The 57,671-nt window shown below is 67.7% G+C and carries 41 protein-coding genes (2 of these 41 only partly in view); 25 read left to right on the top strand and 16 right to left on the bottom strand.

Annotated features, from left to right (window positions below):
* The 5 genes from FZ938_RS20135 to FZ938_RS20115 all read right to left on the bottom strand — a co-directional run.
* Nucleotides 1-974: the 5' portion of a formate dehydrogenase beta subunit gene (locus tag FZ938_RS20135; RefSeq protein WP_149200215.1), read on the bottom strand. 607 nt of this gene lie to the left of the window's left edge; 974 of the gene's 1,581 nt are visible here — the first part of the coding sequence; its start codon is at nucleotides 972-974; its stop codon lies beyond the left edge, outside the window.
* Nucleotides 971-1,513 (bottom strand): formate dehydrogenase subunit gamma, encoded by a 543-nt coding sequence (locus FZ938_RS20130; protein ID WP_149200214.1) that lies wholly within the window; start codon nucleotides 1,511-1,513, stop codon nucleotides 971-973. The genes FZ938_RS20135 and FZ938_RS20130 overlap by 4 nt, the downstream gene beginning before the upstream one ends.
* A 182-nt stretch (nucleotides 1,514-1,695) precedes the next feature.
* Entirely contained in the window at nucleotides 1,696-2,646 is a 951-nt protein-coding gene (locus FZ938_RS20125; RefSeq protein WP_149200213.1) for a LysR family transcriptional regulator, read from the bottom strand.
* A gap of 19 nt (nucleotides 2,647-2,665) precedes the next feature.
* Nucleotides 2,666-3,550, bottom strand: a complete 885-nt coding sequence (locus FZ938_RS20120) for an SMP-30/gluconolactonase/LRE family protein (protein ID WP_149200212.1) — start codon at nucleotides 3,548-3,550, stop codon at nucleotides 2,666-2,668.
* Nucleotides 3,551-3,692: 142 nt separating this feature from the next.
* Nucleotides 3,693-4,445, bottom strand: coding sequence for a hypothetical protein (locus tag FZ938_RS20115; protein WP_149200211.1), 753 nt, complete (start codon nucleotides 4,443-4,445; stop codon nucleotides 3,693-3,695).
* Between the two features lie 274 nt (nucleotides 4,446-4,719).
* Between FZ938_RS20115 and FZ938_RS20110 the strand changes: the two genes are divergently transcribed.
* A complete protein-coding gene (locus tag FZ938_RS20110; protein WP_149200210.1) occupies nucleotides 4,720-6,303 on the top strand; it encodes an AAA family ATPase in 1,584 nt (527 codons plus the stop codon).
* A 3-nt stretch (nucleotides 6,304-6,306) separates the two neighbouring features.
* Nucleotides 6,307-7,152: a hypothetical protein gene (locus FZ938_RS20105; RefSeq protein ID WP_149200209.1), complete on the top strand. Its 846-nt coding sequence runs from the start codon at nucleotides 6,307-6,309 to the stop codon at nucleotides 7,150-7,152.
* A 342-nt stretch (nucleotides 7,153-7,494) separates the two neighbouring features.
* Here FZ938_RS20105 and FZ938_RS20100 read toward each other — a convergent pair whose 3' ends face one another.
* Entirely contained in the window at nucleotides 7,495-10,626 is a 3,132-nt protein-coding gene (locus tag FZ938_RS20100; protein ID WP_149200208.1) for a response regulator, read from the bottom strand.
* A gap of 257 nt (nucleotides 10,627-10,883) precedes the next feature.
* On the opposite strand from FZ938_RS20100, the gene FZ938_RS20095 reads away from it, so the two are divergent.
* The gene (locus tag FZ938_RS20095) at nucleotides 10,884-12,866 is read left to right on the top strand and encodes an ATP-binding response regulator (RefSeq protein ID WP_149200207.1); all 1,983 of its coding nucleotides are present in this window, start codon (nucleotides 10,884-10,886) and stop codon (nucleotides 12,864-12,866) included.
* A gap of 140 nt (nucleotides 12,867-13,006) precedes the next feature.
* Entirely contained in the window at nucleotides 13,007-13,621 is a 615-nt protein-coding gene (locus tag FZ938_RS20090) for a glycine-rich domain-containing protein (RefSeq protein ID WP_149200206.1), read from the top strand.
* 87 nt (nucleotides 13,622-13,708) lie between these two features.
* Here FZ938_RS20090 and FZ938_RS20085 read toward each other — a convergent pair whose 3' ends face one another.
* Nucleotides 13,709-15,250: an ABC transporter substrate-binding protein gene (locus FZ938_RS20085; RefSeq protein WP_149200205.1), complete on the bottom strand. Its 1,542-nt coding sequence runs from the start codon at nucleotides 15,248-15,250 to the stop codon at nucleotides 13,709-13,711.
* A gap of 576 nt (nucleotides 15,251-15,826) precedes the next feature.
* On the opposite strand from FZ938_RS20085, the gene FZ938_RS20080 reads away from it, so the two are divergent.
* Nucleotides 15,827-16,243, top strand: coding sequence for a DUF1801 domain-containing protein (locus FZ938_RS20080; protein ID WP_149200204.1), 417 nt, complete (start codon nucleotides 15,827-15,829; stop codon nucleotides 16,241-16,243).
* 279 nt (nucleotides 16,244-16,522) lie between these two features.
* On the opposite strand, the gene FZ938_RS30665 is transcribed toward FZ938_RS20080, so the two are convergent.
* The 4 genes from FZ938_RS30665 to FZ938_RS20055 form a co-directional block, all read right to left on the bottom strand.
* Nucleotides 16,523-16,783 carry a hypothetical protein gene (locus tag FZ938_RS30665; protein ID WP_174757508.1) on the bottom strand — a complete coding sequence of 87 codons (261 nt, stop codon included), beginning with the start codon at nucleotides 16,781-16,783 and terminating at the stop codon, nucleotides 16,523-16,525.
* Nucleotides 16,784-17,062: 279 nt separating this feature from the next.
* Nucleotides 17,063-17,917 (bottom strand): ParB/RepB/Spo0J family partition protein, encoded by an 855-nt coding sequence (locus tag FZ938_RS20065; RefSeq protein ID WP_149200203.1) that lies wholly within the window; start codon nucleotides 17,915-17,917, stop codon nucleotides 17,063-17,065.
* Nucleotides 17,907-18,929, bottom strand: a complete 1,023-nt coding sequence (locus FZ938_RS20060; protein ID WP_109075141.1) for an AAA family ATPase — start codon at nucleotides 18,927-18,929, stop codon at nucleotides 17,907-17,909. The genes FZ938_RS20065 and FZ938_RS20060 overlap by 11 nt, the downstream gene beginning before the upstream one ends.
* A 105-nt stretch (nucleotides 18,930-19,034) precedes the next feature.
* On the bottom strand, nucleotides 19,035-19,982 hold the full coding sequence (locus FZ938_RS20055; RefSeq protein ID WP_109153386.1) for a replication initiator protein A: 948 nt from the start codon (nucleotides 19,980-19,982) through the stop codon (nucleotides 19,035-19,037).
* Nucleotides 19,983-21,046: 1,064 nt separating this feature from the next.
* Between FZ938_RS20055 and FZ938_RS20050 the strand changes: the two genes are divergently transcribed.
* The 3 genes from FZ938_RS20050 to FZ938_RS20040 all read left to right on the top strand — a co-directional run bounded on the left by FZ938_RS20050 (nucleotide 21,047) and on the right by FZ938_RS20040 (nucleotide 26,207).
* Nucleotides 21,047-21,865, top strand: a complete 819-nt coding sequence (locus FZ938_RS20050) for a MarR family transcriptional regulator (protein ID WP_149200202.1) — start codon at nucleotides 21,047-21,049, stop codon at nucleotides 21,863-21,865.
* Nucleotides 21,866-22,431: 566 nt separating this feature from the next.
* Nucleotides 22,432-25,083: a tetratricopeptide repeat protein gene (locus FZ938_RS20045; protein ID WP_174757509.1), complete on the top strand. Its 2,652-nt coding sequence runs from the start codon at nucleotides 22,432-22,434 to the stop codon at nucleotides 25,081-25,083.
* The gene (locus FZ938_RS20040) at nucleotides 25,080-26,207 is read left to right on the top strand and encodes a glycosyltransferase family 9 protein (protein ID WP_149200200.1); all 1,128 of its coding nucleotides are present in this window, start codon (nucleotides 25,080-25,082) and stop codon (nucleotides 26,205-26,207) included. Before FZ938_RS20045 ends, FZ938_RS20040 begins: the two co-directional genes overlap by 4 nt.
* A gap of 207 nt (nucleotides 26,208-26,414) precedes the next feature.
* Here FZ938_RS20040 and FZ938_RS20035 read toward each other — a convergent pair whose 3' ends face one another.
* The gene (locus FZ938_RS20035; protein ID WP_149200199.1) at nucleotides 26,415-31,229 is read right to left on the bottom strand and encodes an NAD-glutamate dehydrogenase; all 4,815 of its coding nucleotides are present in this window, start codon (nucleotides 31,227-31,229) and stop codon (nucleotides 26,415-26,417) included.
* Between the two features lie 536 nt (nucleotides 31,230-31,765).
* Between FZ938_RS20035 and FZ938_RS20030 the strand changes: the two genes are divergently transcribed.
* The gene (locus FZ938_RS20030) at nucleotides 31,766-32,020 is read left to right on the top strand and encodes a hypothetical protein (RefSeq protein WP_174757511.1); all 255 of its coding nucleotides are present in this window, start codon (nucleotides 31,766-31,768) and stop codon (nucleotides 32,018-32,020) included.
* A gap of 5 nt (nucleotides 32,021-32,025) precedes the next feature.
* Here FZ938_RS20030 and FZ938_RS20025 read toward each other — a convergent pair whose 3' ends face one another.
* Together FZ938_RS20025 and FZ938_RS20020 are read right to left on the bottom strand one after the other, a co-directional pair.
* Nucleotides 32,026-32,571 (bottom strand): GNAT family N-acetyltransferase, encoded by a 546-nt coding sequence (locus FZ938_RS20025; protein ID WP_149200198.1) that lies wholly within the window; start codon nucleotides 32,569-32,571, stop codon nucleotides 32,026-32,028.
* 5 nt (nucleotides 32,572-32,576) lie between these two features.
* A complete protein-coding gene (locus FZ938_RS20020) occupies nucleotides 32,577-33,818 on the bottom strand; it encodes an MFS transporter (RefSeq protein ID WP_149200197.1) in 1,242 nt (413 codons plus the stop codon).
* 75 nt (nucleotides 33,819-33,893) lie between these two features.
* Here FZ938_RS20020 and FZ938_RS20015 point away from each other — a divergent pair, with 75 nt between their 5' ends.
* On the top strand, nucleotides 33,894-34,793 hold the full coding sequence (locus FZ938_RS20015; protein WP_149200196.1) for a LysR family transcriptional regulator: 900 nt from the start codon (nucleotides 33,894-33,896) through the stop codon (nucleotides 34,791-34,793).
* A 207-nt stretch (nucleotides 34,794-35,000) separates the two neighbouring features.
* Nucleotides 35,001-37,421, top strand: a complete 2,421-nt coding sequence (locus tag FZ938_RS20010; RefSeq protein WP_246458015.1) for a PAS domain-containing hybrid sensor histidine kinase/response regulator — start codon at nucleotides 35,001-35,003, stop codon at nucleotides 37,419-37,421.
* A gap of 42 nt (nucleotides 37,422-37,463) precedes the next feature.
* Here the strand turns inward: FZ938_RS20010 and FZ938_RS20005 are convergent, their stop codons facing one another.
* On the bottom strand, nucleotides 37,464-37,868 hold the full coding sequence (locus tag FZ938_RS20005) for a 6,7-dimethyl-8-ribityllumazine synthase (protein ID WP_085084143.1): 405 nt from the start codon (nucleotides 37,866-37,868) through the stop codon (nucleotides 37,464-37,466).
* Nucleotides 37,869-38,270: 402 nt separating this feature from the next.
* Here FZ938_RS20005 and FZ938_RS20000 point away from each other — a divergent pair, with 402 nt between their 5' ends.
* Both FZ938_RS20000 and FZ938_RS19995 read left to right on the top strand, forming a co-directional pair.
* The gene (locus FZ938_RS20000; protein WP_149200195.1) at nucleotides 38,271-39,377 is read left to right on the top strand and encodes a hypothetical protein; all 1,107 of its coding nucleotides are present in this window, start codon (nucleotides 38,271-38,273) and stop codon (nucleotides 39,375-39,377) included.
* A 26-nt stretch (nucleotides 39,378-39,403) separates the two neighbouring features.
* Complete coding sequence (locus FZ938_RS19995) at nucleotides 39,404-40,792, top strand: hypothetical protein (protein WP_246458017.1); 1,389 nt, start codon at nucleotides 39,404-39,406, stop codon at nucleotides 40,790-40,792.
* Between the two features lie 13 nt (nucleotides 40,793-40,805).
* Here the strand turns inward: FZ938_RS19995 and FZ938_RS19990 are convergent, their stop codons facing one another.
* On the bottom strand, nucleotides 40,806-41,813 hold the full coding sequence (locus FZ938_RS19990) for a bile acid:sodium symporter family protein (RefSeq protein ID WP_149200193.1): 1,008 nt from the start codon (nucleotides 41,811-41,813) through the stop codon (nucleotides 40,806-40,808).
* A gap of 300 nt (nucleotides 41,814-42,113) precedes the next feature.
* On the opposite strand from FZ938_RS19990, the gene FZ938_RS19985 reads away from it, so the two are divergent.
* From FZ938_RS19985 to FZ938_RS19930, 12 genes are all read left to right on the top strand, one after another.
* Nucleotides 42,114-43,286, top strand: coding sequence for an isovaleryl-CoA dehydrogenase (locus FZ938_RS19985; protein ID WP_149200192.1), 1,173 nt, complete (start codon nucleotides 42,114-42,116; stop codon nucleotides 43,284-43,286).
* Between the two features lie 43 nt (nucleotides 43,287-43,329).
* A complete protein-coding gene (locus tag FZ938_RS19980; RefSeq protein ID WP_149200191.1) occupies nucleotides 43,330-44,511 on the top strand; it encodes an acetyl-CoA C-acyltransferase in 1,182 nt (393 codons plus the stop codon).
* Between the two features lie 176 nt (nucleotides 44,512-44,687).
* Complete coding sequence (locus FZ938_RS19975; protein WP_149200190.1) at nucleotides 44,688-45,821, top strand: acyl-CoA dehydrogenase; 1,134 nt, start codon at nucleotides 44,688-44,690, stop codon at nucleotides 45,819-45,821.
* A 42-nt stretch (nucleotides 45,822-45,863) separates the two neighbouring features.
* A complete protein-coding gene (locus tag FZ938_RS19970) occupies nucleotides 45,864-47,471 on the top strand; it encodes a carboxyl transferase domain-containing protein (RefSeq protein ID WP_149200189.1) in 1,608 nt (535 codons plus the stop codon).
* Nucleotides 47,472-47,482: 11 nt separating this feature from the next.
* Nucleotides 47,483-48,265: an enoyl-CoA hydratase/isomerase family protein gene (locus FZ938_RS19965; protein ID WP_149200188.1), complete on the top strand. Its 783-nt coding sequence runs from the start codon at nucleotides 47,483-47,485 to the stop codon at nucleotides 48,263-48,265.
* A gap of 5 nt (nucleotides 48,266-48,270) precedes the next feature.
* On the top strand, nucleotides 48,271-50,289 hold the full coding sequence (locus FZ938_RS19960; protein WP_149200187.1) for an acetyl/propionyl/methylcrotonyl-CoA carboxylase subunit alpha: 2,019 nt from the start codon (nucleotides 48,271-48,273) through the stop codon (nucleotides 50,287-50,289).
* 2 nt (nucleotides 50,290-50,291) lie between these two features.
* Entirely contained in the window at nucleotides 50,292-51,191 is a 900-nt protein-coding gene (locus FZ938_RS19955) for a hydroxymethylglutaryl-CoA lyase (RefSeq protein WP_149200186.1), read from the top strand.
* An 867-nt stretch (nucleotides 51,192-52,058) separates the two neighbouring features.
* Complete coding sequence (locus tag FZ938_RS19950; protein ID WP_149200185.1) at nucleotides 52,059-52,811, top strand: hypothetical protein; 753 nt, start codon at nucleotides 52,059-52,061, stop codon at nucleotides 52,809-52,811.
* A 28-nt stretch (nucleotides 52,812-52,839) separates the two neighbouring features.
* Nucleotides 52,840-53,664, top strand: coding sequence for a response regulator transcription factor (locus tag FZ938_RS19945; RefSeq protein WP_149200184.1), 825 nt, complete (start codon nucleotides 52,840-52,842; stop codon nucleotides 53,662-53,664).
* Entirely contained in the window at nucleotides 53,645-55,264 is a 1,620-nt protein-coding gene (locus tag FZ938_RS19940) for a sensor histidine kinase (RefSeq protein WP_149200183.1), read from the top strand. Before FZ938_RS19945 ends, FZ938_RS19940 begins: the two co-directional genes overlap by 20 nt.
* A gap of 165 nt (nucleotides 55,265-55,429) precedes the next feature.
* Nucleotides 55,430-55,924, top strand: coding sequence for a winged helix-turn-helix transcriptional regulator (locus FZ938_RS19935; RefSeq protein ID WP_109075116.1), 495 nt, complete (start codon nucleotides 55,430-55,432; stop codon nucleotides 55,922-55,924).
* 274 nt (nucleotides 55,925-56,198) lie between these two features.
* Nucleotides 56,199-57,671 carry the start of a methyl-accepting chemotaxis protein gene (locus FZ938_RS19930; protein ID WP_149200182.1) on the top strand. The gene runs 1,506 nt beyond the window's last position, so the window shows 1,473 of its 2,979 coding nt (coding positions 1-1,473); it begins with the start codon at nucleotides 56,199-56,201; the stop codon falls past the right edge of the window.

The following is a 57,671-nucleotide window of genomic DNA, read 5'->3' as shown; positions in this document are numbered from 1 at the left end:
CCCTTGTCGAGGATGATCGGCACCGAGCAGAGCGACAGCACGTTGTTGACCACGGTCGGCTTGCCGAACAGGCCCTCCAGCGCCGGCAGCGGCGGCTTGGCGCGCACCATGCCGCGCTTGCCTTCCAGGCTTTCCAGCATCGCGGTCTCTTCGCCGCAGATGTAGGCGCCGGCGCCGACGCGGACGTCGAGATGGAAGGTGCGGTCGGTACCGTGGATGTTGTCGCCGAGCCAGCCCTCGTCATAGGCGAGCTTGATGGCATGGCGAAGGATCGCCGTGGCGTGCGGGTATTCCGAGCGCATGTAGACATAGCCGGAGGTCGCCCCCACCGCGATGGCGGCGATGGTCATGCCCTCGATCAGGCAGAAGGGGTCGCCTTCGATGATCATGCGGTCGGCGAAGGTACCGCTGTCGCCTTCGTCGGCGTTGCAGCAGACGAACTTCTCGTCCGCCTTGGCCTGCATCACCGTGTTCCATTTGATGCCGGTGGGGAAGCCTGCGCCGCCGCGGCCGCGCAGGCCGCTGTCGGTGACGACCTTGACGATCTCCGCCTGGGACATCGCCAGCGCGTTCTCAAGGCCGCGGAAGCCGCCATGGGCACGGTAATCCTCGACCGACAGCGGGTCGATGATGCCGCAGCGGGCGAAGGTCAGCCGCTCCTGCTTCTTGAAATAGGGGATTTCCTCGGTCAGGCCGTGGCCGAGCGCATGGTCGCCGCCGGTCAGGAAGCCGGCGTCGAACAGGCCGGGGACGTCGGCGGGGGTGACCGGGCCGTAAGCGACGCGGCCTTCCGGGGTTTCCACCTCGACCAGCGGTTCCAGATAGAGCATGCCGCGCGAGCCGTTGCGGACGATGCGCAGCGGCAGGTCGCGCTTGGCGGCCTCGGCCCGGATGGCGGCGGCCACGGCGTCGGCGCCGACGGACAGGGCGGCGGAGTCGCGCGGGACGAAGACGGTGATCAGATGGCCGCTCATTGCGCGTGACCCTTATGGCTGTCCTTGTGGCTGAGGGCGCGGGGAATCTGGTTGTGGGCGGTCGGGTTGGCCCGCGTCTCGGCCGCCAGCTCGTCGAAGCGGTCCGGCGAGACCCGGCCGTGCAGGTTCTCGTCGATCATGACGGCGGGGGAGAGGGCGCAATTGCCGAGGCAGAAGACCGGTTCCAGCGTGAAGGCGCCGTCGGCGGTGGTGCCGTGGAAATCGACCTGCAGGCGCTTCTTGATGTGGTCGACCAGCGCGTTGGCGCCCATCGACTGGCAGGCCTCGGCCCGGCAGACCTTGATGATGTGGCGGCCGGGCTTTTCGCGGCGGAATTCGTGATAGAAGGAGACGACGCCATGCACGTCGGCGCGCGAGAGGTTCAGCTCCGTCGCCAGAAGGGGGATGGCCTGTTCGTCGATATAGCCGAACTCTTCCTGCAGGGCGTGAAGGATCGGCAGCAGGGCGCCGCGCAGATGCCGATTGTCTTCGACAATCGTCATGGCGCGCTCAGCGCTCCACGGATGGCAAGCGTTCACGGGTGTCCCTCCTTGCGATCGTCCGCGCCGCTCTTGAGGTCGGCGTCGTTCTGGCTTGGCTCTGTTGGCTTTTTCCAGGCGTCTCTCAGCGCCCGGCACCGTCAGAGTGGCGGAGGATACGGTATGCCAGCAAATTGTATTTTCCGATGGGCTGATAGCTTTTTGCTATCAAGAACGGCCCGTCAGCGGATCGCCACCCGCCAGGGAATCATCGCCTCGGCGATGCTGATCGCCACCCGCTGGGCGATGTCGGCATCGGATGCCGCCACCGCCAGTGCCCTGGCCAGCGGCGGCGGCGGGTCGCGGTCGGCGTAGGCGAGGCCGACGACGTGGCTCAGCTCCGGGTCGACCAGCGGCAGGGCGACGATGTCCGGATGCGGCGGAACGAAGGTCAGCAGCTGGCCGGGGACGATGCTGGCGCAGGTGCCGGCGCGGACGATGGTGTAGAGGGTAACGATGGAGTTGGTCTCCATCGCCGCCTGCACCGTCCGCCCGGTCATGCGGAAGGCGGTGTCGGCGATTCGGCGGTTCTGCATGTCGGGGGTCAGCAGGCAGAGCCGCAGGTCGGCGGCCTTCTCCCAGGCGACCGCGCCCTGGGCGACCAGCTCCTCCGGCAATTCATCGCGCCGGGCCAGCAGGTGATAGCGCTCGGTGTAGAGCGGCAGGGTGCGGACGTTGTTCAGCGGTTCGTTGTCGAGATAGGTGATGGCGGCGTCGAGTTCGAATTCGTCCAGCCCGCGCTGGATCTCGCGCGAACTGAGCGACACGACGCTGGAGCGGATGTGCGGGAAGCGCGTGGTGAAGGGCGTCAGCACATGCGGCACCACCGGCAGAGCCGTCGGGATGGCGCCCACCCGCAGATGGCCGGTGACGCCCTGGGCCAGGGCCAGCAGCTCGTGCCGCAGGTTGTCGCGCTCGCCGACGATCCGGCGGGCATATTCCAGCACCTTCATCCCCTCCGGCGTGAAGCCTTCGAACTTCTGGCCGCGCTCGACGATGGGGACCTGAAGCTCCTCCTCCAGCTGGCGGATGGCGTTGGAGAGGGTGGGCTGCGAGACGTGGCAGCTCTCCGCCGCGCGGCCGAAATGCTTTTCGCGGGACAGCGCCAGCAGATAGACAAACTTGCGGAACATCGCCGGCCGCCCTCCCCTCTCAAGCCGCCGGGTCGAAGGGCGGCACCGGCAGGCCCGGCACCTCCACCGCCATGGCGAACAGGCCGCCGGATTGCGGGAAGCGCTCCAACTCCTCGGCCGGGCGGCCGGCGCTGGCGGTGGTGACGTAGAGCGTGCGCAGCTCGGGACCGCCGAAAGCGACCATGGTCGGGCAGCGCGCCGGCAGCGGGTGTTCCGACAGCAGGCGGCCATCGGGGGAGAAGCGCGCGACCCGCCCGCCCTCATAGAGCGCCGTCCAATAGCAGCCCTCCGCATCCACCGCCGCGCCGTCCGGCCGACCGCGGTCGCCGTCCTTCGGCTCCAGCCGGAAGAAGACCTCGCCGTCGGAGATATCGCCGGTGGCCGGGTCGTAGCGGTAGCGCCACACGGTGAAGGTCGGCGTGTCGGCGTGGTACAGGGTCCGCCCGTCCGGGCTGAAGGCGAGGCCGTTGGAGGTCAGCAGCCCGCCGGCCAGAACCGCCAGCCCGCGCCGGTCATAGCGGTAGAGATGCGCCTTGCCGCCGGCCTTCGGCTCGTCCAGCGTGCCGGCGAGATAACGGCCGGCGGGATCGGTCTTGCCGTCGTTGAAGCGGCTGGCGCCCTGGTCCTCTGGATTGGCGGCGAGACAGGCGACCAACCCGCCCTCCCCGTCCAGCTGCCACAGGCCGGAGCGCAGGCCGACGATGAAGCCGCCGCCCTTGCGCGGGGCGACGCAGCCGATCTCCTCCGGCAGGGCCATCGCACGATTGGTGCCGGTGGCGGAATCGAAGCGGTTCAGCGCCCGGCCCTTGATGTCGACCCAATAGAGCGCCTGTTCGTCCACCGACCAGACCGGCCCCTCCCCCAGTTTGGCACGGGCGTCGAGCACGCAGGTGAAGGCGGTCATCGCGTGATCCTCAGTGTTCCAACGGACCCGCAGGGTCGGACAGAACGGCGGCGCGATCAACCCCGCGATTGGGGCCTTGCCGGCGGCGGGATGGAACAGCGTGGAACAGGATCGGGCGGATGTTCCATCGGCCGGCGAACCCCTACCGGCGATGGGAGACGGGACCGGCGGCGCGGCGGCCGACCGGGCCGGGGGTGAGGCCGGGAGAAGGAGCGTCGGGGGTGAGATCGCCGGGGTTGACGGCCCAGGGATAGAGCCCCGTCGGCCCCGCCGCCTCCGGCCGGGCCAGGATCGCGGCGACCCTCTCGGGGTTGGGCGGGATGCGCTCGCGCAGGGTGCCGGGGTGGTCGGCGGGGAGATCATCGTCGGGGTCGGGGACGGCGACGGCGGGGGGAGCCTCCGGCTTGGGGGCGGGCGGCTTGGGATCGGCCGGTTTGGGGGCGGGCGGCTGGTCGGGCCGGTCGTCGGAGCGCGCGGCCTGCCGCCGGGGCGCCGGGAGGTCGAGACCGGCGAACAGCCCCAGCCGCTCGGCCAGCCAGCGCACGGTTGACGGATCGCCGGCGGAGACCAGCCGCTCGATCTGCTCGGCGACCAGCATGCGGATCGAGGACAGGCGCAGCTCGGCCTCGCGGTTCAACGCCTGCCGTTCCCACCACACCCTGTGACGGAAATCCTGCGATCCGTAATAGGCGCGCCAGAGCGTGGTGCGGCTGCAGCCCATGGCGCGGGAGACATGGAGGAAGCTGCTGCCGCGCGCCAGCATGCCGGCGGCCATGATCCATTGCTCGTCGTGGAACTGCGACCCAGGAACCAGCGAGCCTTCGGCGGGCACCGGCGGCTCTTCGGCCCAGCGGGGGAAACGGTCGTCGGTGAAGCTGCGGCTGTCGAGGGGCATGGGGCGGCTCCGCGAATGGGTGGGCATTGCGGAGAGGGTATGGGAATTTGGTCCTGTTGTGGGGAGATTTTGGGAAAAGTGGAAGTTGGGCCCGAAGGAGGCGGCTGGTTCTTACACGAAGCGAACATGGCCACATCCAAGGTACAAGACATAAGAAGTGTCTATTTCAAGGGAAAAAAATGGAGCGGGGTCGACGAAAATATTATATTGTAGCTCAGGCACACCATCGTGAATTGTTTATTATACAGCATTTTTCAACTAAAGAGGGTTCCTAATGTTTAGAGTGGTTGATAGCTCCTCGATTGCCAGTTCAGGTGATGAGGTATTGCTGATCAAGGATAATTGGAACGATTGGTTTACTTGGGTTACCCAATTCTATGCAGTAGTAGTTGCAAAAGATGGCTCCCGCTTTGACATTGGCCATGTCAAAATCGCTTGCGTCGGCATGACGAAAGAAAATGCTATCACACAACTACCTGAGAAATTTCCCGAGTTGACCGACGGCTGGTTCTCCCTCGGACAGTCAGAAAATTATTATGAAACACTTAATAACTTGGGACACGAGTATCGAGACTGGTTCCTAAAATCTTTGAATGATTGCGCAAAATATCCGGTCTTGTTAGATCGGTACCAAGGGGAAGAAGTTCTGTATCGATCTTTGCTCCGTAGTATTGACCCACAGCGTGTTCGCAACCGCTTCCATCAGTTGGCTGAAGGCGATTCGGCGTTGACAGCTTTTGACTTCTCCTTTGAATTACCTAGTGACCCACGCGCGATTGATTCTCCTCCGACATTTGAATTCCAAGTTTCGCCCAAATCACAGCCGCCAACCAATGTACATGTTGTAATCGGGCGTAATGGCGTCGGTAAATCTCGCTGTTTTGATCTGCTCGCGCGATCTTTTCTTGATCTCAAAGCACCAAATGGCACATCTGCAGGTATTTTGGGATCCCATAAGACAGCGTCCAGCAATATTAACCAAAAAGGGCACGGCTTTGCCGGCTTGGTCACGGTTTCCTTTAGTCCATTCGACAAGTACGGCCCCCTGGTAAAACCACAGACTCAGCTTGAGGTTCGATATGCTTATGTGGGACTAATCCAGGAATCGGCCGAAGAGATTTCTTCGACTTCCAGTTCTATCGCAAATTTAGAGCCACTGACCATCAAGACTCAACGAAAACTTGCCGAAGATTTCGTAACTGGGATCATAGCGTGTAGAACTGGTGCTCGCCGTGAGCGATGGACTAAGGCATTACGCACTCTAGAAGTCGACCCATTGTTCAAAGAAGCCAATATTACTGCAATAGCTGATGATGATTCAGAAGAATGGGAGGATCGCGCTCGCCGCTTGTTCCGAAATCTAAGCTCTGGGCATAGTATAGTCTTGCTAATTATTACTAAACTTGTTGAGCTAGTTGAAGAACAATCATTGGTACTCATTGATGAACCCGAAGGGCATCTTCATCCTCCACTGTTATCAGCTTTCATCAGAGCGCTCACAGATCTATTGATTAATCGCAATGGCGTTGCAATCATTGCTACACACTCACCTGTTGTTCTGCAAGAGGTTCCAAAATCATGCGTCTGGCTTCTTAGCCGCTCTGGTCTGTCCAGTCGAGTGGACAGGCCATTGCATGAGACGTTTGGAGAAAATGTTGGTGTTCTCACCCATCAAGTGTTTGGACTTGAAGTTGTTCAGACTGGATTCTACCGTACTATCAGAGATTCAATAAAAGGTCGTTCATATGAGGACGTATTAAATCACTTTGACCAACAGCTCGGCGGAGAAGCTCGAGCACTAGCTCGCGCACTGACACTTACGCCTCGTGATGAAACTGCTGATGATTTGGATGATTAAAACATGTATACCTTAGAAAAGCCTGTGTTTGCGGTTTCTGATGTCTTGGCTATTTGCACTGGGGCAGTAGAAGACGCTGAGCTAAAAGCAAGGTTAATGGCAATAGAAGGAAATATCTCGGCAGTTGAACCGAATTACGATCTTATGGCCAAAAATCATGAGTTGCATTTATTGCCTCGGGTTGAATCAGTAGGTTCAGTATCTAAAGATGAACTTGTTTCTCTTTACTCAGATCACCTCAGCGCAACAAAAGGCGCAGCTCGTGCTATTTACGATGCGATCAAGAATGCTGCCCCTGGCAAACTTTGCCCACTCTGCAGCATCGGTGCAGTTGCACATCTTGATCATCATTTGCCTAAACGTAAATATCCAGACCTCTCTGTTCTTCCAATCAACTTGGTTCCTTCTTGTCATTTCTGTAACGACACCAAGAAGGCGCGCTTTCCTAAGAAAGTTAGCGAGCAAACCTTCCACCCCTATTATGACGCCCACCTTCTAGTTGATCAGTGGGTCACTGCCACTCTGGATCAGGGGCCGCCCCCAGTATTGGTGTTTGTCGCAAATGCGCCAACAACATGGTTAGAATCCGACCGTAAGCGCGTAGCGCGCCATTTCACGGTTTGCGGCTTAGCAACAACGTTCACTGTAAATGCAAACAATAGGCTATCATCACTGAAAGAAAGGCTAATATCACTCGAAAATATCGGTGGATCTGAACAAGTTCGGAAATATCTTGCCGAGGAGCGCGACGCATATGCAAAAAAGCGCAACAGTTGGGAACATGTTTTATATCAGACACTTGAATCTGATAACTGGTTTGTCAACGGAGGCTTCCATGATATTCCATGACTTCCCAATGTTTTCATTGCGGACAAATACAAAAATCCTTAAGTAATCAACTTCAAAATCCGCCTCTTTGATCTAAACTGCCAGAGACGTAAATGAGGTTGCTACTTCTACAGATCGACGAATACGAGTTGGAGGCGACGCATGAAATCTTCGCTCCTAACCATGCAGATAATGCCTAAAAATGTTATTTTTGCATCTTCTTAAAAGCCAAAATAGTTGGCCAGCTATCTTTCAATTGGTATTATTTTTATACAACTGCTTCTGGCGCAAGGGGAAAATCACTAACTGTTAGCCAGTTGACCAATTTTCCGTCAACTGGAATCTCCGGGACTCTTATCTCCCCTACCCCTCCCCCATCGCCTCCACCGCACGCCGTGACGCGACGCAGCGGGCGACTTCGGTCAGCAGTTGCACGCGGTCGATGGGCTTCGGCACATGGCAGTCCATGCCGACCTCGTAGCATTGGGCGATGTCGTCCGGGAAGGTGTTGGCGGTCAGCGCCACGATGACGGTGCGGGACACCGGACCGGGCATGGCGCGGAGGACGCGCGTCGCCTCCAGGCCGTCCATCACCGGCATGTTCACGTCCATCAGGATGGCGTCGAACGGCTCGGCACCCGCCGCCGCCACGGCCGCCTCCACCGCCTGGGCGCCATCCGCCACCGCCGCGACGCTGTGGCCGGCCTGCTTCAGCAGGGTGACCGCCAGCAGGCGGTTCATCTCCACATCCTCCACCACCAGGATGCGCAGGGACTCCGTCGCCGCAGCGGCGGGGGACGGCGCCGGCGGGGCGGTCACGGCCGGGGGTGAGGGCGGCAGGGGCGGCGGAGGGGGTGGCGGAGGCGGGGCGGGCGCCTCGGCGACGGGGGCGGCGGTGGGCGCGGGGATGGAGGCGGAGGGCGGCTCGGCGGCGGGGGGAGCCAGGGGGCGCAGGCGGTCCAGACGCTCGCGCAGCTCCGCCGGGTCATAGGGCTTGGCGATCAGGTCGTAGCCGCCCATCGCCACGTCGTCCGCCACCACCGCATGGGCGGCGAAGCCCGACGCCAGCAGAACCGGCAGGTCGGGGCGCAGGCGCCGCGCCTCGCGCGCCAGCTCGGCGCCGTTCATGCCCGGCGGCATCACGATGTCGCTGAACAGCAGGTCCAGGGGCTCCGGCCCGCGCAGCACCAGCAGGGCCTCGCCGGCCCCCGACGCGGCGGTCACCCGGTGGCCCCAGCTGCGCAGCAGGGCGCAGCCGTTCTCGCGGATGTTGTGGTCGTCCTCCACCATCAGGATGGACAGGCTCGGGCGGCCGGTGGCGGCGAGGGCGCCGGTGGGGTGGGCGGCGGTCTCCCCAGTCATGCGGTCGGGCGGGAAATGGATGGTGACGGTGGTGCCCTGCCCCACCCGGCTGGCCAGGGTCAGCGTGCCGCCATGCAGCTCCACCAGACGGCGGGTCAGCGGCAGGCCGAGACCGGCGCCCTCGGTCTGGCGGTTCTCCGGGCTGGCGACGCGGGCGTAGGCCAGCAGGACGCGGCCCAGATCCTGTTCGGGAATGCCGACGCCGTTGTCGCGCACCTCCAGCAACAGGCCGCCGTCCGGAGCCGGGGCGGCGGTCAGGGACACCGTGCCGCCGGAGGGGGTGTATTTCACCGCGTTCGACAGCAGGTTCAGCAGGATCTGGCGGATGCGGCGCTCGTCGCCGCGCATGTGGCGGGCGGCGGGCTCCACGCTTGCCGAGAGGGCGATGCCGGCACGGGCGGCGCGCGGGGTCAGCAGGCGGATGGCGAAGGTGGCGGCGGCGTCGAGGTCGACCGGGTCGTCGTCGAGGGTCAGCTGGCCGGATTCGGCGCGGACATGGTCGAGGATCTCGTTGATCAGCTCCAGCAGATGCTGGCCGCTGTCGCGGATGTTGACGGCGAAGTCGCGGTAATGGGCAGTGCCGACCGGCCCCTCCGACTCCCGCGCGATCAGATCGGCGAAGCCGATGACGGCGTTCATCGGCGTGCGCAGCTCGTGGCTCAGGCTCGCCAGGAACTCGGTCTTGCTGCGGCTGGCCGATTCCGCGGCGTGGCGGGCGTCCTGAAGCTCCGCCTCCATGATCTTGCGGGCGGTGACGTCGCGCTCGACGCTGACGTAATCCTGCGGGGCGCCCCAGTCGTCGGTGACCAGCCGCACCGCCGCCTCGATCCACACCCAGCGGCCGTCGGCATGGCGCAGGCGATAGGTGGTCTTCAGGGTCGGGCGGTCGGGGGTCAGGCGGGCGAGGCCGGCGGCGAGGGCGTCGCGGTCGTCGGGGTGGACGCGCTCCACCAGCGGGCGGCCGATCAGCTCGGCCGGCGGGCTGCCCAGGCTGTCGCGCGTCGCCTCCGAACAGAAGCGGCGCACCCCGTCCAGGCCGATGCGGCCGATGATGTCGGTGACGCCGCGGGCCAGCAGGCGATAGCGCGCCTCGCTGGCGCGGATGGCGCGTTCCGCCTCGTGCCGGCGGGTGATGTCGCGGGCGCCGACCGACAGCATGACGATGGCGCCGCTGTCGTCGCGGATCGGCACCTGCGACACCTCCCACCAGCGGGTGACGCCGTTGTGGGTGTGCTGCTCCTCGAAGCGGGTGGGGGCGCCGGCGTCGATGCAGGATTGCAGGTCGGCCATCGCCTTGGCGGCGAGGTCCGGCGGCAGCAGGCGGTCGAGCGGCTGGCCCTCCGCCTGCGCGGCGCGGTCGCCCATCAGGCGCTGGGCGGCGGCATTGGCGGAGTGAAGGGTGAAGGTGCCGTCGGGGTTGACGCGCAGGACGGCGAGGCAGTCGGCGGAGCTGTCGAAGACGGCGCGGAACAGGGCGGCGCTCTCGTCCAGCGCGCCTTCGTCGGCGACGCGGCGGTGCTCGCGCGCCAGCATGGTGCCGAGCACGCCGATGCCCAGCGTGGTGAAGGCGGCCAGCGGCAGCGCCGCCTCCTCCATCACCCGCATGGCGAGGTCGAGGTCCGGCAGCAGCAGGAAGGCCAGCAGGGTCAGCGGCGTGATCGCCAGCCCGAACAGCGCCAGCAGGCCGAAGCCGAAGGCGCCCTTCCCCCTTCCCTGGCCGCTCCCCTGGCCGCTTCCGCCCCGCCCGGCGGCGCGGCGCTCCATCGGCTTGGCCAGCAGCGGCGCGGCCAGGGCGGTCAGCAGGATGCCGGCGAGCCCGGTCAGCGAGCCGACGCCGCCCAGCCACAGCCGCACCGCGCCGGCAATGGCCGCCGACAGCAGAGCCGCCGGCAGGCCGCCGAACAGACCGGCCAGCCCGATCATCGCATTGCGCAGGTCGATCAGCACCCCGCCCGCCACCGGGTAGGCGTCCAGCATGGAAATGGCGGCCGCCACACCGAACAGCAGGCCGGACAGCAGGGCGAAGGCCCGGCGCCGGGCGCCGAACCGCCGCAGCACATGGCGGTAGGCCAGCAGAACCAGCGCCAGCAGGCCGACGCCGTGCGTCAGGGCGATGACGATGCCCGTTCCCATGCTTCCGCCCTCCCCCCCAAGCGGTGATCCCGGTCCCGCTTCCGGCCCTACACCCCCGAAGCCCGACGCGAACTTTTATACAGGCAATCAAACAAGAAGAAGAAACGAATCGAAACAGTCATACCGCCTTTTTTCCCACTACTACCGTTGATGGCGGCTTGACCGGCGGCATTACGTGGCTGTCGAGTTTGCCCGGCGGTTCGGCTAGGATGGCGCGGCGAGTTGTTCGTGGTCGTCTTTGTCTCGGTGGCTTCGGCATGTTCTTGAAGATCTTCTCACGGAGCCTGGTCGCCCGGACGACGGCATCGGCGGTGTTGCTGGTGTCGGTGCTGGTCGCCGTGCCGATGATCGTGCTGATCCAGGCCGACGTGCGCAACACCCGGGCCGAACTGGCCATCCGGGCGGAGATGGCGACCCGCATCGTGCTGGACGAGGTGACGAACGCGCTGTGGGACCTCGACCCCGAAGAGGCGGCGACGGCGCTGAACCCGTTGCGCTCGATCGACAGCTTCGCCGAGGCGGTGATCCTGGGCACGCATGGCGAGCGCTTCACCGTCTACCGCAAGCCGGGTGCCGTCATTGGCGCAGGGGATGCGGCCACGGTGGCGGCGGTGCCGCTGATCCACCAGGACCGCAGCGGCGCCGCCCGCAACATCGGCACCCTGCTGGTCAGGCTGGACACCGGGCCGACCGACGACGCCATCCGCCACCATGTGCTGGTGTTGGGCGGGATCGGCGCCGTCACGCTTCTGCTGGTGGTGCTGGGCGTGATCTGGGCGACGCGCGGCATGACGTTGCCCATCGCCGGCATGACCCGCGCCATGGACGATCTGGCGGCCGGCAACGTGACGGTGACCGTGCCGGTCCGCCACCGCGACGACGAGATCGGCCGGATGGCAAAGGCGCTCGGCACCTTTCGCCAGAACGCCATCGACCTGCGCGCCGCCAAGGAGCGGGCGGAGCAGGCGGTGGCGTCGAAGGCCAAGTTCATGGCCGCCGCCAGCCACGACCTGCGCCAGCCCGCCCAGTCGCTGCTGATGCTGACCGCCATGCTGCGCGCCACCGCCCCCAATCCGAAGGTGGAGGAGTCCGCGCGCAAGATCGAACAGGTGGTGATGACGCTGAAGCAGCTGCTGGACGAGTTGCTGGAGGTGTCGCGGCTGGATGCCGGCGGCGTCACCGCCAACAAGGCCGTGCATGAGGTCGCCGACCTGTTCGAGGCGCTGGATTCGCAATATGGCCCGGTCGCCCGCGGCAAGGGGCTGGCATTCGCCGTGCCGCAATACCGCGCGGCGGTGATGACCGACCGGGTGCTGCTGCTGCGGCTGCTGGGCAACCTGATCGACAACGCGATCCGCTACACGAACTCCGGCCAGGTGCAGGTCGCCTGCCTGGAATCCGGCGGCTGCCTGATCATCGAGGTGCGGGACACCGGCATCGGCATTCCGGAGGACCGGCTGGACGCCATCTGGGAAGAGTTCCACCAGATCGGCAACCCGGAGCGCAACCGCGACAACGGCATCGGGCTCGGCCTGTCGATCGTCCAGCGGCTGGCCACCGTGCTGGACCACCCGGTCAAGGTGCGCTCCACGCCGGGGAAAGGCTCGGTCTTCTCGGTCACCGTGCCGCTGGCGCCGGTGGAACTTGCCGGTCCGGACAGCACGGCGGACGAGCCGGCGCCCCCTGCCCTGTCACCCGTTCCGGCTCCAGCCCTGTCCCCTGCTACCGCCCCTGCCCTGGCTGCCGCCCCCGCCCTGGCTACCGCCAATGGCGCGGCGGTCGCGACGTTGGCCGATGCGCCGGCGAAGGACGGCGAAATCGCGATCCTGGTGATCGACGACGACCAGTTCGTGCTGTCCGCCATCTCGATGTTCCTCACCACGGCCGGGCACCGCGTCGCCGGCGCCTCCACGGTCGCCCAGGGTCTGCGCGCGGTGGAGGACGGCACCGTCCGGCCCGACGCGGTGATCGCCGATTACCACCTGTCGGCCACCGAGAATGGCCTGGACTTTATCGAGACGGTTTGGCGGCGGCTGGGACTGCGCATTCCGGCGGTGCTGATCTCCGGACGGCTGGATGGCGCGGTGACGGCGCGCGCGGCGGCGATGGGCGTCACCGTCGCCGCCAAGCCGATCATGCCGGACCGGCTGTCGGCTCTGGTGGAGCAGATGACGGCCGGGCGGCCGGTGGCGGCGCTTCCGCTCGACATCGCCTCTCCGCATAAGACCCTGAGCGAATGACGGCATCGGCCGGGAGCCGGATGTTTAGTACCAAAATTATCTCACATATCCCGCTGTGCTGTGGCACAACAATCGGGCTGCGCCCGCGGACGGTCCTGCAACCCTGTCCAAGGGCAAAAAAAGCAACCTCGGAGGATTCCATGCGCGGCGCCACCACGACCGACACCACCCGTGCCCGTGACATCATCGCCGGCTTCGACTTCGGCTATGTGGTCGAACGCGCCGTCGCCTCAGGCATGACCCGCAGCACGTCCGGGATCGCCCTGGCCCAGCTGAAGGACTTCCTGCTGGCCTGCGCCGAGCATCCGGACCGCGACATCGTCCCGCAGTCCGCCGCTTGCGACGATCTGTGGCACGAGTTCATCGTCGCCGACACCCGCGCCTATTTCCGCTTCTGCGAGGCGGTCTATGGCGAATACCTGCACCACAACGGCGTCACCATCCCAGCCGAGCGCATCGCCGCCGCCCGCACCGACAGCGCCGGGCTGTTCGCCAACGCCGATTGCCTGCGCGAAGCCGCGAAGGCGGATTGCCTGCGCGAGGCCGCAAAGGCCGATTGCCTCCGTGAGGCCAAGGCTGCGGATTGCCTGAGGGAAGCTGCGCAAGCTGACTGCCTGCGCGAGGCCGCAAAGGCCGATTGCCTGCGTGAAGCGAAGACTGCGGATTGTCTGCGCGAAGCTGCGAAGGCCGACTGCCTCCGTGAGGCCAAGCCGGCCGATTGTCTCCGCGAAGCGCGGTCGCAGGGCGCCGCCTGACCCGCCACAGACTTCGGCAAAAAGCCCCTGTCCGGCAGCGGACAGGGGCTTTTTCATGTGGTCACGCCACCCTGCCCCCTCGCCGGCTCAGCCGAAGTTCAGGCCGCCGAATGGGGTGATGAAATTCTCGCTCAGCACATTGCCGCGCAGCGCGACATAGTCCGGCACCACCAGCGGAATCACCGGTAGGTCGTTCATCACCAGACATTCGGCGTCCTTGTAGACCTCGGCACGGCGGCCGGGATCGGGGATGGCCATCGCCTGTTCGATCAGATCGTCGAACTTCGCATTCGACCAGCCGACCGGATTGAAGCGGCTGCGGCTGCTGAACAGTTCGTCCAGGAAGTTCATCGGGTCGGGGTAGGTGGCGGTCCAGCCGAACAGGAAGGAATCATAGTCGCGCCGGCGGGATCGCGAGATGAACTCCTGGCGCGGAGAGACCACCAGCTTCGCCGGAATGCCGGCATTGTTCCATTGCGAGACGTAATAGACGAACTCCCGCCGGTATTCCGGAACAACCGCGACCTGGAAGGGGTCGATGCCGCGGCCCTCCGGATATCCCGCCTCTTCCAGCAGCCGCTTCGCCAACATTGGATCGTAGGCCAGCGGCTCCAGCTTTTCGTTCGACAGCAACGCCGGTGGAACGATGCCTTTGTGGACGGCGGCCACCCCACGGAAGAAACGTTCCGCCATCGCGGGGCGGTCGATCAGCAGCGACATCGCCCGGCGCACGCGCAGATCAGCGAAGGCCTTCACCCGGCGGGGATCGAGCGCGACCACCCGCATCTGCATGCGCGGCACACTCGACAGCCAGCGTTTGAAGCCGGGATCGTCCATCACCCCGCGCAGCGCGTCGGTGTCGACGAAGGTGAAGTCGATCTGGCTGTCGTTGAACAGGGTGATGCCGTCATTACCGATGCCGGTGGCGAGGAAGGACACCCGCTCGAACGGCACCGCACCGCCGCGCCAGCCGGGATTGGCCTCGACATCCATGCGGATGCCGTCGTTCGACTGCAGCAGCCGATAAGGGCCGGTTCCGGCAGACATGGTGCGGAACCAGTTGGGACCGGCCTTTTCCGCCGCCTCCACATCGACGATGTTCAGCCGGGCGAAGGGGAAGACGGCGCAGGGTTCGTCGCAGACCACCTCCAGCGTCCGGTCGTCTACCACGGTGATGCCCGACAGCCCGGTGGCGGTCTTCGCCCGCAGCTCACGAAAGCCCCGCACCTTGGACAGGGCCAGAACCGCGAAGTTGGCTCCGTCGCCGGCCAGGGCCGCCTCAAAGCTGCGCTTGACGTCGGCGGCGGTCAGGGGACGGCCAGTGTGGAAGGTGACGTTGTCGCGGATGGTCAGCCGCCAGCGGCGGGCATCCTCCGACCCCTCCCAGGCGGTGGCGAGGCCGGGGAGGATGCGGCCCTGGGGATCGACCGTGGTCAGGCTCTCATACATCGAGCCGAGGACCTGACGCGCGACCAAATCGTTGACGGTCAGCGGGTTGATCGCGCCGGGCAGGGACTTCAGCCCGATCCGCAGGGCAGGGGCGGCGGCCATCGCCGGCCACGGCAGGGCGCCGGCCAGACCGGCCGTGCCGAGCAATCCTAGGAACTGTCGTCTCTGCACCGCCGGCATCGCTGATCCGTAACGTCGATGGTCCCGTCACTGATCCTTACCATGCGACAGGGCAGGCGGTCACCCTGGCCGAGCGCCAGAGGCTTTCGCAATCGAAAGCAACCAAGGGGTGTGGAGCGGCGCCAAGACAACCATGACAGGCTTTCGTGATCGAAAGCATTGGTCGTCATCACCACGATGATGCTGCAAGGTGCACCGTTCTCCATTGTGCTGGCTGGAACGTCTTGATCTGACCGCCGCACAGCGGGAGCGGCTGAAGCCGCTACTTCCTCCCCAAAAACCTCCCATCGGCAGTCCGAATTGCTCTCACCGGCGCATGATCGACGGCATGCCCCGATAGGAAAAGCGCGCCGCCAACAATCTCGCAGTGATCGCCATCGCCGCAATCATCCTATGGCTTTGACCTTTGCCAACATAGCCCAATGGAGAGCGGACAAGGGACGAGACAGGATAAGTGGGGCTGCGCCCCCTTGCGTCCCCGGAGAAGAATTGGCATGGATGGATTGAAGTCTGCCGGTGCAATTCAAAGCTGAGTCGGAAACCATGACGCCTCGGCGCCAGACAGGGGAAACGGGTATGGAGAAGGGTGAGTCGCCGACAGGCATGTCTCCGTCTCAGTTGATCGATGCGAAAATCAAGGAGTTGGGCGACTGGCGGGGTGAAATACTCAGTCGGCTCCGGGCTTTGATCAAGGAAGCCGATCCCGACGTCGTCGAGGAATGGAAGTGGAGAGGCGTTCCGGTGTGGTCGCACGCTGGGTTGATCTGCACGGGCGAGACTTACAAGAACGTCGTGAAAATGACCTTCGCCAAGGGGGCGGCTCTGATGGATCCTTCTGGCCTCTTCAACTCCAGTCTTGACGGGAATACAAGGCGTGCTATCGACTTTCACGAGGGCGCACACATCGACGAGGAGGCGTTGAAGACGCTCGTTCGTGCCGCTGTGGCGCTGAACAGCTCCAAAGCCCGCAGCCGATCCACAAAATCAAACTGAACAGGCTTCATTTCCCCGCCATCGGGTCCGCCCCTCCGAATGGGCGAACAGAACTGAGTGCTGCATCCGCCAAATCCGCGAGGGGGCTGGGACAAAGGCGACAACGGGACGACGCGGTGCCCGATGTCGACGCCGATGGCCCGAGATGAAGAGATGCCTGTGTTGTTTCCAGCAGGCGATCGCACGGTCGACCGCCCGCGCGATTTCGGCCCAGGTCTCGAAGCGGCGACCCTTGAGCGCCAGGAGGTACAGGTTCCTCCACCAGAACTCGATCAGGTTCTAGATAAGCCGCGTACTTGGATTGAAAGACGAACTCCCAGCGCGCGAACCAGTCGGGCTTGAGGCGGGAGCGTCCCCACCCCAGCGTTCGATCCAGCCGGTGCCCTTGAGTGTGGCGAGCACCTTGCTGTCGTGCACCTCACCGCCCGACAGGGCGAAGATCACCGGCAGACTTTGGCCTTCGGCGCGGATGTGGATTTTGGTCGCGAAGCCGCCGCGCAAACGGCCAAGAGCCCGCCGCATGCGGGCGAGCCACAGCATGCCGTTGATCGTGCGCCGGTGAGAGCAATTCGGACTGCCGTCTGAGGTTTTCGGGGAGGAAGCTGCGGCCCCAGCAGTTACCATTGCACGTCGGTCTGTTCATAACGTCCCAGCCAGCACAAATGAGGATCGCTTCCTTAACCCGCCTCCCTTTGCCGACACCGCCTGACCCTCTCCCCGCTTTCGGCGGACCGGAGGTCCGCCTGTCGCGTCAGCGCAAACGAAGTTTGCGGGTGAGCGGGCGAGAGGGAGATGCGCTTTTCTCCGAAAGCCTAACTCTCAGGCGTTCAGCAGGGCGTCGATGCGGTCGCGCAGGGCCTGCAGCCGCTCGCGGTGTTCGCGCTGCAACGCCCGGGCGACGGTGTCGATGGCGGCGAGGTCCTTGTCCATCCGGTTGATCGCCTTGCCCAGCACCCGCAGCGGCTCCGCCGTGCTGGACGCCGCCGGACGGGCCGCCCGCACCGCACCCACCGTCAGCCCGCCGGTGCGCGCCGTCTGCCACAGCCGGCGCAGTTCCGCCTCGTCCTCGACGAAAGCCAGTTCGACAAGGGCGGAGCGCGACACCGCGTCGGGGTTGGCGCGGTAGTCGGCCAGAATGTCGTCGGGCAGGCGCAGCACCTTCAGGCGCTTCGATACCTCGGCCTCCGAACAGCCGACGGCCGCCGCCACCTCCGCCTGGGTGTAGCCATGCGCCTCGATCAGCTGCGACAGGCCACGGGCGAGGTCGATGGCGTCAAGGTCCACGCGCTGGACATTCTCGATCAGCGCGATCTCTTCCGGCCGCCCCTTGGTGATGATGGCGGCGATGGTGCCGCGGCCAAGCAGCCGGTGGGCGCGCAGCCGCCGTTCGCCGGCCACCAGCCGATAGCGGCCCTTCTCCGTCCCCTCCTGCACCAGCACGGGTTGCTGCAACCCATGGCGGGCGATGGAGTCGGCCAGCGAGCGCAGGGACTCGTCGTCGAACACCGTGCGCGGCTGGCCGGGATTGGTCTCCACGGCGTCCAGATCGACCTCGACCAGCCGGGGCAGCACGCCGCTCAACCCGAACATACGGTCGGTCTCGGCGGCGAAGCCGGCCTCCTTGGCCTGGAGCACGGTGGCGGCGGTCTGCCGGGTCAGCTTCTTAGGCGGCATCGACAGTCTCCTGCAGGCGGCCCATGGCGGTCAGCAGAGCCGAGGCGATGGCGGCATAGCTCTCCACCCCCGGCGCGCCGATGTCGGCATCCAGCGTGATGACGTTGGCGCCCGCGGCCTGGGCGTAGATGGTGGCGCGCGGCACCGGCGGGAACACGCGGCGGCTGTCGCCCCACAGGCGCTGGATGTCGTCGAGCGACGAGCGGTCCTGGGTCTGGCGCGGGTTGACCATGGTCGGCAGGATGCCCAGCACCTCCAGCCGCGGGTTGAGGCGACGCTGGATCTTGGCGACGGTGTCGAGGAAGGCGCTGACGCCGAGGATTGCGTGCGGCTCCGCCTGGCAGGGCACCAGGACGTAATCGGCGGCGGTCAGCGCATTGATGGTCACGGCGCCGAGGTTCGGGGCGCAGTCGATGACGATCACGTCATAGCGCTCGCGCACGCCGTCCAGCATTTCGGCCAGCGCAGTCTGGGCGTTGGTCAGGTTGCCGGGAAGTTCGGTGTCGGCGCTCGCCAGCGCGATGCTGGAGGGAACGACGTCCAGCCCCTCAACGCTGGTCGGACGGATCACCGCGTCGAGCGGCGTCTTGCCCATCAGCGCATGATAGAGAACCTTCCCCGCCTCGGTCAGCGCCACCACGTCGGTCTGCGGCACGCCGACATGGACGGTGGCGTTGCCCTGCGGATCGGCATCGACCAGCAGGACGCGGTTGCCGGCGCGCGCCAGGATGAAGGCGAGGTTGATCGAGGTCGCGGTCTTGGCGGTGCCGCCCTTCTGCAGGCCGACGGCGACGGTGGTGCCGCGGCGGGGCAGGGCGCTTTCCGGCCGTTCCAGATCCAGCAGCAGAAGCCGTCCCAGCAGGTCGCGGGGCAGGGCCTCCTTGCCGGTTTCCCACTTGCTCAACCTTTGCTTGTCATACTTGCGGCCGGTCAATTCATTGACGTATGCCGCCATCTGCGTCTGGGTCAGGCCGCGCCGTTCCCGCAACGCCTTCAACTGTTCCCCTGTCACGCCCCGTCCTCCTGCCCCGGCACCGGTTGGCAGCGACCCTAGCAAGTCGTCGCGACTCCGGCAACGGGTGTCTACCAAACGGGCGTGGCCGGAGGGGCAGGGAGGTCACACCGTTTCGTCGTATTCCACCTTGGGAACGTCGATCCAGTTTTCCGGCTGGCCCTGGTCCTTCTTCCAGAACAGGACCGGCAACTCGGCGTTCAGCACGCGGCCCTGAACGGCGCCGCGCGCCTTCATCGTTTCCTTGTATTCCGCCGTCTCGACGATGCGGACGCCATAGCCGGGGATGCGGTCGGCGGCCAGCACGGGGCCGAGCGCGTTCTTGAACTTGCGCAAATCGTTGTCGGAGCCGACGCGCTTGCGCAACGGTTCCAGCGCCATCCAAAAGGCGTGGCCGCGGGCAAGGTGGGCGCGCGCGATCTCGTAGAGGCGCTTTTCCACCGGCTTCAGCGCGAAATACTGGTCGTCATAGCTCAGCAGATTGTGGCCCAGCGCCGCGCGGGTGACCCATCCCGACAGCGTCAGCTTCAGCCCGCGCACCGCCCGCTCGCCGTCCTTCTTGCGCTGGTAGAGCAGCTTGTAGTCGGAAATCCAAGAGAAGGCGCCGCTTTCGCCCTCCCCGCCGGTTTCCAGGTTGGTCTTGATCTGCGTGCCCTGCAGCCGCTCCAGCGCCCCTTCGATCTTGTCATAGGCGCTGCCGCCGGCGGTCTTGCCGACGATGCGCTGGAGATCGCTGGTGGTGAAGTGAAGCTCGCCCAGCTTGGACGGCCCCTTGCCCGATTCCATCTTCTCGCGCAGCAGCGAGATGGCGTAGAGAAGCACCGCCTTGTCCCAGATCGTCGCAACGCCGACGTTCTTCGGCGCCCGCACCTCGATCCGCACCTTGCCGTCATCATAGGTCGGCAGCGATTCCGCCTTGTCCTTCGACAGGCCGAACAGGCTGTAGACCATCATGTGGCGGTCGTTCTGGACATCGCCAGTCAGCGGGGAATCGAGCCGCAGAGCCAATTGCAGCGGCCGGTCGAGCAGCTCGGCGTTGGTGGTCTGGGTCATTCGATCTCTCCGCGGGTCCCGTGCGGCTTGAAGGGGTCCAAGCCATAATCCACAAGCCTGCCGCCCTGTTCCACACTGCCGGCGCAAACGTCGCCGTTCTGCCGAAAGATTCCCGTGATCGGGGCGGATTGACCGGCCGAACGTCGCCGTTCTGCCAGTTTTGCCGGTCGGGGGGCGGACGCCGGCGATGCCGCGGCGGCGGAGCGGCTGCCGCCGGCCGATGGCGGCGCCAACGTCTGCGTTCTGCCGTGCCGAAGGGGGGAGGGGAGGGGAGGCGGGCAGGCAATATGTTGATTTCATTGGATTATTGTAGCCGCTCCACCCCGTGATGGCGCTCGAATGCCCCCCTGGATGGCCTTTGACTGGCAGAACGGCGACGTTCGGACGATCCGCTGGAGGGCCGATTCCCGCCCGATTCCCCGCCGATTCCATCCCAGGCAGGGTGGGGGAGGGGTGAGATCCGCTCCATCATTCGGCAGAACGGCGACGTTCGACGTCGCGATCTGGCCGCCGCACACTGCCGATGTCCAAGAATCTTTCGGCACAACGGCGACGTTTGGACCCGAATCTTTCGGCACAACGGCGACACTTGCAGGCGGCCGGCCGCGGCAACTCCGGCCCAAGTGGTTGATTCCTCCGTAAGAATCCCGTCGAGCGTCCGCGAAATGCCGCCGGCGGGCGATTTTTCCAAGACCGTGGACAGATGCGCGACGGCACGTACACATTTCAAAAAACGGGCGAAAACCGCCCTTACGCCATCGACATGCGCCCTTGCCAGATGCTGGCCGGCGCCACGGGTGTTTGCATCCGTGTTTTTTGAAGGACCGAGCAGCATGAGGTAACGGAGAACCGATCTCCGCAAACACAAAAGGCCCGGATTGCTCCGGGCCCTTCGTGTCGGACGGAGGAGACCGAGGGAAACCCGGGCACCCCACATCTGGCGGTTTGGCGACTCCATGATGGCAGGGCAGGCCCGCAAAGCCAAGCGGATTCAAGAGTGAGTCCGTTGACGCCATTCCCTTGTCTCCGCCCGTCCACGGATCGACCGACAGACGGGTAACGCAATGAAGCCATACATCGACATGTACAGGCGCTGGATCGCCGTGCCCGGCATCCAGGCCGCCGACATCGCGGTGTTGTCCGCGCTCTATGCCCATGCCGACCGCGACGGTGTCTGCACCGCCACGCAAGGGGAGCTGGCCGAGGAGCTGGGACAAAGCCGCGCCTGGTTCAATGCCGTGCTGAAAGGCCTGCAGGAGAAGGCGTCGCAGGATACGGCGGCGGCGCTGGTCTGCGCCAAGCCGCGTCGGGGCCTGCGCGGGTTCGCCTATCAGCTGGCCGGGATGGAGGGCTTTACCGCCGGCATGTCCTGTCAGCCGGCTGACAGCAGCGGTTCGCCGGCCGGCATTTCCTTGGATTCCCAGAATCCTGAATCCTCCTCCTCCCCCTCGGATGGGGACATGGATCGGCGGAACGAGGCTTTGCCGGCGGACTGGCAGCCGGATGCCGGCGATCTGGCCTGGGCGGCACTGGAGCGTCCGGAGGTCGATGCCGGCCGGGTGACGGCCAAGTTCGTGTCCTGGTGCCGCAAGGCGCACCGCCGCAACGGCTACCGCCCGCCGGATCCGGGGGCCGCCTGGCGCCGCTGGATCGCCCGCGAGCTGGTGGCGCCGGCCGAAGAGCCAGTCGATAAGCCGGCCGCACCAGTCTCCAACCCTTCCCCCCAGTCCTCCACCCCTCAGTTCCGCCGGGAGCCCCGCCATGACCGCCGCTCGTCTTCCTTGCGTGCCGGCCCCCCATACGCAAACTCCATGTCCGATGCCGCCGGCCGCAACCGCGAAACCCTCGCAGCCCTGCGCCTTCGCCTCGCTGGCCAGGCTTGAGGCGGCGGATCTGCGGTTCGAGACGCAGGATCTGTCGCCCGAGGAGATCGGCGCGCTCGCCGACCGGGTGGAGCAGGCCATCGGCGCCCTGACGCCGGCGATCGGCATCGAGAATGTGCTGATCGGCCTGGAGAAGCTGGCCGAGCGCTTCGCGCTGGAGCTGCCCGACGCCGACCTGCTGGAGGCCGACGTGCGGGCGATGGCGGGCTGGCCGGCCGACCGCTGGATGGCGGCCTTCGAGGCGGTGTGGGCGGGGTTCCGCAGCGGCTGGAGCCGCTTTCCGACGCAGGGCGACTTCCGCGAGGCGCTGGGCGCCCTGCCGCCGGCGGCGGAAAGCCGCGCCGCCGACGATCTGAAGCGGCTGGCCGGCCGGCTGCGCCAGGAACAGCACTTGCGCGCCCGCACCGAGGAGCAGCGCCGCCGCACCCGCGCCCGCGAAGCGGCATTGGCCGAACGGCAGCGCGAACTGGCGCTTGTCCCGCCGCCGGATGACCGATCGCCAATGTTGCATTCGCCCCATGGCGGCCAGCATTATCCGCCGGACCACCAGAGAGTGCCGACAGCGGATGAAACCGAACCATCGCCCGCCGCATCGCCCGCCGGGCACCGCCGACGCACAGGCACTTCTGACCCGTGCCGTCACCCATCACCAGAACGGGCAACTGGCCGAGGCGGCGACGCTCTACGAGCAGGTGCTGAAGCGGCTGCCGAAGCAGGCGGACGCCCTGCACCTGTCGGGCCTGATCAAGGCGCAGACCGGTGCGCTGGCGGAGGGGATCGAGCGGATCCGGCAGGCGATGAGGGCCGATCCCAAGCAGCCGGTCTTCCATGCCAATCTGGGCCGGCTGCTGGAGGCGGCGGAGCGGTGGGAGGAGGCGGCGACGGCCTTCCGCGGTGCGGCCCGTCTGGCGCCGCTCGACCCGACGCTGGCGCGGATGGAGGCGGCGGTGCGGACGCGGCTGGGCCAGCAGGGACCGGCGGCGCAGGCGCTGCTGCGTGCGATGGCGCTGGAGCCGGCGGATGCCGGGAGCGCCGCGGATCTGGGAGACGCGCTGTACGATTGCGGGCGCTTCCTGCACGCCGCGGACTGGTACGGGCGGGCGGCGAGGCTGGAGCCGCACCGGGTGCTGGCCGCCTTCAATTGTGGAGCGGCCCTGCGCGACGCCGGCCGGCCGGATCGGGCGGAGGCGGCCTTCCGCGCGCTGGCCGGGCTGGCGCCGCAGATGGTGGAGCCGCTGGAACAATGCATGCAGATCCGGCAGCAGGAAGGCGACGGGGCGGGGGCCCTGGCGGCGGCGCGCCGGCTGCTGGCGCTGGATCCGGGTCGTCCGGCGGCGGTGCGGAGCCTGGGCATTTCCGAAAGCGATCCGGTGTGGCTGGCGCGGCTGGTGAGGCTGGATCCGCTGGCCGACGAGCCGGTGCTGGCGCTGGCCGGGCGGCTCTATGGCCGGCGGACCGCGGCGGCGGAGCGGGCATACCGCCATGCGCTGGCCTTGGCGCCGGCCTCCGGGCTGGCGCTGTCGGGGCTTGGGCTGGCGCTGGCGACGCTGGGAGTGGCGGGGGCGACGCGGTGGAGCCTGCGCGCGGTGCGCGTGGCCCCCGGCGACGCGGCGCTGGCGGCCAACGCCGGTTCCGCCTTCCAGCTGGCCTTGCAGCCGGAGGCGGCGCTGTCCTGGCACCGGCGGGCGCTGGCGCTGATGCCCGGCGACGCGGCGGCCTGGGTCAACATCGGCACCTTGCTGCTGGATGCCAACGCGGCGGAGGAGGCGATTCCGCCGCTGGAGCGGGCGAGGCGACTGGCGGAACTGGAGCGGGAGGGGGGGCAGCTGGCGCTCGCCAACTCCAACCTGGGCGTCGCCTGGATGGCGCTGGGGCTGCATGGAGAGGCGGTGGCGGCCTTCCGCGCCGCACTGGACCGGGCGCCGGACGATGCGGCGATCCGCTCCAACATGCTGTTCTGCCTGTGCTTCGACGACCGCGCCGATCCGGTGGAGGTCTTCCGGGAGCATCGCGTCTTCGAGCGGCATCTGCCGGCGGTTCCGGCGGCGCCCCATGCGGTGGAAAGCCGCGATCCGGACCGGATCTTGCGCATCGGCTATCTGTCGCCGGACTTCCAGCGCTATCCGGGGCCGGGCTACCATTTCCTGCTGCCGCTGATCGAGGGGCACGACCGCCGGGCGGTGGAGGTCACCTGCTACCACAACGACCGCAGCCGCGATGCGACGACGGAGCGTTTCCAGGCGGCGGCCGACCGCTGGCGGGACGTGGCGGCTTTGTCGGACGAGGACCTCGACCGCCGGATCCGGCAGGACCGCATCGACATCCTGGTCGATGCCGGCGGTCACATGTCGCGCAACCGCATGCCGCTGGTGGCGCGCCGTCCGGCGCCGCTGCAGGTCAGCCTGCCGCTCTATCCCAACACGACGGGCCTCGGCGCAGTCGATTACCAGATCGCCGATCCCCGCGTGGCGCCGCCGGGGGCGGATGCCCTGCATGCGGAGAAGCTGATCCGGCTGCCGGGATGCGTGCTGTGCTACCGCCCGGCGGAGTCCGGCTTCGCGCCGCCCTCGCTGCCGCCGCTGGAGACCAACGGCCACATCACCTTCGGGTCCTTCAACAACATCACCAAGGTGAACGCCGCGACCATCGCCCTGTGGGCGCGGCTGCTGGCTGCGGTGCCGACGGCGCGGCTGGTGCTGAAATGGCGGGGGCTGGGCAGCGGCGGCGGTGCCGACCGGCGCCTACTGGCCGCCTTCGCCCGGCACGGCATCGGGGCGGAGCGGCTGGAACTGCGCGGCATCATCCCGGATCCGTACCAGGATTACGTCACCATCGACGTGGCGCTGGACCCCGTCTTCGCCAATGGCGGAACCACCATCTGCGACGCGCTGTGGATGGGCGTGCCGGTGCTGAACCAGAGCGGGCCGACCAAGATCGGCCGCTGGGGGGCGACCATGCTCGAAACCGTCGGGATGGCGGAGCTGGTGACGCGGGACGATGACGGCTATCTGGCGCAGGGCGTGCGGCTGGCAACCGACCGTGGCTTCCTCGACGCGCAACGCGAGGGTCTGCGGGAGCGGATGCGGCGGTCGGCGCTGATGGACGAGCCCGGCTATGCCCGCGCGGTGGAGGCCGGCTATCGCACCGCGTGGCGCCGCTGGTGCGCCGGGCTTCCGCCGGTGGCGTTCAATGTGGCGGACGGGGAGGGGCGGGCATGAGCGTTTGCGATCTCGGCAGCGTCCGCAGCATCCTGGTCGTCAAGTTGGACGAGGCCGGCGACTTCGTGATGGCGACCCCCTTCCTGCGGGCCTTGCGCGCCGCAGCACCACAGGCGCGCATCCTGCTGGCGGTGCGCGAGGCGGTGGCGGATCTGGCAGTGACCTGCCCCTGGGTCGACGGGGTGATCGCCCCGCGGCCGAAGGAGGGCGGCGGCATCGATTTCCGCGGCCTCACCCCCGGCGGGCTGAAGCTGTTCGCCGAGTGCTACCGCGCCGGCTTCGATCTGGCGCTGGTGCCGCGCTACGACTTCGACCGCCATGGCGCGACGACGCTCGCCGCCAACAGCCGGGCGCGGCTGGTCGCCGGATTTTCCGAGCGGGTGACGCCGTGGAAGGCGGAGGGTAACCAGGGCTTCGACCGCGCCTATGGGCTGGCGCTGAACCCGCCGCCGGGGCGGCACGAGGTGGAGCAGAACGCCGCCTTGTTGGAGGCGCTGGGGGCGCGGCCGGATCTGGGGCCGCTGGAGTTGACGCTGACGGCGGAGGATCGCGAACAGGCGCGGCGGTTTCTCGGGCCTCCCGATGGCCGGCCGCTGATCGCGGTGGCGCCGGGGGCCGCCAGCCCGCGTCGGATCTACCCGGCCGACCGGTTGGCCGCGGTGGTTTCCGCCGTGGCCGGCGCGCTCGATGCGCGGGTCGCCGTGCTGGGCACCGAGGAGGAGCGGCCGGCGGCTGGCGTGATCGCGGCGGTGCTGCCGGGACGGACCACCGACCTGACCGGCGCCACCCCGTTGCGTGTCGCCGCCGCGGTGATGGCGGACGCGGCGCTGGCGGTCACCATGGATTCCGCCCCGGCCCATCTGGCGGCGGCGATGGGGGTGCCGGTGGCGGTGTTCTCCTGCCATCCCATTGGCGGCGATCCCAACCATTTCCACGCGCCGGAACGCTTCCGGCCCTGGACCGGCGGACGGGAGGAGCGGGTGCTGGTGCTGCGGCCGGAAGCGGCGGTGGAGCCCTGCAGCGTGTCCTGTCTGGCGGCAGAGGCGCATTGCATCGCCGCCATCGACCCGGCCGACGCCGCCCGGCGCATTCTGGCGCTGGTGGAGAAGGGCGGTAACGGTTGAGTCCTTCCCCAGCTCACAAATCGCAAAAGTTGCTTTCGAAAAAGAAAGTGGGCGGATCCACGGGGTACGTGGATCCGCCCGAGGCGAGGAGACTGAAAGCCGGTGCCTGAACGTGCCTGAAAAGGCACCGGCGTTCCGGAAGCCCCGCTGCGCAGGACAGTGCAGCCGGGCCGTCCGAACCGAGGGTCTCCTATTCCTGTGATACCGTTACCCCGCGATCAGGCCGCGCAGCTGCCGATTTGCGACGGCCAGCATGGCGAGATCGACCGCCGGCTGGGCGCGCAGTTCGGCCAGAAGCTGTTCGACGCGCTCCACCACCAGATTGCGGCTGGCGATCCAGGCATCGACCGCGGCGGACTCGTCGCCCTCGCTTTCCAGAACGCGCACGGTGAGCGCGCTCTGGTGGGCGAACAGGTCGTCGACGATGGCGGCGACCGCCTGACGTTGCCAGTGGTTGTCGACCTTGGCGCCGGCGGCGCGGTCGCGCAGCCATTCCAGGCCGAAGCGGCGGCCCAGCCCGAAATAGACCGAGGCGACGCCTTCCACCGCGCGGCCGGTCCGCTCGGCGATGCGCACCAGATCGGGGGCGGCGGCCAGAACCGGCAGGGCGGCGATCCGGCGGGCCAGATCCTCCGGCACGCCCTGGGCGATGGCATCGGCGATGCGGGTGGCGAGGCGGGAGGATTCCTCCTCGTCGAGGAAGCGGTCCAGACCGGCGGCCAAAGCCTCCACCCCCGGACGGAAGGCGGCGGATTCGCGGCCGAGATCCAGCGGATGCGGGCTGTGGGCCAGGAACCACGCCACCGTGCGGTCCAGCAGATGGACGATCTCCAGCATCAGCGCCGTCTGCAGCGCCGCCGGCACAACATTGTCGAGCGCGTCGATGGCGTCCCACAGGGGGCGCAACTGGAACACGTCGCGGGCGATGGCATAGGCGCGGGCGACGTCCGCCGGGCCGAGGCCGGTCTTTTCCACCATGTCGCGGACGAAGGTGGCGCCGACGCGGTTGACCAGGCTGTTGGTGACCGCCGACGCCACGATCTCGCGGCGCAGGCGGTGGCGGAAGATCGCCTCGCGCTGGCCCTCGCGCAGCGGCTGCGGGAAGTAGCGCAGCAGATCCTCGACCGTTGCCGGATCGTCCGGCAGCTCCGACGCCAACAGCTCGTCATACAGCGTGATCTTGGCGTAGGCCAGCAGCACCGCCAGCTCCGGCCGGGTCAGGCCGCGCCGTTCGGCCATGCGCTGGGCCAGTTCCTCGTCGGTCGGCAGATACTCGATGGCGCGGTTCAGCCGGCCGCTGCGCTCCAGGTTGCGGATGAAGCGCGACTGCGCTTCCAGCAGGGCCGGCCCTTGAGCCTCGGCGATGGTCAGGGCCTGGGTCTGGCGGTAGTTGTCGGCCAGCACCAGCCCCGCCACCTCGTCGGTCATGGCGGCCAGCAGGGTGTCGCGCTGCTTCAGCGTCATGTCGCCCCGCGCCATGACGTCGCCCAGCAGGATCTTGATGTTCACCTCATGGTCGGAGGTGTCGACGCCGGCGGAATTGTCGATGGCGTCGGTGTTCAGCTTGACGCCCTTTTGGGCGGCTTCGATGCGGCCGCGCTGGGTGACGCCCAGGTTGGCGCCCTCGCCGACCACCTTGGCGCGGATCTGGCCGCCATCGACGCGCAGCGCGTCGTTGGCCTTGTCGCCGGCCTCGGCGTTCGTCTCGGTCGACGCCTTGATGTAGGTGCCGATGCCGCCGAACCACAGCAGGTCGACCTCCGCCGTCAGCAGGCGGCGCATCAGCTCCACCGGCGACAGGTGGGCCGGTTCGATGCCGAAGCGGGCGCGGACCTCCGGCGTCAGCTCCACCGTCTTGGCGCTGCGCTCGACGATCATGGCGCCCTTCGACAGCTTGGAGCGGTCGTAATCGGCCCAGGAGGAGCGGGGCAGGGCGAACAGCCGGTTGCGCTCCTCCCAGCTGATCGCGGGGTCGGGATCGGGGTCGAGGAAGATGTGGCGGTGGTCGAAGGCGGCCAGCAGGCGGATGTGGCGAGACAGCAGCATGCCGTTGCCGAACACGTCGCCCGACATGTCGCCGACGCCGACCACGGTGAAGTCGGCGGTCTGGATGTCGGTGCCCATTTCGCGGAAATGGCGCTTCACCGATTCCCAGGCGCCGCGGGCGGTGATGCCCATCACCTTGTGGTCGTAGCCGGCCGAGCCGCCCGAGGCGAAGGCGTCGCCCAGCCAGAAGCCGTGATCGACCGACACGCCGTTGGCAATGTCGGAGAAGGTGGCCGTGCCCTTGTCGGCGGCGACCACCAGATAGGGATCGTCGGCGTCATGGCGCACCACGTCCTTCGGCGGCACGACGGAGCCGTCGGCGGCCAGATTGTCGGTGATGTCCAGCAGGCCGCGCATCAGCGTCTTGTAGCACTCGATGCCTTCGGCCAGAGCGGCTTCACGGCCGGCGCTCAAGGGCGGGGGACGCTTGACGACGAAGCCGCCCTTGGAGCCGACCGGGACGATGACGGTGTTCTTCACCATCTGCGCCTTCATCAGGCCGAGGATCTCGGTGCGGAAATCCTCGCGGCGGTCGGACCAGCGGATGCCGCCGCGGGCGACCTTGCCGCCGCGCAGATGGACGCCTTCCATGCGCGGGCTGTAGACGAAGACCTCCACCCACGGACGCGGCAGCGGCAGTTCCTCGATGGAGCCGCTGTCGAGCTTGAAGGACAGATGCGGCTTCGGCGTGCCGTCCGGGGCGGTCTGGTAGGCGTTGGTGCGCAGCGTGGCGCGGATCAGGTTGACGAAGCGGCGCAGGATGCGGTCGTCGTCCAGATTGGTGACGGCGTCCAGCGCATCCTCGATCTGCTCCAGGACCGGCGTTTCGTCGGACAGGTTCTTCGGGTCGAAGCGGGCGGCGAACAGACGGGCCAGCAGGCGGGCGGTCTGCGGATGGGCCGACAGCGTCGCCTCGATGGTGTCCTGGGCGTAGGCGAAGCGGGCCTGCTTCAGGTACTTGGCATAGGCGCGCAGCACCGTGACCTCGCGGCCCGCCAGCCCGGCGCGCAGGACCAGGCGGTTGAAGCCGTCATCCTCCATCCGGCCGTCCCAGACGTCGGCGAAGGCATCCTGGAAGGTCTGCTTGACCTTGACGCAGTCGACCGGCTGGCCGGTCTGGGTGCGGGCGGCGAAATCATGGATCCAGACCGACGGGGCGCCGCCGGCGGGCCGCACCTCGTAGGGCTGTTCGGTGATGACCTTCAGGTCCATGTGCTCCAGCATCGGCAGCACGTCGGACAGCGGCACCGGCCGGCCCTGGTGGTAGATCTTGACGTGCAGCTCGTCGCCGTCGGCCTCCAGCGGGTGGAACAGCACGATGCCCAGGCGCTGTTCGGAGAGCGCACGTTCGATGCGGTCGATGTCGTGGACGGCGGTTTCCGCCGTGAAGGTCTCGCGGTAGCCGACCGGGAAGGCGTCGGCATAGCGGCGCAGCCGGGCGTTGCCGGTCTCCTCGCCCATCGCTTCGACCAGCGCGTCGCGCAGCCGGTCGGCCCAGCTGCGGGAGACCTGGACCAGCCGCGATTCGATCTCGCTGATGTCGACGGCGGGGATCTTGCCCGGCTCCGTCTTCACCATCAGGTGCAGGCGGGCGAGCGCGCTGTCCGACAGCTGGGTGAAGTAGGAGGCGCAGGTGCCGTGGAAGGCGGTTTCCAGCACCGACTGGATCTTGCGGCGCAGCGCGGTGTCGTAGCGGTCGCGCGGCACGAAGACCAGGGCGGAGACGAAGCGTTCGAACGGGTCGCGGCGGACGAACAGGGCGAGCCGCTGGCGTTCCTGCAGGTGCAGGATGCCGACCGCCGTTTCGAACAGCTCGTCCGACGGGGTCTGGAACAGCTCGTCGCGCGGGTAGGTCTCCAGGATGTTCAGCAGCGCCTTGCCGTCATGGCCGGCCGGGTCGAAGCCGGCGCGGGCCATGACGCGGGCGACCTTGCGGCGCAGGAACGGGATCTCGCGCGGGCTGCGGTTGTAGGCGACGGAGGTGAACAGGCCGACCGCCAGCGTGACGCCGACCACCTTGCCCTGGTCGTCGAAGCGCTTGACCAGGATGGCGTCCAGCGGCACCGAGCGGTGCACGGTGGCGTGGCGGGTGCCCTTGGTCACCAGCAGCGCGCGCGGCTGGCGCAGGAAGGCGCGGATTTCCTCCGGCAGCACGGCGGCGTGGCCATGCTCGTCGAACACGGTGATCTCGGGGTTGCGCAGCACGCCCAGGCCGCTGCCGTCCACCAGCTCCAGCCAGGGCTCCTGCCCCTCGTCGCCGACGGTGGCGATGTAGAGGCGGCTGCCCAGCAGGGTCATGTTGCCGTCATCGACCCAGGTCAGGAAGTCGGCGGCCTCCTTCGATTCCTCGGCGTCGGGGGCGTTGGCGATGTCGGTGCGGGCGCTGCGCACCCGCTCGCGCATCGGCGTCCAGTCCTCCACGGCGGCACGGACGTCGGCCAGCACCCGCTCGATCCCCTCGCGCAGGCGGGCCTGGGCGGCCGGGTCCGACAGCGGGTCGATGGAGCAGTGCATGAAGGATTCGTCGCGGGCGCCGTCCTTCTCCTCGCCGGGCTCCAGCAGCTCGACGATGCGGCCCTCGGCGTCGCGGACGACGCGGGTGACGGGATGGATGATGAGGTGGACGGTGACGCCCTGCCGGTTCAGCTCCGCCGTGACGGAATCGACCAGGAAGGGCATGTCGTCGTTGACGATCTCCACCACCGAGCGTTCGGTCTGCCAGCCATGCTCGTCCAGCCGCGGGGCATAGACACGCACCTTGGGTAGGCCGGGCACACGCTGCTGGCCCCACTGCCACATGGCGAGAGCGGCGCCGTAAAGCTGTTCCGGCGTGCCGCGCAGCAGGTCGTCGGGGGGCACGTTGGCATAGAAGCGCTTCACGAAGCGTTCAGCCCGCGCGTTCGGAACCCGGCTGCGCACCAGCTCGGCCAGCTGTTGCCGCAAGTCGCCCGCCAGATCCTTCGTCGCCGTCCGCATGATGGTGGATGTCTCCTCTCGGGGTTTTCTTTGGATTGGTAGTACCACCCCACAAACAACATTTCGACGGCAAATAAACGGCAGGAGCCCTGACCAAGCGGCGATCTGCCCCCCTTTCGGGGTATTTCTCCAAAGATTCGGACAATCCAGTGACATGTCCGCCAAATTTATCCATAGCGCGTTCACATCCCCGGCACAGAAGATGCCGCGGCAAAGGCGCACAGCGCCCATCCGCCGCATCCGGCGGTGGTCCGGCGGCGGGGCGGGACGGGGGAAGGCCGACTCGATTCGGTGAGACCGCTCTTTCGCCGACAAATCGACGGCAAGCCGGGGAATGGCGTGGAAATAAGGTCAGCATGACTGACCGATTGGCGTTTTCAAACGCCGCCGCGGCGATTTCCGCAAGGCTGGTGACAGACCGGCGGGGAGGGGTGGAAAGTTCGGCAAATCCCGGCCGCACAGCCGCATTGCGTCGTTCTGCCGCATCGGCCAAGCTGGTCCGGTACGAAGAGGCCGACGGAAGGGGAGGACGGAGCATGGCCCTGCCGGATCGCGGCAACACCGGTCCCGACGACCGAGGCGGTTTCCTGGCCGGGGTGGACCGCCGGCTGCTGGTGGCGGCGCTGGCGCTCGCGCTGCTGACGGTGCTGGCCGTACTGGACCGGCATCGGCCGACGCCGGGATCGGCGCCGCCGGTGGAGTGGCGGCTGCCCACAGTGGAACTGCCGCGGACGGTGCCGATGGCACAGGCGCCAAGCCCGCGCCGGGACGAGCTGCTGGGCGCGGACTGAGCGGATCAGCCGGTCGGCAGGCTGTCGCTTCCCTCGCCCAGCGGGCGTTCCATCAGCACGCCGTCGAGCCAGCGGCCGAACTTGAAGCCCACCGACGGCAGGATGCCGACATGCCGGAAGCCGCAGGCGCCGTGCAGGCCGATCGAGCCGTGGTTGGCGCTGTCGCCGATCGCCGCGATCATCCGGCGGTAGCCCGCCGCCTCGCACATCTCCAGCAGCGGGATCATCAGCGCCCGGCCGATGCCGCGCCGGCCCATGCCGTCGGCGACATAGACCGAATTCTCCAGCGTGAAGCGGTAGGCGCTGCGCGTGCGGTACGGCCCGGCATAGGCGTAGCCGGCCAGCCGCCCCTCGCACTCCGCCACCAGATAGGGCAGGCCGCGGGCCAGGATGTCGGCGCGGCGGCGGGCCATTTCCGCCTCGTCCGGCGGGACCTCTTCGAAGGAGGCGGTGCCGTGCAGCACATGGTGGGCGTAGAGGGCGGTGATGGCGGGAATGTCGGCGTCGGCAGACGCCCGCACCGTGATGGCAGGGCCGATGAGCGAAGACATGAAAATCAACTCCGGTCAGGACGGTCGGCGGGAAGAAGAAAGGCGCAGACGGTCGCCAACCCGCCGCCGACGCCGAGAAGCGCGAACCCCCAGCCCCAGCCGGAACCGCCGGTGCCGCCGGCATGGTCCAGGACCAGACCGACCGCCAGCGGTGCGGCACCGCCGGCGCCGAAGCCGAGGATGGAGCGCACGGCGAGCGCCGCCCCCAGGCTGCCCGGCTCGACCGATTCCGTCATCGCCGTGGACAGCACCGGCGAATCGCCCAGCGCGGAAAAGCCGTAGAGCGCCGCCACCGCCAGCACCAGCGCCAGCGGCATCCCGTCCATCCAGCCGATGGTGAAGGAGCAGGCCGCGCCCAGCACCCCCATCGCCACCAGCACCGCCCGGCGGCCCAGCCGGTCGGATGCGCGCCCCATCAGCAGCGAGGACAGGAAGCCCGAGATGTGGATGGCCCCGGCGATCCACAGCCCGCGCACGCCCGCTCCACCGGAACCGGCGAGGCTGGCGGTGAGGAAGGCCGGCAGCCAGGCCCACATGCCCAGCAGCTCCCAGCAATGGGTGGTGTAGCCCACGGTCAGCAGGAGGGAGCGGCGGTCGGCCAGGAAGCGGAAGGCGCCGCGCAGCCGCCGCGCTCCGCCGCCGGCCACCAGATTGGCCCGGCCGCGCAGTCCCGGCGTGCCGAGCAGCGCCGCCAGCAGCGGCCCCAGCCCGCAGGCGATGAAGGCGGTTTCGTAGCCGAACCGCTCCGACAGGCCGGCGGCGAGCGCGATGGAGCCGAAATAGCCGAGCGACCCCGCCGCCAGCAGCCAGCCCACCGCCGCGCCGCGCCGTGCCGCGGGCACGCCCTGCGCCACCAGCATGATGGACGGGGCGTAGGTGCCGCCCTGGGTCAGCCCCACCAGCGCGAACAGCAGCAGCCCGCTTTCCGCGGAACGGGCGAAGAAGGCGAAGGCGATGCCGGTCAGCGCCGTCGCCCAACTCGCCCACAGGAAGACGCGCTTGGCGCCCAGACTGTCGGCGAACCAGGAGGACCCGACCAGCGACAGGGCATAGCCGACGTTGAAGGCGGTCTGGATCGACCCGGCCTCCCCCGCCGACATGCCCCAGGCCTGCATCGCCGGCCCGAGCGCGCCGGCATAGACCATGAAGGACAGCGAGGTGGCGAAGCGGCTGGCACACAGCAGCACGAGCCAGATCGGTCGAGGAGCGGGGCTGGGGGCGGCGGTGGGGATGGCGGCGGTCGTCATGACCACACCGTCGCGGAGGGCGGATAAAAAGGCAAATTTATTGATTTGATCGGAATCATAAGGAAGACTGTGGGTATGCGCGGCCTGAACCTCGACCAGCTCATCACCTTCGCCACCGTCGTCGAGCATGGCGGCTTCACCGAAGCGGCCGGCCGCCTTGGCCTGACCCAGCCGGCGGTCAGCATGCAGATCCGCAATCTGGAGGAGCGCTTCGGCGTGCGGCTGGTGGAGCGGGTGGGCAAGCGGGCCTTGCCGACCGCGGCCGGGCGCGACCTGCTGCCCTACATCCGCCGGCTGCGCGAGGAGATGGAGGCGGCGGCGGTCGCCATGGGCCGCCACCGCGCCGGGCAGGTCGGGCGCGTGCGCATCGGCACCGGTGCCACCGCCTGCATCTATCGGCTGCCGCCGATCCTGACGGCGTTGCGCAGCGCCCATCCGGGGCTGGAGATCATCGTCGTCACCGGAAATACGCCCGACATCCTGGACGCGGTGGAGGGCGGATCGCTCGATCTGGCGCTGGTCACGCTGCCGGCCGGCCGTCCCGGCCTGTCCATCGAACCGGTCTGTGCCGAAGAGCTGGTCTGTGTCGGCCCCGGTGGCGACCCTTGCGACGCCGCCCGGTCTCCGGCGCCGGGAGTCGCCCCGGCGGCGCTGGCCGATCAGACGCTGATCCTGTACGAGCGCGGCGGGACCATGCGCGCGGTGATCGACGGCTGGTTCATGGCCGGCGGCATCCAGCCGCGCCCGGCGATGGAACTGGGCAATGTGGAGGCGATCAAGAACCTCGTCGCCGCCGGGCTGGGCCGGTCGATCCTGCCGTCGGTCACCGTTGGGAGTGCACAGGATTGCGACCGCTTCGCAGTTCAGCCACTGATGCCGCCATTGATCCGCAAGTTAGGGTTGGTATTGCGGCGTGACAAAGTACGCGATGCGGGTGTGCGGGCGATGGTGAAGGCGATTACCGATATGCGGTAACTGCATCAATTAAATTTCGCACGCTGAACATCATGCGGAATATTGCTTTTGGAAGGTTTACAGAGGCTTTAGGCAATGCGCACTCTCGCCAACTGAGACTTTCGTTTTTCTTGGGCGGCTATGACCAAGCAGCAGTCTGTCCCGAACGAGTCCGCCGGCAAACGAATGGAAGGCGGGCGGGGCCGGGATGCCCAACCCGACGCCGGATTGGCCTCCGGGCCGGCCTCCGGACCCGACGCGAAACTGCTGGCGCGGCTGAAGGAGCTGGAGCGCGAGAATGCACGGCTGCAGACGGCGCTGTCCACCGCCTGCACCGGCTGTGACGACCTGCTGACGGTCACCGCGCTGAACGAGGATCTGCGCACCGCGTTCAATGCGCTGGAACGCAGCCGCGCCGCCCATGCCGACAGCGAAAGACGGCTGCGTGCCATCCTCGATAGCGCCACCGGCCACGCCATCCTGACTTTGTCGCCGTCCGGCCGGGTGACCAGCTGGAATCCCGGCGCCGTCCGCATCCTGGGCTGGACGGAGGACGAGGCGCGGGGGCAGCCGGTCGACATCCTGTTTGCGCCGAAGGAGGTCTCTGCGGGCGTGGCGGACGCGCTGCGGGTGCGGGCGCTGGCCGAGGGCCGCATCCAGGAGGAGCGCACCTTCCGCCATCGCGACGGCTCCGCCGTCTGGGGGGCGCTGACCATCCTGCCGCTCCAGGGCGACGAGGACGGCTTCCTGTGGATCCTGCATGACCGCTCCGACGAACGGCGGATGGAGGAGGCCATCGCCGATGCGCGCCGGCGCGCCACCGACATCCTGGACAGCATCGACGAGGCGCTGGTGGCGCTGGACTGCGACTATCGCGTGATCTACCAGAACCGCCGCGCCGAACAGCTCGACCACCAGTCGCTGTCGGTGATGCGCGGCCGCCGCCTGTGGGAGGTGTGGCCCCAGCTCGCGGGCTCCGACTTGGAAGCACTGTGCCGCAAGACGATGACGGAGCGCCAGCCGACCAGCATCGAAAAGCGCTTCGACGGCGAAGGCACCACTCTGTGGCTGGAAATCCGCTTCCTGCCGACGGCGGAAGGGGTGGGCTGCTTCTTCCGCGACATCACCATGCGCAAGCGGGCGGAGGAGGAGGCCCGCGCCTCGCACGAGCGGGCGGTGACGATCCTGGAGAGCATCAGCGATGCCTTCTATGCGGTCGACCACGACTGGCGCTTCACCTACATCAATCGCAAGGCCGAACAGCTCTGGGGCCGGTCGCGCGACACGATGCTGGGCCGCCGCCTGTGGGAAGTCTTCCCCAAGGCGTTGGGAAGCGAGTCGCTGGAGGCGCAGAAACAGGCGGTGCGCGAAGGGCGGGAGATGACCGTGGAAGTGGTGTCCCCCGTGCTGGGCTATTGGGTGGAGGTCAGCATCTATCCCAACGCCGACGGGCTGTCGGTCTATTTCCGCGACATCACGGTCCGCCGGCAGGCGCAGCAGGCGCTGTTGCAGGCGAAGGAGACGGCGGAGGCGGCCGATCTCGCCAAGGGCAAGTTCCTGGCCGCCGCCAGCCACGACCTGCGCCAGCCGCTGCAGGCGCTGCTGCTGTTCGTCGACGTGTTGAAGCCGCATGTCCAGGGCAGCCAGGGCGCCAACGCGCTGATGCATCTGGGACGCGGGCTGGATGCGCTGAAGGAACTGCTGGACAGCCTGCTCGACATGTCGCGGCTGGATGCCGGCGTGGTCCAGCCGAACATCGAGAATGTGCCGGTCGCGCCGCTGTTCGACCACATCGCCGCGTCGTATCGGCCGGTGGCGGCGGCGAAGGGGCTGGAACTGCACGTCTCCTCCTGCAACGCCGCCGCCCGCACCGACCGCACGCTGCTGACCCGCATGGTGCGCAATCTGGTGGAGAACGCCCTGCGCTATACCGAGAGCGGGCGGATCGACATCGAATGCCGCCGGGCCGGCGGGCGGCTGCTGATCGAAGTGCGCGACACCGGCATCGGCATCCCGCCCGACCATCTGGAGCGCATCTGGGAGGAGTTCCACCAGGTCGGCAACCCGGAGCGCGACCGCAACCGCGGCCTGGGTCTGGGGCTGGCCATCGTGCGGCGGCTGTCGCAGCTGCTGAACCATCCGGTGGACGTCCAGTCCAAGCCGGGGCAGTGGACCAGCTTCGTCATCGCCCTACCGCTCGGCCGCACCGTCGAGGCGCCGGCGACCGCGGCGGAGGCGGCGACGGCCGGTCGGGGCCGCTTCGCCGTGGTGGTCGACGACGACGCCATCGTGCTGCTGGGGCTGGAGACGATCTTCCGCGAATGGGGGTACGAGGTGCTGGTCGCCGGCTCCGAGCAGAAGGCGGTGGAGGGGCTGAGCCGCAAGGGCCGGCGCCCCGACCTGATCGTCGCCGACTATCGACTGCGCGAAGGGCAGTATGGGACCGACGCGGTCGCCCACATCCGCGCGCTGTACGACGCCCCCGGCAAGCCCCCTTCCCCCGGCCCGATCCCCGGCCTGATCCTGACCGGCGAGACCGGCCCCGACTGCGAACGCGACGCCGCCGCCCATGGGCTGGGCATCATCCACAAGCCGGTGACGCCGCGCCAGTTGAGCCACGCGCTGGGTGAGCTGCTCGGGGGGACGTGACGGTTTCGCCGCCGTCCGTCCCTCCGGCGGGGCGTGAGTGCCTCAGCCCTGTTCGATCAGGTCGGCGCAGGCGTCCACCGCGGCGGCGGCGTAGGGGCGGATGCGCGGCGGAATCTGCGACGGGTTGATCCCCGGCCCGAGGATGCCGACGCCGACCGGCTTCATGAACTGAAGCTGCAGGTCGATCAGGCTGGAGATGACGGCATGGCCCATGACGTTGCCGTGCTCGGTCTCGCCCCGCTCGATGATGCCCAGCGCCACGGCGCCGGCGACGTCGTCGCGCATCAAGAGGCGCTTGATCGCCAGCGGCTTCTCCATCGAGCCGGGAACCCAGACCTCCGCGACGATGCCGAGGCCGCGGCGGGCGGCGACGGTGCGCGCCTCGTCCAGCATCTCTTCCACCTCTTTGCGGTGGAACCGTCCGAGCACGATGCCGATGTTGCTCACCCTCTGCTTCTCCCATGTTCGCGGTGTCATCTTCGCCCAAACTGTCGCGTCGCCGCGCAAAGCGCAAGGGGCGTCGCGCGGTGCCGATGGCGGCTTGGGCGGTATGGAGATTTCCCATCGGCTTTATAAAGTTGCGCGGGTAATTCCCGCCGCATTGCTGAGACGGCCAAGCTGTCGCGGAGGTAGCCCAAGGAAAAACTCCTATGGACAGGCTCGGTCTCCTTGCGCGAACTGTTGCCGAGTGCGACAGGCCGTCGCACTGCGCTACAATTCAGCACAAATTGGTCGCCGCCGCTTTTCTTACGACCATGTAATGATGAGGGCGTGGCGTTTGCGACGGGCCTGGAGGGCTGGGACGTCGCCGGCGCAAGAGAACGACCAGGCGAATCCGGAACGGCAATCATGTTGAAAGGTGCGATCGAATACGCGCCGTCGACCTTCGAGGAGCGGGGGGCCGCGGTGGCCTTCACCACGCCGCTGCTGTCCCAGACCCGCGTGCGCCGCGGCGAGCGGTCGAAGCTCGAGGTGCTGATCCCCAGCCTGTCGCAGGGCATGGGCATCTATGTCGTCGCCTGGAAGGCGGTGCCGGACATGGTGTCGATGACCATGCACGACCGCTATCTGCACGACCTGATCGTGAAGGAGGATGCCTGCTCCCCGCATGAAATCCGCCGGGCGACGCTGAAGGCGGCGCGGCGCGGGCTTGCCGGGCCGCAGGCGGCGCAGGCCGCCCGCCGCGCCCTGGAGGAGGACGAGGAGCAGAGCACGCTGACCCACTACCTGCTGATCCTGGCGATCCTGAAGGCGGTGGGTCTTGAATCGCCGGAGATGCTGAAAGCCGGCATCGACACCGACGAGGGCCAGCGGCTGACCCGGCAGCTGATGACCCGCGCGGCGGAAAGCCTGAAGATGGATGCCACGCTGCTCTATTCCCGGCTGGCCGACATCGCCGCGGTCACCGCACCGGTGGGGCTGGCGCGCTCGCCCAGGCCGGGGCGGCTGACGCGCGGGCTGAACGACCTGAAGGCCTTCCGCGACAGCATGACCGGCTGGGCGAACGACGTGCCGAGCGACGCCGCCCCGGTGGCGCAGTTCTGCGCCGAGGTGGCGCAGCACACCATCGCCATCGGCGACAAGGTTCTGGGCGACTTCCACCGGCGGGTGGAGGCCATCGGGCCGTTGATGCGCGATTGGGACAGCGAGATCGTCCGCGTGCGCGCCCAGGCCGGCCGCATGGCGTGGCTGCTCGACGGCTGGAGCCACATCACCGGGGCGTGGGAGGTGGCGCAGGCCGAGGACCACCACCAGCAGGCGGCGACCGTCAACGACCTGTTCCGCATCCTGCCGCTGCTGCCACGCAAGGAGTCGAGCCGCGATTTCGTCGAGGATGCCAAGCAGGTCAAGCTGGCTCACCGCCGCTCCGTCCGCATGCTGGAGGACTGGCGCACCGGCCAGATGGACATCGACGCCATCCGCCGGATCGAGGCGGTGAAAGCGCGCGTGCCATGACCGGCGGGGCGGAGAAAAAGGGGCAGGTGGACCGTTTGCCGGGGCTGGAGACCCGGCTGTTCGACATTCCCGAGGACAAGTTCATCGAGGTGGTCCGCCTGCTGGAGCGGGTGCGCGACCATCCCGACGTGCGCCAGACCTTCGCCGCCATCCGTCCGCGGCTGGTCCAGGTGCGCCCCAACCGCCGCCCGACGCTGAAACGCGTTCTGTGCATGCCGTTCGAGGATGTGCTGGAAAGCTTCAGCGGCGTCGACGTGCCGCTGGGCCGCATCGAGCGGCGGGTGATCGACCCGGTGTGGAAGCTGGTGACGGAGTGCGGCGACACCGCCCTGATCGACCAGCTCGACCGGCAGGTGCAGGAGACGGCGCCCGGCAATCTCAACGCGCTGCGCAACATCGGGCGCCGGCTGTGGCCGATGGCCGCCCAGGCCATTCGGGGGGCGGTGGAGCAGGACGGCGCCCGGCATGCGCTGTGGCGCGTGCTGCATGGCGACGAGGATCTGCAGCGGCAGGTGCTGGACGTCGCCGCCTTCCTGGAGATCGGGCTGACGGTGGAATCGCTGAAGGACGCGCTGGTGCCGAAGCCGCTGCCGGCCTTCGAGGACGAGCATGTCGGCGTCATCGAGCAGGCGGTCCAGGCGGTGGCGCGGCAATCCACCGGGCTGGTCTATTACCTGCTGCTGGTCGCCGCCTCACGCATGGCGAACCCGGCCGACCTGCTGACGGTGCTGAACGATCTGGATTTCGGCAAGGCGCGGTGCGAGCAGCCGGTGATCTTCGCCCAGCTGAGCGGGCTGGTGGTCACCAATCTGGAGGAACGCTCGGCCCGGCTGGACGGCAACGGCTACAGCGCCGGACCGGGCGTGGCCGCCGCCGCCATCGCGCCGGAGGAGGCCATCGCCATCGCCGAACGGCTGGTCGCCAGCGTCAACACCACTTCCGCCGTCATGGATTTCCTGGCCGAGCCGGTCTATCGCGAACGGCTGGAGGCGGTGAAGACGGCGGTGCGGACCATGGTGACCGGCACCGTGCTCGACACCGCGTCCGGCGGCATCCTGACCGCCGTCGCGGCCCCGGCCGGGAATGGCCGCCCTGCCGCGGTGGACGAGGACGCCCAGGCGGCGGCCGAGGACCACGCCCGCGCGCTGCGGCGCTGCGAGGGGCTGGCCGACGCGCTCGGCCTGCACGAGCCGCTGAAGACCGCGATGACGTCGATGGAAAAAGGACTGATGGCGCGGGCGCACGCCCTGCTGGCGCAGTATCCCAAGGCGGCCGGCGACCCGGACGATGCGGAAACGGCGGAGATCAACCTGTTCTACGCCCTGCGCCTGCTGGAATTGGTCGCCGGCCCCGCCAAGGCCGACCAGCTCCGCACCGCCATCATGGCCGCGACCGGAGAGTTCGCGGAGGAGTAGGGGGAAGGGGCGATCACGACGTCGCCGGCAGGGCGTCCCTCGCCTCGTCCTTGGCCGCGCTCTCGTCGGCGTAGCGGCGGGCCAGGACGGCGCCGACCATCAGCTGGATCTGGTGGAACACCATCACCGGCAGCAGAACCAGACCGGCGGTGGCCGGGGCGAACAGGACGCCGGCCATCGGCACGCCGCTGACCAGCGATTTCTTGGAGCCGCAGAAGACGATCACCGCCTCGTCGGCGCGGGAGAAGCCCAGGCGGCGGCTGAGCAGCGTCGTGCCGATCAGGAAGACGCCCAAGATGGCGCAGTCGATCAGCACCACCATGCCCAGCGCCGACGGCGGCACCTGATGCCACAGGCCGTTCACCACCGCCTCGCTGAAAGCGAGATAGACGACCAGCAGGATCGAGCTACGGTCGGTAAACCGCAGCATCGTCTTGTGCCGCGCCGCCCAGGCACCGACCCAGCGCCGCAGCAGTTGCCCGGCGACGAAGGGCAGCAGAAGCTGCGCCGCGATGGTCTGCAGCGTGTCGAGCGACAGCGCCGCCCCCTGCACCTTCAGGAACAGCGCCACCAGCAGCGGCGTCATCAGGATGCCGGAGATGTTGGACAGGGTGGAACTGCACACCGCAGCCGCCACGTTGCCCCGCGCCATCGAGGTGAAGGCGATGGAGGACTGGACGGTGGAGGGCAGCAGGCAGAGGAACTGCACCCCGATCGCCAGGGCCGGCGGCAGCAGGCTGTGCGGCAGCGTTTCCACCACGGCCCAGCCGATCAGCGGGAAGGCGACGAAGGTCAGGCTGAAGATCAGCAGATGCAGGCGCCAATGCGCCATGCCCGCCACCACCTCTTCCCGCGGCAGCCGGGCGCCGTGCAGGAAGAACAGCAGCGCGATGGCCGCCTCCGCCAGCCAATGCACGCCCTGGGCGAACTGCCCATGCACCGGAAGAACGGTCGCCAGACCGACGGTCGCCACCAGGGCCATGGTGAAGCCGTCCAGGTTCGGGCGAGGCACGCGAATCATTGGTTGGTCCCCCAAATCGATGGTGCTGGCCGGACATAACGCCCTGGCTTCTCTTATAACGGCCTTCCCCAGGCTGGAATACAGTATTCAACATGCATGGCAGCCTTGAAAAGATTGGGGAAAATCGGCGCACCCCCGGTTTCTTCCACGATGCGGAAACGTGCGGCAGATGTGCGGCGGGGCCAATCCCCTGAAGCTCAATGGGTTTTCGGCCGTCTCAGCTTCCCCCTTGCCACCGGCCTCGCCATACGGTAACGTATGGTCAAAGAACGGATGATTTCCCAGGGGAGCGATACGTCCATGCTGTCCAACCAGTACCCCAGCCTGAATTTCGACCTCGGCGAGTCGGCCGACATGCTGCGCGATTCGGTGCGGAGCTTCGCCGCCAACGAGATCGCCCCCCGCGCCGCCGAGATCGACCACACCAACGAGTTCCCAAACGAGCTGTGGCGCAAGATGGGCGACCTCGGCATCCTCGGCGTGACGGTCGAGGAGGAGTATGGCGGCGCCGGCATGGGCTATCTGGAGCATGTCGTGGCGATGGAGGAGGTGTCGCGCGCCTCGGCCTCGGTGGGCTTGAGCTACGGCGCGCACTCCAACCTCTGCGTCAACCAGATCCGCAAGAACGGCACCGAGGATCAGAAGCGCCGCTATCTGCCCAAGCTGATCTCCGGCGAGCATATCGGCGCGCTGGCGATGTCGGAGCCGAACGCCGGGTCGGACGTGGTGTCGATGAAGCTGCGGGCCGAGAAGAAGGGCGACCGCTACGTCCTGAACGGCACCAAGATGTGGATCACCAACGGCCCCGACGCCGACACGCTGGTGATCTACGCCAAGACCGACATCAACGCCGGTCCGCGCGGCATCACCGCCTTCCTGGTGGAGAAGGGCTTCAAGGGCTTCTCGGTGGCGCAGAAGCTGGACAAGCTGGGCATGCGCGGCTCCAACACCGGCGAGCTGGTGTTCGAGGACTGCGAAGTGCCGGAGGAGAACATCCTGGGCGGCGTCGGCCGCGGCGTGAACGTGCTGATGTCGGGCCTCGATTACGAGCGCGCGGTGCTGTCCGGCGGCCCGCTCGGCATCATGCAGGCCTGCATGGACGTGGTGATTCCCTATGTCCACGACCGCAAGCAGTTCGGCCAGTCCATCGGCGAGTTCCAGCTGATGCAGGGCAAGCTGGCCGACATGTACACCATCATGAACGCCGCCAAGGCCTATGTGTACGCCGTCTGCAAGGCCTGTGACCGCGGCGAGACCACCCGCAAGGACGCCGCCGCCGCCATCCTGTTCTCCGCCGAAAAGGCGACCTGGATGGCGCTGGAGGCCATTCAAACGCTGGGGGGCAACGGCTACATCAATGAGTACCCGACCGGCCGCCTGCTGCGCGACGCCAAGCTCTACGAGATCGGCGCCGGCACCAGCGAGATCCGCCGCATGCTGATCGGGCGCGAACTGTTCAAAGAGACCGCGTAAAGCGGTTCGGCAACAAGGCATCGAGGGAAAGGGACCGACCACCATGACCGACAGCATCGTCATCGCCGCCGCCGTCCGCACGCCGATGGGTGGCTTCCAGGGCGACCTCATGGGCCTGACCAGCCCGCAGCTGGGCGCCGTCGCCATCCAGGCGGCGCTGGAACGCTCGGGCCTCGCCGCGGATGCGGTGGACGAGGTGTTCATGGGCAACGTGCTGTCGGCCGGTCTGGGCCAGGCCCCGGCGCGTCAGGCGGCGCTGGGTGCCGGGCTGCCGAAGGGGGTGGGCTGCACCACCATCTCCAAGGTCTGCGGCTCGGGCATGCGGGCGGTGATGTTCGCCCATGACGTCATCAAGGCCGGTTCGGCCAAGGTGGTGGTGGCAGGCGGCATGGAGAGCATGTCGAACGCCCCCTACCTGCTGGACCGCGCCCGCGCCGGCTATCGCATGGGCCACGGCAAGGTGCTGGACCACATGTTCTTCGACGGTCTGGAGGATGCCTACGAGAAGGGCCGCCTGATGGGCACCTTCGCCGAGGAATGCGCCAGCAGCTACAACTTCACCCGCGAGGCACAGGACAACTATGCCATCGAAAGCCTGAACCGTGCCCGCAAGGCGGTGGAGGACGGCTCGTTCAAGGCAGAGATCGCGCCGGTTCTGGTCAAGGGCCGCAAGGGCGACACGCTGGTCGACACCGACGAGCAGCCCGGCAAGGGCGATCCGAAGAAGATCCCGACGTTGAAGCCGGCCTTCGCCAAGGACGGCACGGTGACGGCGGCCAATGCCTCTTCGATCTCCGACGGCGGCGCGGCACTGATCGTCACCACCCGCAGCGAGGCGGAGAAGCGCGGCCTGCGCGTGATCGCCGAGATCAAGGGCCATTCCAACCACGCCCAGCAGCCGGCGCTGTTCACGACGGCTCCGGTGGGCGCGATGCAGAAGCTGTTCGAGAAGGTGGGCTGGTCGGCCCGCGATGTGGATTTGTTCGAGATCAACGAGGCGTTCGCCGTGGTGACCATGGCGGCGATGCGCGATCTCGACCTGCCGCACGACAAGGTGAACGTCCATGGCGGCGCCTGCGCGCTCGGTCATCCGATCGGGGCTTCGGGCGCGCGGATCCTCGTGACGCTGCTGGCGGCGCTGGAGAAGTACGACCTGAAGCGCGGCGTGGCGTCGCTGTGCATCGGCGGCGGTGAGGCTACGGCGATTGCGGTGGAGCGGGTGTAAGGGGGGGCGCTTGCCCCCTCCCTAACCCTCCCCCGCTTCGCGGGAGAGGGGACTGCCGCCGCTTCGCATTATGTGTCGCCGCCAAGCATCCTGCCCCCTCTCCCTCGAAGAGGGGGAGGGATGGGGAGGGGGCACAGCACGCCACCAACAAAAACCATCGCCCGAGGAAACGCCCGATGCACCTGACCGAAGAACAGACCATGGTCCGCGACATGGCCCGCGCCTTCGCGCAGGACCGGCTCGCGCCGACCGCCGCCGAGCGCGACCGCAGCGGCGCCTTCCCCAAGGCGGAACTCGCCGAGATGGGCGAACTCGGCCTGATGGGCATGCTGGTGCCGGAGGAGTTCGGCGGCGCCGCCACCGACCATGTCGCCTACGCGCTCGCCATCGAGGAGATCGCCGCCGGTGACGGTGCGGTCTCCACCATCATGAGCGTGCACAATTCGGTCGGCTGCATGCCGATCCTGAAGTTCGGCAGCGACGCCCAGAAGGACCGCTTCCTGAAGCCGATGGCGCGCGGCGAGATGCTGGGCGCCTTCTGCCTGACCGAACCGCAGGCCGGGTCCGATGCCTCCGCCATCAAGACCCGCGCCCGGCGCGACGGCGATCACTGGGTATTGAACGGCACCAAGCAGTTCATTACCTCCGGCTCGCAGGCCGATGTCGCCATCGTCTTTGCGGTGACCGACCCGGCGGCGGGGAAGAAGGGGCTCAGCGCCTTCATCGTGCCGACGGACACGCCGGGCTATCAGGTGGCGCGGACGGAGGAGAAGCTGGGACAGCACTGCTCCGACACCTGCCAGATCGTGTTCGAGGAGTGCCGGGTTCCGGCCGAGCTGATGCTCGGGGCCGAAGGCGCCGGCTACAGGGTGGCGCTGGCGAACCTTGAGGGCGGGCGCATCGGCATCGCCTCGCAGTCGGTCGGCATGGCGCGCGCGGCGCTGGACCACGCTATCCGCTACGCCCAGGAGCGCCAGAGCATGGGCGTGCCGATCATCCAGCATCAGGCCATCGCCTTCCGCCTCGCCGACATGGCGACGCGCGTGGAGGCGGCGCGCCAGATGGTGCTGCATGCGGCATCCTTGCGCGATGCCGGGGTGCCCTGCATGAAGGAAGCGGCGATGGCCAAGCTGTTCGCCTCCGAGATGGCGGAGAAGGTCTGTTCCGACGCCATCCAGATCCATGGCGGCTATGGCTATCTGAATGATTTCCCGGTCGAGCGCATCTATCGCGACGTCCGGGTCTGCCAGATCTACGAGGGCACCAGCGACATCCAGCGGCTGGTCATTAGCCGCGCGCTCGTTCAGTAACCCATTCAGCAATCAAGACCGCCAAACCGGGAGGAAGACGGCATGACCGTCCTGAAGAGCGCCCTGAACGCGCGCTCCGCCGAGTTCCAGGCCAACGCCGACGCCATGCAGGCCCTGGTCGACGATCTGCGCCGGAAGGTCGCCGCCATCCAGCAGGGCGGCGGCGCCAAGGCCCGCGACAAGCACCTCGCCCGCGGCAAGCTGCTGCCGCGCGAGCGCATCCGCCAGCTGCTCGACGTTGGCTCGCCGTTTCTGGAGCTGTCGCAGCTTGCCGCCGACGGGGTCTATGCCGAGGACATCCCGTCCGCCGGCATCATCGCCGGCATCGGCAGCGTCGCCGGGCAGGAATGCATGATCGTCGCCAACGACGCGACGGTGAAGGGCGGTACCTATTACCCGTTGACGGTCAAGAAGCACCTGCGGGCGCAGGAGATCGCGCAGCAGAACAACCTGCCCTGCATCTATCTGGTCGACAGCGGCGGCGCCAACCTGCCGAACCAGGACGAGGTCTTCCCCGACCGCGACCATTTCGGCCGCATCTTCTACAACCAGGCCAACATGTCGGCCGAGGGCATTCCGCAGATCGCCGTGGTGATGGGAAGCTGCACCGCCGGCGGCGCCTATGTCCCGGCGATGTCGGACGAGGCGATCATCGTCCGCAACCAGGGCACCATCTTCCTGGGCGGCCCGCCGCTGGTGAAGGCGGCGACCGGCGAGGTGGTGTCGGCCGAGGATCTGGGCGGCGCCGATGTGCATTCCCGCACCTCCGGCGTCACCGACCATTACGCGATGAACGACGCCCATGCGCTGGCGATGGCGCGCCGCGTGGTGTCGAACCTGAATCGCGCCAAGCACATCGACCTCGATCTCCGCGAGCCGGAGGAACCGGCCTTCGACCCGCGCGAGCTGTACGGCGTCATCCCCAGCGACGCCCGCAAGCCCTTCGACGTGCGCGAGGTGATCGCGCGGGTGGTCGACGGTTCCCGCTTCGACGAGTTCAAGCCGCTCTACGGCACGACGCTGGTAACGGGCTTCGCCCATATCTTCGGCTATCCCGTCGGCATCATCGCCAACAACGGCATCCTGTTCAGCGAATCCGCCCTGAAGGGCGCCCATTTCGTCGAGCTGTGCTGCCAGCGCCGCATCCCGCTGGTGTTCCTGCAGAACATCACCGGCTTCATGGTGGGCCGCAAATACGAGGCCGGCGGCATCGCCAAGGACGGCGCCAAGCTGGTCACCGCGGTCGCCTGCGCCAAGGTGCCGAAATTCACCGTCATCATCGGCGGCAGCTATGGCGCCGGCAATTACGGCATGTGTGGCCGCGCCTACAGCCCGCGCTTCATGTGGATGTGGCCGAACGCCCGCATCTCGGTCATGGGCGGCGAGCAGGCGGCCGGCGTGCTGGCCCAGGTCAAGCGCGACGCCATGGAAGCCCAGGGCAAGCCGTGGTCGGCCGAGGACGAGGAGGCGCTGAAGGCGCCGATCCGCGCCCAGTTCGAGCGCGAGAGCCACGCCTATTACGCCAGCGCCCGGCTGTGGGACGACGGCATCATCGACCCGGCCGACACCCGCATGGTGCTGGGCCTCGGCCTGTCGGCCTCGCTGAACGCGCCGGTGCCGAAGACGCCCTTCGGCGTCTTCCGGATGTGATGGGGGCGGCCATGAGCGACATTCTGATCGAGGTTGCCGACACCGGCGTCGCCACCGTCACCATGAACCGCGGCGACGTGCACAACGCCTTCAACGAGCAGGTCATCGCCGACCTGACATCCGCCTTCCGACAGGTGGGCGAGGATCCGGCGGTGCGCGTCGTCCTGCTGCGCGGGGTGGGCAAGAGCTTCTCGGCCGGGGCGGATTTGTCCTGGATGAAGAAGATGGCCGGCTACTCCCATGCGGAGAATCTGGCCGATGCCATGGGGCTCGCCACCATGCTGCGCACGCTGGACGAATGCCCGAAGCCGACGGTCGCCGTGGTGCAGGGTCCGGCCTTCGGCGGCGGCGTTGGACTGGTTTCGGCCTGTGACATCGCCATCGGCGTCGAGACCGCGACCTTCGCCCTGTCGGAGGTGCGGCTGGGCATCATCCCCGCCGCCATCAGCCCCTATGTCATCGCCGCCATCGGCGAGCGCGCCTGCCGCCGCTATTTCCTGACCGGCGAACGGTTCAGCGCGGCGGAGGCCCACCGCATCGGCCTGCTGCATGAGCTGACCAATGCCGACGGGCTGGAGGAGGCGGTGGCGAAGACGGTCAAGAACTTGATGGACAGCGCCCCCACGGCGGTCACCGCCGCCAAGGAGCTGATCCGCGCCGTCGCTCGCCGGCCGCTGACCGACGACGTGGTGCGCGACACGGCGGAGCGCATCGCCCGCCAGCGCGCCAGCGCCGAAGGCAAGGAGGGCGTCGGCGCCTTCCTCGACAAACGCACCCCGTCCTGGCGGAGCTGATCCACATGTTCGACAAGATCCTGATCGCCAACCGCGGCGAAATCGCCTGCCGGGTCATCCGCACCGCCCGCCGTCTGGGCATCAAGACCGTCGCCGTCCATTCGGAGGCCGACGCCAAGGCGATGCATGTCCAGATGGCCGACGAGGCCGTCTGCATCGGCCCGGCCCCGGTCGGCGAAAGCTATCTGCGCGGCGAAATCATCCTCGACGTGGCGAAGCGCACGGGTGCCCAGGCCATCCATCCCGGCTATGGCTTCCTGTCGGAGAATGCCGGCTTCGCCGCGGCTTGTGCGGAGGCCGGTGTCGTCTTCATCGGCCCGCCGATCGAGGCGATCCGCGTCATGGGCTCCAAGGCGGAATCCAAGCGGCTGATGGCGAATGCCGACGTGCCGCTGGTGCCGGGCTACCACGGCACCGACCAGGACTTCGCCACCCTGTCGGCGGAGGCCGAGCGCATCGGCTACCCGGTGCTGGTCAAGGCGTCGGCCGGCGGCGGCGGCAAGGGCATGCGCGTGGTGCGCGCGGCGTCCGAACTGGCCGATGCGGTGGCGGGCGCCCAGCGCGAGGCCAAGGCGGCCTTCGGCGACGACAGCCTGCTGCTGGAGAAATATCTCGGCCGGCCGCGCCATGTCGAAATCCAGGTCTTCTGCGACACCCACGGCAACGGCGTCTATCTGTTCGAGCGCGACTGTTCGGTCCAGCGCCGCCACCAGAAGGTGATCGAGGAGGCGCCGGCCCCCAACCTGCCCGACGATCTCCGCCGCCGCATGGGCGAGGCCGCGGTCGCCGCCGCCAAGGCGGTCAACTATGTCGGCGCCGGCACCGTCGAGTTCCTCTATGAGGATGGCGGCTTCTACTTCATCGAGATGAACACCCGCCTGCAGGTGGAGCATCCGGTGACGGAGAAGATCACCGGCCTCGATCTGGTCGAGTGGCAGCTTCGTGTGGCAGCCGGGGCGGAGCTGCCGCTGCGCCAGGAGCAGCTGACCCGTAGGGGCCATGCCTTCGAGGCGCGGCTCTACGCCGAGGATCCGCAGCGCGACTTCCTGCCGGCCATCGGCAAGCTGGTCCGGCTGCGCCCGCCGACCGAGAGCGACCATGTCCGCGTCGACACCGGTGTCCGCGAGGGCGATTCGGTGACGATGTATTACGACCCGATGATCGCCAAGCTGATCGTCTGGGACGAGGACCGCGACAGCGCGCTGCGCCGCCTGCGGGTGGCGCTGGCCGAGTATGAGGTGGTCGGCGTCACCACCAATGTCGGCTTCCTCGGCGCCATCGCCGGCCATCCGGCCTTCAAGGCGGTGGAGATCGACACCGGCTTTATCGAGCGCCACCGCGCCGACCTGCTGCCGCCGCCGGCCCCGGTGGCCGACAAGGCGCTGGCCGCAGCATCCCTGTCGGTGCTGCTGAAGCGCCGGGAGGAGGCTCAGGCGGCCCTGCGTGCCCGTTCCGACCGTTACTCGCCCTGGCTGCTCGCCAATGGCTGGCGGCTGAACGAGGAGAACCATTACGACCTGCGCCTGATGGACGGCGATACGGCGCGCGAGGTGACGCTGCATTTCCGGGCCGCCAATAGCCAGGAGGGCGGCTATGAGGTCGCCGTGGATGGCGGCAGGCCGATGCCGGTCACCGGGGTCAGCCTGATGGATGGCCTGCTGACCGCGACGCTGGACGGCATGCGCACCCGCGCCACCGTGGTCCAGCAGGGGCTGGACATCACCGTGTTGATCGACGGCGCGGTATCGCGCCTGACGCTGGACGACCCCAGCGCCCGCGCGGCGGAGCAGGAGGGCGGCTCCGGCCGTCTGACCGCGCCGATGCCGGGCACCGTGGTCCGCGTGCTGGTTGAGCCGGGCCAGAGCGTCGAGGCCGGCGCGCCGCTGATGCTGCTGGAAGCCATGAAGATGGAGCACACCATCAAGGCCCCGGCCGCCGGCACCGTCAGCGCCGTGAATTTCGCGGCGGGCGATCAGGTGTCGGAAGGCGTCGACCTGCTGGTTCTCGACATCGCGGAGGCCTGACGATGCAGTTGCCGAAATTCGTCCGCATGGTGGAGGTCGGCCCGCGCGACGGCCTCCAGAACGAAAAGTCGATGGTGCCGACGGCGGTGAAGGTGGAGCTGGTGAACCGCCTGTCCGACGCCGGGTTGAGCGTGGTCGAGGCGGCCAGCTTCGTCTCGCCCAAATGGGTGCCGCAGATGGGCGACAGCGCCGACGTGCTGGCCGGCATCGCCCGCAAGCCCGGCGTGCGCTATGCCGCCCTCACCCCGAATCTGAAGGGGCTGGAGGGCGCGCTGGCGGCCAAGGCCGACGAGGTGGCGGTGTTCGGCGCCGCGTCGGAAAGCTTCAGCCAGAAGAACATCAACTGCTCCATCGCCGAGAGCCTGGACCGCTTCGCGCCGGTGATGGAGCAGGCCAAGGCGGTGGGCGTGCCGGTGCGGGGATATGTCTCTTGCGTGCTCGGCTGTCCTTATGAGGGGGAGATCGCGCCGAAGGCGGTGGCGGACGTGGCGGAACGGCTGTTCGCCATGGGCTGCTACGAGATCTCGCTGGGCGACACCATCGGAACCGGCACGCCGACCAAGGCGCAACTGATGATCGCCGCGGTGGCGGAGCGGGTGCCGATGGAGAAGATCGCCGTCCATTTCCACGACACCTACGGGCAGGCTCTGGCCAACATCCTGGCCGCCCTGCAGATGGGCGTGGCGGTGGTCGACAGCTCCGTCGCCGGCCTGGGCGGCTGCCCCTATGCCAAGGGGGCCAGCGGCAACGTGGCGAGCGAGGATGTGCTGTACATGCTGAACGGCCTCGGCATCGAGACCGGGGTGGATTTGGACAAGCTGATTGCGGCCGGAGCGTTCATCAGCGACGCCATCGGCCGCCCAACCGCATCGAAGGTGGCCCGCGCTCGTGGTTGTGCGTGAGGGAATCTTCGGCAACGAAGGGCCGCGCTTCCCAAAGGGGGCGCGGCCCTTTCGTATTTGGGGGCCCATGGCATGCGGACGATCACGGATGGAGAAGCCGCGTCCTGCGTGATTCCGGTAGCCGGATCCCGAAATCACTGGCCACAACGGACATTCTGGCGACTGCGTATTGGAAGGCACATTTGCCGTCGGCGGCAAGGCTCTTCGCATCGTCCGGATATGCGGACCACTAAATTGTACGTACTACAAACTTGACGATCCGGACCGTCCGGCGCATCATCATCGGCGTGATGGATGGTGCCGAAAACGCATTGTTCCCACGACGCCGACCGGACTGAGTGCCGGTCGGAACCACGGCTGGAGTTCCAGTGGCAACGACCCACGGCCGCTAACCGCGCGCCGCCACATGACCTGTTGCCCGTCCGGCTGTTCGGCGGCGGAGCCATACCCGGGTGGCTCCGCCGCCGATTGTTTTTTGGGCATAGGCCCCGATCCGGCAATCCCCGCCATCCTCCCGCCTCATTTCTGTCACGTCCTGTCCCGCTCCGCATTTCACAACGGCGGCAGTCAGCGCGTAATGGATTTTGCCGAATTTCATACCACTTTTGAGCAAAGACACCGGCAACCCCTGCCGGAATCGCTCGAATTTCAAACGAAACTTCCAAAAATATTGATGCGCTTTCGCAAAATGGGGGTATGGGCTGTGGCTTTAACGCGCCATTAACCAGACTGGATTGAGTTTAGGCATATCAGACGCGGCCAACTCCAACCAGCGCGCGAAGTTGACTTCCAGGCTAGATGGAAATGGTTCGTCCCGTGTTAATGCCGATATCTCCGTTTCCCCTTGGATTTGAAAGGCCCGCCCCCATGACCGTGCCGGCAGTCCTCCGCGATGTGGCGCAGTACGGCGCCTACGCCGCCGGCCGGGGCCGACATGCGGGCCTGCTGGTCGCGGTCCTGCTGCTGGCCGGCTGCCCGGCCAACACCGCCGGACCCTGGGGCGGACCGGACGTGACGGCGGCCCGCCCGAACGCCCATCCGGCATCCCCGCCGGTGCCCAAGCCCAAGCCGGTCCGGAAGCTCCCCGACGCCGCCACGCTGGCGCCCGCCCTGCCGATGCCGCAGCCGGGGCCGCCGGTGACCGCCGGGGAACTGACCGCCGGCAAGCTGACCGCCGATCAGGCCACCACCCATCTGGCGGCCATCGGATCCGACATCGCCACCCAGGCGGCGATGCCGCCTAACGCCACCCAGGCGGCGACACCGTCTAACGCCGCCCAGGCGGCGGCACCGCCGACGGGGGGCACGCCCACCCAACCCGCAACCACCAACGCCGACCCCGACAGCCTTGTCGGGCTGGACGAAGTCCAGACGCTCAAACTCCTGGGGTCCCCCGTTGCACGGGAAGAGGCGCCTCCCGCCAAGATCTGGCGGTATGCCAAGGGCGATTGCACCCTCAAGGTGTTCTTCTTCATGGATATGACCTCGTCCCAGGACTTCCGCGCCCTCTCCTACGATATGAAGAGCAGCCAAAATGTCCCTGACGCCGACCACCGATGCTTCGCCCAACTCCTCGCTCAAGCTGACGCAGGGCGCCCTGTCCGCGCCGGGATTCAGTAAGGCGGAGTCGAACAAGGGAATGTCCGCAATGACCGATCCGACCATTGCCCGCATCGCTCTGGTGGACGACGACGACCTGTTCCGTGAGTCGCTGAGCCTCAACCTCGGCGACGAGGGGTACGAGGTCATCACCTTCGACCGCGGCGAACCGGCGCTCGACTTCTTCGCCGAAGGCGGGTCGGTCGACATCGTCCTCCTGGACTGGCGCATGCCCAAGCTGGACGGCATCGACGTGCTGCGCCAGATGCGCGCCCGCGGCATCGCCACGCCGGTCATCTTCCTGACCGTGCTGTCCGACCAGATTTATGAAGAGGCCGCCCTGGCCGGCGGCGCGCTGGACTTCGTCGAGAAGTCGCGCAGCCTGTCGATCCTGCTGAAGCGCATGCGCCTGATCCTGGACGGGATCAAGGGCGACGCCACCAAGGGCGCCGACGATGCGGAGACCGGCGGCACCAGCACCAGCCATCGCCTTGGCGAGCTGGAGCTGCGCCTGGACAACAGCCGCGCCTTCTGGAAGGGCAAGCGCATCGACCTGACGCTGACCGAGTTCAACATCGTCAAGCTGATGTCGACCCGCCCGGAAGAGGACGTGTCCTACCGCGAGATCTACGACCTCGTCCACGGCAAGGGCTTCGTCGCCGGTTACGGCCCGTCGGGCTACCGCGCCAACGTCCGCGCCTTCATCAAGCGCATCCGCCAGAAGTTCCGGTCGGTCGACGCGACCTTCGCCTGCATCGAGAACTATCCGGGCTTCGGCTACCGCTGGGGCAAGGGCGAGAACGCGGCCAACCAGGGCCGCGACGAGGATGGTATCGGCGAGGATATGTTGATCGATGGCGCTGCTGCCGATTGACCTCGCGATGCGGGCGCCCCGACGGGCGTCCGCCCGCCTGCTCTGGCTCTGGCGCTCGATGGCGAGCCGCCTGGTGCTGCTCACCCTTGTCTTCATCGCAGTGCCGGTCCTGCTCTATGACCAGTTCCAGCGCGCCGACGAGGCGTCGCAGCAGCTTCTGCTGAAAAGCGCCCAGCGCCAGGGCGAGCTGATCGCCCGCGCGCTGGAGCCCGAACTGCTGGGCGTCGACCGCACCGCCCTTCCCAGCCTGAGCATCGCGCTCGCCCGTTATGGCGACGACCGCACGCGGCTGAAGCTGCTGGTGCGCCCGCGCGTGGCAGCATCCGGCGCCGCCACCACCCCGTCCGGGGCCAAGGCCGGGCCGGAGCCCTTCTTCTACGTCGCCGCGGCGCCCAGCCTGTCCACCGCCGACATCGACGCCGAACGGCGCCTGCTGCTCGAACAGGGTGTGCTGGACCGGCTGGGGTCGAGCTGCGCCGGCAATTCGACGCTGGCGATGCGCGTCCCCCATCTGGAAGGCGGGGAGGAGGTGCTGTCCTCCATCACCCCGATCAAGACCAGCTTCGGCTGCTGGGCGCTGGTGACCAGCCACGCGACGGAAGCCTACATCTCCTCCTCCATCGGCCGCCCATACTGGAGCACGCCGGCGGTCCAGGCCGCCGCCGCGATCTATCTGGCGATGGCCGCCCTGGTGCTGGCGGTGCTGGCCGGCATCTGGCGCAACCTGAACCGCTTCGGCGATCTGGCCCGCCGCATCGTCGGCGGCGACGACACGCCCGAGCGCGAGGACCGCGACGCCTCCTTCGCCGCGCGCAACACCGTGCCGGAACTGGCCGGCGTGGCCGAGGATTTCGACCGGCTGGTCGCCACGCTGCGCGACAGCGCCCAATCGCTGCGCCGTGCCGCCGAGGACAACGCCCACGCCTTCAAGACGCCGATCGCCGTGATCCGCCAGTCGGTGGAGCCGCTGCGCCGCGCCCTGCCGGCGGAGAACGCCCGCAGCCAGCGCGCCCTGACGATGATCGAGAAGTCGCTGGACAAGCTGGACGGGCTGGTGTCCTTCGCCCGCCGCATGGACGAGGCGGCGGCCGACCTGCTGGCCCCGTCGCGCCGCCGCGTCGACCTTTCGTCGCTGGTGGAGCGGATGGCCGGCGGCTATACCGGGCTGCTGGCCGAACGCCGCCTGCACATGCGCTCGCGCATCGATGCCGGGCTGGTGGTGCGGGCCAGCGAGGAGACGCTGGAGACCATCGTCGAGAATCTGGTGGAGAACGCCGTCAGCTTCTCGCCGCCCGACGGGACGGTCAGCGTCCGCCTGACCCGTACGGGGGCCTGGGCGGAGCTGGTGGTGGATGACGAAGGACCGGGCGTCGATCCCGCCAACCTGGACCGCATCTTCGAACGCTATTTCTCCCACCGCGAACCCGGCCGCGGCATGCCGGAGGACGAGGCGGCGGCGCATCAGGCCGGCGCGGCGCATTTCGGCATCGGCCTGTGGATCGTCCGGCGCAACATCGAGGCGTTCGGCGGCCGTGTCCGCGCCGAGAACCGCCCGACCGGCGGCCTGCGCATGACGGTGGCCCTGCCGCTGGCGGCCTGATCGGCGTTCAGGGTGACATCTGGGGCGACATCCGGGGCGGCATCCGGAACGAACGGGCTTCGGATCGGCGGCGTCTTCGCCGCTCCGGCTATGGTCCGGCATGGCCTGATCCCGTTTTTTCCGTTAGGATCGTGGCCGCCAGCCGAACAGCATTCCGAGCCGCCGATGGACCGCAACCTCGATTCCACCGACATCAAGATCCTGCGCGAACTGCAGGATGACGGCCGCCTCAGCAATGTGGAACTGGCCCGCCGCATCAACCTCAGCCCGGCCGCCTGCCTGGAGCGGGTGAAGCGGCTGCAGGCCGACGGCATCATCCAGCGCTATGTCGCGCTGCTCGACCCGCACCGGCTGGAAGCGGGGATGCTGGTCTTCGTCGAGGTGGTGCTGGACCGCACGACACCCGATAACTTCGACGACTTCAAGGCCACCGTGCTGCGCATGCCGCAGATCATGGAATGCCACATGGTCGCCGGCGGCTTCGACTATCTGGTCAAGGCCCGCGTGCGCGACATGAACGAATACCGCCTGTTCCTGGGCGAATTGCTGTCCACCGCCCGCGGCGTGCGGGAAACCCACACCTACGCCGTGATGGAAGAGGTGAAGAGCGTCACCGCCATCCCGCTGGACGGGCTGTCCAACGGGTCGTTGCGTGGATGAATGGTCAGACAGCAAAGCATTTTCCAAATTGCATAATACTTTGGGGCCAGTCCGCTTTTCCGGACGCATTTTGCGACGAGCGGAGCTGCCCGATTTCGCGCCACTGGTGCAATCCGACACAAAATTCGTTCGTTGTCTGACAAACTGACGCGGCACACCGCTTGCAGCAAAAGGTCCGGTCCGGGGGGCGACCGATCCGGCCGTCCGGCGGCTTTCGTTTCGCTCCGAGTCCCGGCCGTATCATTCGTGACCTTGGCTGGAGCGGAGCCGCCTAATGCGCGTCAACACACCGATCACCGACCGGGAAGTCCATCTGACCGAGGGGGTTCCCCTGGTGTCCCGCACCGACACCGGCGGGCGCATCACCTTCGTGAACCAGGCCTTCGTCGAGATCAGCGGCTTTGACGAACATGAGCTGATCGGCGCGCCCCACAATCTCGTTCGCCACCCCCACATGCCGAAGGAGGCCTTCGCCGACCTGTGGGCGACGGTGAAGACCGGACGGCCCTGGGAAGGGCTGGTGAAGAACCGGACCAAGGGCGGCGATTACTATTGGGTGCGGGCCAACGTCACCCCGGTGGTCGAGAACGGCGCCGTCACCGGCTATATCTCGATCCGCTCCAAGCCTGCGCGCGAGGATGTCGCGGCGGCCGAGGCGCTGTATGCGGAGATGCGCGACGGCCGCGCCGCGCTGGCGCTGGCGGAAGGCGCCCTGGTGCGGAAGAACCGTGCCGGCCGCGCCGCTGCCTTTGCCTGGGCCAGCCTGTCGGGGCGCTTGGCTGCGGTGTTCGCACTGCTGATCCTGGCGGTTCTGCTGGCCGGCTGGCTCGGCCTGGACGGCATGGCAGATTCCAACCGATCACTGCGCACCGTGTATGAGGATCGTACGGTTCCCGCCTATCAGATCGGCGCCATCCAGAACCTCGCGCGCGACAGCCGGCAGCGGCTGACCGACCTCGCCGCCGACCTGCGGGCGGGAAGCGGCGCCGGCGACCTCGCCGCAGTGGAGGCTGCGGTGGAGAGGGACGTGGCGGACAACGCCGCGGCGATGCGGCGCCTGCTGGCCGACTACCTGGCGACCTACCTGACCCCGGAGGAAGCCGTCCTCGCCGAGAAATTCAAGCCGCTGGTCGGGACCTATCTGCAAGGCGGGATCGGCCCGGCGCTGGCGCTGGCCAAGCAGAAGGATGCCGCCGGGCTGGACGCCCATCTGCGCAGCGCCGTCCGCCCGGCCTTCGCCGATCTGCGCCGGGTGTCCGACGCTCTGCTGGAGCTTCAGATCCGGGTCGCGCGGGAAGAGTTCGACAAGGCGGAACGGGATTACGGACGCCGCGTCGTCCAGGTCGCCGTGGCGATGTTGCTGAGCGCCCTGCTCGCCGCCCTGTTCGGCTGGGCGATCCTGCGCATGGTGCGCCGCCCGCTGGTGGTGCTGGAACGGACCTTCGAACGCATCGCCCGCGGCGCCCTGACCGACCCGATGCCGGCCGTCGGCGTCCCGGAGTTCCGCCGCGTGGCGTCGGAGCTGAACGCCATGAAGGCGAAGCTGGCCTATGGCATCCATGAGAAGCACGAGACCGAACTGCGCCAGAAGGCGCTGACCCGTCAGGCCCTGCTGGAAACCTGCAAATCGATCGAGAGCGATCTGGACTCCACCTGGATCGGGGTGGAACTGGCCAGCAACCGCGCCGGCGACGGCATCCGCCACCTGATGCAGTCTCTGGGCGTGGTGCGGGAGAACACGGTGGTG

The sequence above is a fragment of the Azospirillum oryzae genome (genome assembly GCF_008364795.1).
GTDB classification, from domain to species: domain Bacteria; phylum Pseudomonadota; class Alphaproteobacteria; order Azospirillales; family Azospirillaceae; genus Azospirillum; species Azospirillum oryzae.
This window is presented reverse-complemented; position numbering and strand designations above follow the sequence as displayed.

What these genes read in the sequence shown, in the direction of transcription:
- FZ938_RS20125 (WP_149200213.1), bottom strand. Translation starts at nt 2,646, where the DNA reads ATGTTCCGCAAGTTTGTCTATCTGCTGGCGCTGTCCCGCGAAAAGCAT.
- FZ938_RS20120 (WP_149200212.1), bottom strand. Translation starts at nt 3,550, where the DNA reads ATGACCGCCTTCACCTGCGTGCTCGACGCCCGTGCCAAACTGGGGGAG.
- FZ938_RS20115 (WP_149200211.1), bottom strand. Translation starts at nt 4,445, where the DNA reads ATGCCCCTCGACAGCCGCAGCTTCACCGACGACCGTTTCCCCCGCTGG.
- FZ938_RS20110 (WP_149200210.1), top strand. Translation starts at nt 4,720, where the DNA reads ATGTTTAGAGTGGTTGATAGCTCCTCGATTGCCAGTTCAGGTGATGAG.
- FZ938_RS20105 (WP_149200209.1), top strand. Translation starts at nt 6,307, where the DNA reads ATGTATACCTTAGAAAAGCCTGTGTTTGCGGTTTCTGATGTCTTGGCT.
- FZ938_RS20100 (WP_149200208.1), bottom strand. Translation starts at nt 10,626, where the DNA reads ATGGGAACGGGCATCGTCATCGCCCTGACGCACGGCGTCGGCCTGCTG.
- FZ938_RS20095 (WP_149200207.1), top strand. Translation starts at nt 10,884, where the DNA reads ATGTTCTTGAAGATCTTCTCACGGAGCCTGGTCGCCCGGACGACGGCA.
- FZ938_RS20090 (WP_149200206.1), top strand. Translation starts at nt 13,007, where the DNA reads ATGCGCGGCGCCACCACGACCGACACCACCCGTGCCCGTGACATCATC.
- FZ938_RS20085 (WP_149200205.1), bottom strand. Translation starts at nt 15,250, where the DNA reads ATGCCGGCGGTGCAGAGACGACAGTTCCTAGGATTGCTCGGCACGGCC.
- FZ938_RS20080 (WP_149200204.1), top strand. Translation starts at nt 15,827, where the DNA reads ATGGAGAAGGGTGAGTCGCCGACAGGCATGTCTCCGTCTCAGTTGATC.
- FZ938_RS30665 (WP_174757508.1), bottom strand. Translation starts at nt 16,783, where the DNA reads ATGCTGTGGCTCGCCCGCATGCGGCGGGCTCTTGGCCGTTTGCGCGGC.
- FZ938_RS20065 (WP_149200203.1), bottom strand. Translation starts at nt 17,917, where the DNA reads ATGCCGCCTAAGAAGCTGACCCGGCAGACCGCCGCCACCGTGCTCCAG.
- FZ938_RS20055 (WP_109153386.1), bottom strand. Translation starts at nt 19,982, where the DNA reads ATGACCCAGACCACCAACGCCGAGCTGCTCGACCGGCCGCTGCAATTG.
- FZ938_RS20050 (WP_149200202.1), top strand. Translation starts at nt 21,047, where the DNA reads ATGAAGCCATACATCGACATGTACAGGCGCTGGATCGCCGTGCCCGGC.
- FZ938_RS20045 (WP_174757509.1), top strand. Translation starts at nt 22,432, where the DNA reads ATGAAACCGAACCATCGCCCGCCGCATCGCCCGCCGGGCACCGCCGAC.
- FZ938_RS20040 (WP_149200200.1), top strand. Translation starts at nt 25,080, where the DNA reads ATGAGCGTTTGCGATCTCGGCAGCGTCCGCAGCATCCTGGTCGTCAAG.
- FZ938_RS20035 (WP_149200199.1), bottom strand. Translation starts at nt 31,229, where the DNA reads ATGCGGACGGCGACGAAGGATCTGGCGGGCGACTTGCGGCAACAGCTG.
- FZ938_RS20030 (WP_174757511.1), top strand. Translation starts at nt 31,766, where the DNA reads ATGGCCCTGCCGGATCGCGGCAACACCGGTCCCGACGACCGAGGCGGT.
- FZ938_RS20025 (WP_149200198.1), bottom strand. Translation starts at nt 32,571, where the DNA reads ATGTCTTCGCTCATCGGCCCTGCCATCACGGTGCGGGCGTCTGCCGAC.
- FZ938_RS20020 (WP_149200197.1), bottom strand. Translation starts at nt 33,818, where the DNA reads ATGACGACCGCCGCCATCCCCACCGCCGCCCCCAGCCCCGCTCCTCGA.
- FZ938_RS20015 (WP_149200196.1), top strand. Translation starts at nt 33,894, where the DNA reads ATGCGCGGCCTGAACCTCGACCAGCTCATCACCTTCGCCACCGTCGTC.
- FZ938_RS20000 (WP_149200195.1), top strand. Translation starts at nt 38,271, where the DNA reads ATGTTGAAAGGTGCGATCGAATACGCGCCGTCGACCTTCGAGGAGCGG.
- FZ938_RS19990 (WP_149200193.1), bottom strand. Translation starts at nt 41,813, where the DNA reads ATGATTCGCGTGCCTCGCCCGAACCTGGACGGCTTCACCATGGCCCTG.
- FZ938_RS19985 (WP_149200192.1), top strand. Translation starts at nt 42,114, where the DNA reads ATGCTGTCCAACCAGTACCCCAGCCTGAATTTCGACCTCGGCGAGTCG.
- FZ938_RS19980 (WP_149200191.1), top strand. Translation starts at nt 43,330, where the DNA reads ATGACCGACAGCATCGTCATCGCCGCCGCCGTCCGCACGCCGATGGGT.
- FZ938_RS19975 (WP_149200190.1), top strand. Translation starts at nt 44,688, where the DNA reads ATGCACCTGACCGAAGAACAGACCATGGTCCGCGACATGGCCCGCGCC.
- FZ938_RS19970 (WP_149200189.1), top strand. Translation starts at nt 45,864, where the DNA reads ATGACCGTCCTGAAGAGCGCCCTGAACGCGCGCTCCGCCGAGTTCCAG.
- FZ938_RS19965 (WP_149200188.1), top strand. Translation starts at nt 47,483, where the DNA reads ATGAGCGACATTCTGATCGAGGTTGCCGACACCGGCGTCGCCACCGTC.
- FZ938_RS19960 (WP_149200187.1), top strand. Translation starts at nt 48,271, where the DNA reads ATGTTCGACAAGATCCTGATCGCCAACCGCGGCGAAATCGCCTGCCGG.
- FZ938_RS19955 (WP_149200186.1), top strand. Translation starts at nt 50,292, where the DNA reads ATGCAGTTGCCGAAATTCGTCCGCATGGTGGAGGTCGGCCCGCGCGAC.
- FZ938_RS19950 (WP_149200185.1), top strand. Translation starts at nt 52,059, where the DNA reads ATGACCGTGCCGGCAGTCCTCCGCGATGTGGCGCAGTACGGCGCCTAC.
- FZ938_RS19945 (WP_149200184.1), top strand. Translation starts at nt 52,840, where the DNA reads ATGACCGATCCGACCATTGCCCGCATCGCTCTGGTGGACGACGACGAC.
- FZ938_RS19940 (WP_149200183.1), top strand. Translation starts at nt 53,645, where the DNA reads ATGGCGCTGCTGCCGATTGACCTCGCGATGCGGGCGCCCCGACGGGCG.
- FZ938_RS19935 (WP_109075116.1), top strand. Translation starts at nt 55,430, where the DNA reads ATGGACCGCAACCTCGATTCCACCGACATCAAGATCCTGCGCGAACTG.